Here is a 57,671-nt window from a genome sequence, read left to right as displayed (position 1 = left end):
CCAAGTGCAGCGGTAGGGTAACCGTAAATGTTGTTCCCACCCCAACTTCACTGTTTACAGCAATTGTACCCTCGTGCAAGTCTAAACATTTTTTGACAATCGCTAAACCCAGTCCAGTCCCAGGGATGCTGCCAACATTACTCGCTCTTTCAAAGGACTCAAAGAGTTTCTCTTGGTCTTTTTTAGGAATGCCGATCCCCTGATCTTGAACCTGGATTACTGCGGTCGAAGAATCGCAATTGAGTTCAAATTTGAGGGTACCTCCTTCTGGGGAATATTTAATGGCATTTAACAGCAAATTGTTAACGACATGACTCAAAAGTCTTTCATCGATTAGGGCATCTTGGCAGCACCCATGAGTAATGAATATCAGGTTATGCTTAGAACCCAGGTTAATTTTGATATTTTCGAGTATGTCCTGACACAAAGCAACTAAATCCATGGATGCTGGCTCAAACTTGAGTTTACCCGCATCGGCTTTCCCAATCGTTAGAACATCATCCAAAAGTTGAGTCATCCGGAGCACAGCATGCTGAATCTTATCATGGTGCTTCAGTTTTTTCTCAGGGGACAATTTATCCTCATAGCGTTGCAGCATTTGAGCAGAAGATTGAATGGTAGTCAGAGGCGTGCGAAACTCGTGAGAAACTAATGAAACGAAACCTGAACGCAGTTGACTCAGCTCTTTTTCCTTAACCAATGCCTTACGAATATCTGCTTCTGCTTGCTTGAGTTCAGTGATATCTCTTCCCACCGCCTGGCATTCGAGAAAGTTGCCATGTTCATCAAACATAGCTCGATCACTCCACTGCTGCCAGCGAATTTCTCCAGAGTCGAGAAGAACTCGGTGTTCGTAAGTGTTAATCGGATTATCTACAGAAAGAGAACGGAAGTTCCGGGTAACAATGTCTTCGTCTTCCGGAGGCATTTTTGGCAAAAATACTTTCCCTACTAATTCAGAGCGGTCTTTGCCAAAATAGCGGCAGTAAGCATCATTGACAAACGTTAGGGTGCCATCAAGTTTCAACCGACAGATCAGTTCAGTTTGATCTTCAATGATGGCACGAAATCGTTCTTCACTATGTCGTAGCGCCTCCTCTGCCTGCTTGCGTTCTGTAATGTCTTCAACCATGCTCAAAATACACAGGATTTCTCCTGCTTGATCTCGCATAGCCATCATGGTTAAATTACCCCAGAGGGTATCTTGATTCTTTTTGCGGTAACGTATTTCTAACTTAAAACTATCAATTTCTCCTTGTATGACCTGCCTAATATAAGGCTGGGCTTGTTCTAGGTCTTCAGGATGAGTAATTGCCAAACCATTGAGAGCCATTAGTTCAGACTTGGTGTATCCGAGCATTTCATACAAAGCCCGATTCACCTGAATAAACTGATAATCCAAATCTGAGAGTGACATTCCGATAGGTGCTTCATCAAACACCCGTCGAAATTGGGCATCTTTCTCGTCTAAAGCCGCTGCTGTATTTAGTCTCAATTGCTGATAGGCTTGCCGTAGTTCTACCTCTGCCTGCTTGCGCTGGGTAGTATCTTGGATAATCCCGATAACTTGATAAATATTTCCTTGCTCATCTAGCAGGGGAATATAGGTAGCGAGGACAGTGAGTTCACCAACCTCTGGCAAAGTCAGAGTCAGTTCTTCCACTTGTGGTGTACGGGTTTCCACAGCCTTTTGTAGGAGTTTCACATAGATATCCTTAAATACACGTGGATAGATTTCCTCGTCAGTGTGACCCAGTAGCGGTGAATCAGACACTCCAGTTAGCTTAACCCCTTGTTGATTGATAAACTGGAGCCGCCGCTGGGCATCATATATCATAAATGTACCGGGGAAATTATCCACTGCTAGCCGAAATCGTTTTTCGCTCAGGCGTAATGCCTCTTCTGCCTGTTTGCGCTTCGTGATGTCAACAATTAACCCCACCAGACGATTGAGATTACCGGCACTATCTAGGTAAAACTGTCCTTTGTTCTCAACAGTGATGTACGTGCCATCCTTCTTACGCATCCGATACTCAAGATCAATAGGCTCCTTAGTGACAATCACCCGTTCAATGATGTGTCGGTATCGTTCTAAATCATCAGGATAAATTAACTGATCCCACCCTTGCCCAGTGTTGGCGATTTCCCCTGGGTAATAACCCAATACTTGTTCAATATTGTGACCCCAAATCAATTCATTGGTCTGGGTATTCCATTCGTAGAGCAGCTGACCACTGATTTGACTAACCGCTTTATAGCGATAAAGCCATGCGGTTAATAAAGCAAAGTAACTTTTTAAGTTTTGATCATCTGGATTGAGATTTTCAGAGCCCTTACTGCCTTCATAGCAGCCAGTAGAGTTACCATCGTCCAATCCAGATTCTAGCTCTTTAATGCTAGTGATATTTTTAGCAACACCATAGATAAGACCCTGTTCATCCTGTGAAATTCTCCAAGCCAGCCAACGCAAGCTACCATCTTTATGGTAAATTCTATTCCGATATTCGACTAGTTTTCCGTGACCACAATCACGAAGGGCATTGAGAGTAAATTCCCGATCTTCTCGATAAATCCACTCAATCCAAGGTCGCGATCGCAATTGGGAGCAAGTCCATCCTAGAACCTTTTCCCAAGCCGGATTGATTTGTTGAAAATATCCGTTTTGACCAAAGGTGCATAATAGATCAAGTGATAAAGAAAACAAGATCTTTAGGGCGGACTCTCCCTCTGCCATTGTTTCAGTACTGTTTATGTGAGACTGAGTGGTGTTCATTGCTGGGCTCGATCCGTCAGAAATTCTACAGATAAGCTAGGGATACATCTACCCACAGTCTTCCCTCAATAATCAGTATAATCACAAGATCATCACCAGGAGTATTTTAGAAAGCTCAGAATATTTCTCTGAGGAAAGGAAATTGTGAGGATATTTTGTGGTCATATTTGTTAGTCTTTTCCCCTGAAGCCCTGCTGAGAGCTTCACAGAAAGTCTGATTGGGATCAACTCTATGAGCAGTACAGTGGTAGATAACTGCGCTAGATCACTGTGCTAGATCACTGTGTTAGATCACTGTGCTAGATAATTGTGTTAGATCACTGTGCTAGATAATTGTGCTAAGTGACTAGGGCTGATAACTTGCCACAACTCGCCCAGCTCCGTAGCGCTGTCGGTAATAATACTTTGTTATCTCATCCCCTTGTTCTGAAAGTTGGTCAATTGCAATCCCATTACGACCATGATCTTTGCCAGAACTATGAATGTAATCACCATTACCTAGATACAATCCTACATGGTTCACTTTTTGGGCGGTAGCGAAAAAGACCAAATCTCCTGGTTGTAATTGCTCCATTCTAATGGTTTGGGTGAAAGCTGCTTGCTGATAGGAATCTCTGGGTAACCAAATCCCCGATGCTGCAAACGCTGCTTGCATCAACCCTGAACAGTCATAGTTGGGACCTACTGTACCCCCCCAAAGGTAGTAGGGATTTTGGTGCATTGCTGCTTTAGTAAACCCAATCACCGCTTTTATTCGTGCTTGGATTTGAGCTGGAGACAGAGAAATGGGGCGATAAGGAGTCTTAGCTATGTCCAGTACAGCCAAATCCGACACAGGCAACCAACCAGAATAGTTATCTTCGCACAGACGCACCTCTAAGGCATTACCGACAGGTGGGACCGACAAGACCCGCAAGTGCCTTCCGGTGGCTGCTTGTGTTGTCAAACTCTCACAGTTGGGCGAATCATAGAGGTTGAGATTAGCACGACAGTAGTATTCCAAATCATTGGCTCGTAATTGCTCAAGCAAAACCATAGTATAGGAAGCGGGAACTCACACTCAGATTATGGTACTTTTCTAGAAGGATAAACAACTAGGAAGATTAAGGGCGTTGCTGATTCTCAGTATGGCGCACGCCCCCCTAGGGCGTGTTTTCAAAGTTTTCCGCCAGATTTAGATCCCCCCCAGCCCCCCTTAAAAAAGGGGGGAGCCATACTCGCTCGTCCCCCTTTTTTAAGGGGGATAATGGGGGATCTCCGAGGCAAGAAAACACGCCCTAGCCCCCCAATTCTGGGGGGAAAAACTCTCAAAGTCCCCCAGCGAGGGATTGCTCGCTGGGGGACCAACGGGGGCTTTAATAAAACTAGATGATCGCGCATTCATTCCTTAATTCAGCAACGCCGGAAAAATCAGGGGTTTAGCCAATAGACATCTCCTACAAAGAATCTGAAACCCCGATCCTATCTAGGTGAAAACCTAATTTCTGGAGATGTCTAATCGGTAATTTCCGATCGGGCAAGGGTAAATAGAGAATTACAGAGGTTTTACAGGTGTAGAGGGGTAAGTCCTGTGTTAGTGATGTTTGCCCAGGGCAAAACTAAAAGCCAAAATGAGGTTATTCTGCTCTTTCTATCTGGTAAAGTTCAAGGGATGATTAGACTATCCTAGGATTGGGTTCAAATTCTTGAGTACTTTACCTGATCTGATCTGGCTAGCAGCTACAAGTTACTGACCAAGAACTATAGCTTTTAGCTTTTGGCTAACTGCTAAGTTTGTTACCCCTAACCAATGACCAAGTAGTTTTTGAGGAGTGAGTGTGAAGAGTAATTTTCCTAAGACCCTTTCGATGCCACTGAGTATGGCAGTATTGACCATGGTCAGTTACCAGCTGTCTGCTACTGCTGAAACACCTAGCCATAATTCATCGGTGAAGCAATTGACCCAGACAGCAGCAGCGGTGAGACCCCAGCAATTAGCAGCAACTTCCACCATCACAGTTGACCCTGATCGATTTAATCCGGAAACTAAACAGACTCCTAAAAATATATTCAGACCAACTAATCTGCCATCAGGCAATCTCAACACTATCACTCACCATCGAGTTAATTCCCGTTTAGGGCAATTGGACAGGATAGGAGCAGCGGTTCGTGCCAGTAAGTCGGTAGGGTCTCCTAGTGCATTGGTGAACCGCTCCCAATTCAATGCCTCAGTCGCACCAATTGCTGACTATACAGTCAGACAGGAGCAGTTACCATTAGCCAATTTAGAAGCCAATTTAGAAACTATCCAGTATCGTGCTGATCTCTCCAAACAAGAGCTAGAAGCGATCATTGAGGAATCCCAAACACCTTCTCAAGATTTCAATAATCCTTTGGTAGCTTCACCGAGACCAGGTACCTTAGCTACATCTGTGGCAGCTCTAAAAATACAACTAGATCCAGCCACCTCTGACACCTCACCAGCCACCTCCTATGAAGTAGGCACCCCTGTAGCTCAGAGAAATATTGATCCTACTGGCAACAGCCTCGGGGTTGGAAACTATATTGGAATTGGCGGTCATATCGGTTTTACTGATGATGGCACCAATATTGGTCGAGGTGGCTTTATGATTAACGGCAAATACGATTTATCCCCCACCCTATCAGTGCGTCCTAGCATACTAATCAATGATGATGCTACCTTTGTGATCCCAGCCACTTACAACTTTATTTTCCAGGATGAACCGTTTGAGCCGCCTACTTACTCAGCTTTCGCTGGTGGTGGTTTGGCTTTTTCTACAGGTGATGACAACAATGTGGGTTTAATCGTTACTGGTGGTGTTGATTGGCCTTTTGGACCCAATTTTGTGGCCAATGCTGCATTAACTACTGGAATTTTTGTTGATGGTGCCGCAGATGTGGGAATTTCCTTTGGCATTGGTTACAGCTTCTCTAACTTTGGCAGGTAGAAAAGGGACAAATAGAAGCTATTGAGCTAGGTAGACTTAAAATTTTCCATATCTCTTGGTGCCCGTTCCCTAGCGCTTTTAAAAAGCGCGGGGCCGCACCGCTTCTCGTAGCAAGGAATGTTGGATTTTTGCCAGTTGAGGATACTCAACGGAGAGGGAGGGATTCGAACCCTCGGATAGGCCTGAACCTATCAACAGATTAGCAATCTGCCGCTTTCGACCACTCAGCCACCTCTCCAAGGTGGTGTCTATCTATAATAGCACATTTTTGAGCTTTTGACACTCCCCGCCCTGGAAGGACGGGGATTCTCATTTCAGCGTTCGCGTAGCGTGGCCTACGGCCTTGCTGTCTTGCTCACCCAAACCGGAGTCAGGGAGAGTAGAGGACAATTCTCCATGAGCGTGATTGATCAATGATCCCGGTTCCGGTGTGCCCCACCGTACCTTTTTTTTAGATCTTTTTTTTATATAGATAGATACTTTTTTTATCTAAATTTATAGACGTTTAAGTCGTTAGACTAAATTACGCAATATGTATCTGATACATATTTTTTACGTTGCCTACTTATGGTTAGATAGTATCTCTCTAGTTTAAAAGTCTATTGTTTAGGATTTTATAGTAGCACACCTAGTACAAACTGTCAATAAAAAGTTTAAAAAAAAAGCCGTCGAACGAAGGACGGGGCGCGATTACCCAATTTTTTGGGTAAATTCTATGATGAGAAACTATGAGCGATCGCTCACACCACTGCAATACGAAAATGATCTCGAAAATCTATGATGACTCTCGGACTCTACCAATCTCTGACTGATGCACTAGTTTTAAGTGAGGTAGATCAGCCAGCTATTAAGACGTGCCTGAAAGCCCAGAAGCGTCTGAGAAAGATTATATACCATATAATGTAGCCAAGTAAGTTAAGATTATTATAAATTAATTGTTAAAAATTTACTTCCATCCACTGATGTGTTAAGCACCTCTGAGAGGTTAAAATTTGTTAAGTGAGTGTGTAAAAGCTCGACGCTGAGGGTTTAGCCGGATAGAGGTCAGACTCCCCATACCTGAAAACCTTCTGTAAGCTCCAACATAAAAAAAGCCTATGAATACGAAAAATACACAGCACATTGCTCTGATATCCGTTCACGGAGATCCAGCGATAGAAATCGGTAAGGAAGAAGCTGGAGGACAGAATGTGTATGTGCGCCAAGTGGGTGAAGCTCTTGCTAAGCAAGGGTGGCAGGTCGATATGTTTACTCGCCTCTCCAGTTCCAACCAAGCCACAATCGTTGAACATACTCCGGGTTGTCGCACTATTCGCCTAACTGCTGGTCCAAAAGCATTTGTGCCACGGCAAGAGATTTTTGAATACTGCGGTGAGTTTTTAACCGAATTGCTTAAGTTTCAGGAGCAATCAGGCATTACCTACTCAATAGTACATACAAACTACTGGCTTTCGGCTTGGGTGGGTATGGAGTGGAAGAAGCGTCAATCCCTTCTTGATGCAATAGCGAGTGGGGGAAACCAACGGCAGTCGCTCATGGGGGTTCCCCCCAAGACCGCGCTGCCTCCCCAAGACCGCGCTGCATCGCTCATTCAACTTCACACCTATCACTCCCTAGGCGCAGTTAAATACGAGTCAGTAGAAACAATTCCGAAGATTGCTGCTACTCGCTTGGAGATAGAAAAAGCAGTGCTAGAAACAGCAGAACGCATTGTGGCTACATCTCCCCAAGAACAAGAACACATGCGATCGCTAGTTTCAAGTAAGGGCGACATTGATATTATTCCCTGTGGCACGGACATTGACCGATTTGGCAAGATTAACCGCTTAGAAGCACGGCAAAAACTTGGACTTAGCCCTGAAAACAAAATCATCTTTTACGTGGGACGGTTTGACGAACGCAAGGGCATTGAAACCCTAGTTCGAGCTGTTGGTTCGTCCCAGCTACGGGGTGATGCTAACTTAAAGCTGATTATTGGTGGTGGTTCTCGTCCTGGTGAGAAAGATGGTATGGAACGCGATCGCATTGAAGGGATTGTCGCTGAATTGGAACTGCAAACTATCACCACATTTCCTGGACGCATTGCTGATGAACTACTTCCAGCTTATTATGCGGCAGCTGATGTTTGCGTAGTACCAAGTCACTACGAACCTTTTGGTTTAGTTGCCATCGAAGCCATGGCTAGTGCCACCCCTGTAGTAGCTAGTGATGTCGGTGGTCTTCAGTTTACCGTTGTATCTGAAGAAACTGGCTTACTGGCACCACCCAAAGATGCTGATGCTTTTGCGGCTGCTATCGACCGGATTCTCTCGGATCACGACTGGAAAAATCAACTTGGCTTAGGGGCAAGAGCAAGGGTAGAAAATATGTTTAGCTGGAATGGTGTTGCCCATCAGCTGAGTCAGCTCTATGAGAGCTTGCTGGAAGCAAAATCAGAGAATTTGGCAACAACTAGTGCCTGAAATCTATTGGGCACATTCATTCCCTGGCAATCAGGATAGATCTCAAAGGTTAAAGGATAAAGTTACGACGCTACTATTCCTTTTGCCTTTTTCCTTCATCTTATTCATCCTGATGGGTTGCAGAACTCTTGTATCTGTAAATTGGGAAAGTTTGGTAAATTGGATATCCTCTATTTTGTTTGCGATTGCCTCTTGCTGAGGAATGATGTTAAATGAACTTTCTTGTTTTCACCTTCAAGCAAGGAAAATTCAAGGTTATTGCTGTTCGCGTAGCGTAGCCCTTCGGGCTAATCGATACTGATCACAAAGCCGCGCTGATCATTCCTGATGTTCCTGTAACTAGCATGTAACTAGGGTTTATGCATCCTACCAGTTATCCAATCTCCAATTCCCAATCCCCAAGTAGCAAGAAGAAGAATTATGGGTTCCCAAGGAGCTTATAAGCCGTCCCTATTTAACCCTAGTGGTCAACAGCAGTATCGATCTTCTCCACAACTAACAGGGGGAGTCCATGAGTTGGAAGCCAGCAAACTCGATCTGCGTCGTATATTAGCTGCTGCTCGTCGTCGAGCTATCTTGATGGCAGGGGTGGCCCTTACTATCATATCCGGAATTATTGCCAAAACCTTAAGTGTAGTTCCAATCTATGAAGGCAAATTCCAACTGTTACTCGAACCTAGCTCTGGTGAAGACCCGTTTGAGTTACAGGGAAAACCCGGGGGAAATAGCATTGCTGCTCCAACTACAAGTTTCGACTATGACACTCAAATTCAGCTATTAAGCTCTCCTCAGGTTATGTCTGAGATTGTGGAGCAAATTCAAACCCAATATCCAGAAATAAACTATCATACTCTCCGGGAAGGAATCATGGTATCCCGACTGCGAGAAACCAAAATTTTAGAAGTTGCCTACCAAGATTCAGACCCGGAAAGAATTGAATTTGTTTTGGAAAAGGTTGCTCTGGGCTACATCGAGTACTCTCAGCAACAACAAGAGGCTAGCATCAGACAAGGCATTCAATTTGTCTCGAATCAGCAGCCGAAAATACAAGGGCAAATTAATCAGCTCCAGCTACAACTCCAGCAACTCCAGCAGAAGTACAACCTGATTAATCCACAACTTCAGGGTCAACTGTTGACGAATCGGGTCAATGCTATTGTCGAACACAGACAAGCTACCCAAACTCAGCTGCGAGACACGATTATACTGTATGGGAAACTCAAAGGTCAGTTGGGGCTATCGTCACAGCAAGCGGAAGCAGTAGCTAACCTTATAGAAACACCCCGTTATCAACAATTGCTCAGCCAACTTTCTAAAGTAGAAAGTCAGATGGTGTTGGATTTGGCACAATTCAAGGAAAACCAATCTACCTTTGAAGGATTAAGGCAACAACAGCAAAATTTACTCCCCCTGTTAAACCAGGAAGCAGAAAGGGTGATGACCAGCCGTGTTCGGGAGTTTGGTGGCAATCCTCAATCGGGTTCTTCAAGTACACTTGGGCTCAATTTGATTCAGCAGCTAGTAGAGACGGCGAACCAAATCAAGGTTTTAGAGATGCGCCAGGCCGCAATCACTAAAGGGGAAAGTCTGATGAGTGAACAACTCAAACAACTAGCTGTGATTGCCGCTCGATATACTGAACTCAAGCAGAAGATTGAGGAAGCAACAGAAAGCCTAAACCGCTTTGAGTCAGTTCGGGAAACTTTGGAACTTGAGTCAGCTAAAACCAGCATCCCTTGGCAGACAATTGTTGAGCCGCAACAACCTCAAAAACCAATATCCCCCAATTTGCCTGATACTTTGCTCCTAAGTGCAGCAGCAGGCATAGTTGCAGGTGCCACAGCTGGGTTTTTAGCAGAAAAGTTACATCAGTTACTTAACAGCACCGATGATATCAAAGAGTATACTCGCTTACCCATATTAGGCACAATCCCCTTTAACAAAGAACTCCAGAAATGCACTACTGTTACTGGTGTGGGCATAATACCCGAGCCGGAAGCCTCAGCTCCACAACTCGGTGTGGGATCTGGTAGTTACCAGATTTCTCCTCTTTTAGAGGCTTTTCGCTGTCTCCAAGTTAATCTCCAATGTCTGTATTCTGAGAAACCCATTAGCGCTATAGTGGTAAGTTCTGCTGAACCAGCAGATGGTAAATCCACTACGGCTATATTCTTAGCCCTGGCAGCAGCAGCAATGGGGCAAAAGGTTTTACTCGTAGATGGTAATCTGCGCTTTCCTCAGATTCATCAGAAGATGGATTTACCTAATTTGTGGGGACTGAGCGATGTTATTTCTAGCGAAATCAAGGTTGATGATGTGATTCAGCGATCGCCTCTAGAGGAAAATCTTTCTGTCCTAACTGCTGGTCAAATTTCCCCCGACCCCACCCGGCTTCTCAATTCCCCAAAGATGCACAATTTAGTTCAATATCTCAAAGAGCGGTTTGAGCTGGTAATTTTTGATACCCCTCCCCTACTTGGTCTGGCGGATGCTAGACTTCTGGAGCCTAATACCAATGGGATATTGATGGTGGTAGGCTTAGGGAAAGCTAACCAAGTTTTGTTTAAAGAAGCTCTGTCAGAATTGAGAATTGCTCATAGCAGAGTTTTGGGTATAGTTGCTAATGGTTTAAAAGGGTACACTACCGGTGCCTATGATTACTATCATCATTACTTTGGCAATACTTTTGAGGAAACCAAAGTTTCATAGTGATTGGTTATTGGTCATTGGTCATTTTTAACTACCCTAAGAACAAAGAGTGAATCACAAATGACTAACGACAAATAACTAACGGCAAATACCTCAATGATTCAGTACTCACCAAGGTAGACTGAAGGTGAAGCGACTACTGAAGTTGTCATGACTAACCGCCTTGCCCAATCCCAAAGCCTTTATCTACGTAAGCATGCTGAAAATCCAATCGATTGGTGGCCTTGGTGTGAAGAAGCGCTATTAACAGCAAAAAAACAAGATCTGCCAATTTTTCTGTCTATCGGTTACTCTAGCTGCCACTGGTGTACGGTGATGGAGGGCGAAGCGTTTTCCAATCTGGCAATTGCCCAGTATATGAATGCTAATTTTCTTCCGATTAAGCTAGACCGGGAAGAAAGACCCGATATTGATAGTATTTACATGCTAGCATTGCAGATGATGACAGGTCAAGGAGGCTGGCCCCTTAATATTTTCCTGACACCGGATGACTTGGTGCCATTTTATGGAGGTACCTACTTCCCTGTGGAACCACGCTACGGACGCCCGGGGTTTTTGCAGTTGCTCCAATCAATTCGTCGCTTCTATGATTTAGAAAAAGGCAAGCTTAACACCTTCAAAGAAGATATCTTGGCATACCTCCAACAGGCAGCGGTACTACCCGAATCAGAGCAGCTTGGTGATGATTTGCTCTTTATCGGTGGGCAAGTTAGTGTGGGTGTGGTTAATGCTCTCAATCCAGGTCCACGTTTCCCCATGATTCCCTATGCCAGTATGGCACTACGGGTTACTCGCTTCGATTGGGCATCGGAGTATAACCCAGAGCAGGCTTGTGCAAAGCGGGGACTAGACTTAGCTCAGGGCGGTATTTACGATCATGTCGCTGGGGGGTTTCATCGCTACACGGTTGACCCCACTTGGACAGTACCCCACTTTGAAAAAATGCTCTATGACAATGGGCAGATTGTGGAGTACTTGGTAGATTTGTGGAGTGCAGGGATTCAGGAAGCCGCTTTTAAACGAGCGATCGCAGGAACAGTTCAATGGCTCAAGCGGGAAATGACCGCTCCGAATGGTTTCTTTTATGCTGCTCAAGATGCAGATAATTTCGCGACCCCAACAGACAGTGAACCTGAAGAAGGGGAGTTTTATGTCTGGAGTTATTCAGAACTAGAACAACTGCTAAGCCCATCGGAGTTGACTGCAATTGAGGAGGAATTTACTATCTCCAAAGAGGGCAACTTTGAAGGCAAGAATGTGTTGCAGCGCCGTTACCCAGATCAGTTTTCCCAGAACACTGAAGCTGCTTTGGCTAAACTGTTTGAAGCACGTTATGGTGCCAAACCCGATCTCCTGGAAACCTTTCCACCAGCTAAGACTAATCAAGAGGCAAAAACCCGGAACTGGCTCGGTAGAATTCCACCAGTAACGGACACCAAAATGATTGTTGCCTGGAATAGCTTAATGATTTCTGGTCTAGCGCGAGGCTATAGTGTGTTTCTTGAACCGGACTATTGGCAACTAGCAACTGTTGCTGCTCAATTCATCCTCAACAATCAATGGGTAGCAGGACGATTCCACCGACTAAACTATGATGGTCAACCGGCAGTGCTGGCTCAGTCTGAAGATTATGCCTTGTTTATCAAAGCTCTACTGGATTTACATCAGGCAAGTTTGTCAGTAGAACAACCTTGGCCTTTTGGCCAAGGTTCAAACCTGCAACCGACCAACTTGTCACCCGCCAGTTGGCTAGAGAAAGCGGTTAAGGTTCAGGAGGAGTTTGATGAATTGCTGTGGAGTGTGGATAATGGTGGTTACTATAATGCTGCCAGTGACGCTAGTGATCAACTGTTAGTACACGAGCGCAGTTATACGGATAATGCGACACCATCTGCCAATGGGGTAGCGATCGCAAACCTAGTACGTCTGGCTTTACTTACTGAAGATCTCCGATACCTTGACCGAGCAGAGCAAGCCTTGAAAGCATTTAGTAGCGTGCTCAACACATCCCCTCAATCCTGTCCCAGTATATTTACTGCTTTAGATTGGTACCGCAATTGCACTCTGATTCGCGCTGGTGCTAAGCAACTTACCTGCCTCATCTGTGGGTATTTCCCCGTCAGTGTTTATCAATTAGATACCCATCTGCCAGATTCTGTTATTGGTTTAGTTTGTCAGGGACTTAGTTGTAAACCAGCAGCCACTAACACTGATCAGTTATTAGCACAGGTGCGGACAAGTCAAACTAGAGCTTGAAATCTATAGCAGTTCTCAATTGGGGTTAATGGGAGTAGGGAGTAGGGAGTAGGGAGTAGGGAGTAGGGAGTAGGCAACAGCGGATCACCGGAACAGGGAACAGGTAAAATATCGGTGTGTGTACCTCATAAGTATGATAACCCCTATAGCGATGCGCCCATAAAATTGGGAGGAAAATTGGTATAAAGTCGGGTGGGCAACGTAATCTCATCTAGGCTAATCAACTTAGCTGACCAGTAATCGCCATAGAGACAGAGTTTACCTACTGCCGGAAGTTTTGAGATGATGGTGGAATTCGCTCAATGGCAATCAGTGCTTCTATAACTGATTTGACTAATGGTGCAGCTACGGTAGAACCAAAGGCATTGCCTTGGGGTTCATCGACTACTGCTAAGATTACATAGCGGGGGGATTCTACGGGCAAAATGCCCACAAAGCTGGTTATCTTGGCATCGCTGTAATAGCCCCCAGTAGGACTGGCTTTCTGAGCTGTACCGGTCTTACCACCAATCCGATAACCAGGAATGCGGGATGCCTTTCCAGAACCATCGGTTACTACAGTTTCCATCATTTCCACCACTGTCCGAGTAGTGTTGGGGGAAAATACTCGTCTCGGTGCAGGACGGCGTGGTTGCCAGTGGGGATTCCCTTTGGTGTCAAATAGTCCGCGAACCACATGGGGAGTCACTAGCTTACCGCCATTGGCAAGGGCACCTAGCATCTGAGTTAGCTGAATTGGCGTTAAGGAAAAGCCTTGACCAAAGGAAGCCGTAGCTGGTTCAATTGGGGAAACTTTAAACTTGTACTTACTTTTGAGCTGTCCAGCCGTCTCAGCTGGTAACTCAATTCCTACTTTTTGCTTTAAGCCTAGCTTCTCTAACCAGTCATAGTAAACCTCAGGTTTCATCTTTCTCATCATCCTCACCATGCCCACATTGCTGGAATGTTGCAGAATCTTGGTGGGATTGATCATCCCGCGAGCGCCTACTGATTTATAGTCATGGTTGAGAATCGGCCATTCGCCAATTTGAATCTTACCAGTGTCGTTGAACAAGGTTTGGGCTGTGATTATACCAGTTTCTAATGCGATCGCAACGTTTAGGGGTTTGAATGTCGAACCAGGCTCATACAAGTCTGACAGTGCCCAATTTTTAAACAAACTGACATCGAATTTGGAGTACTGATTGGGGTTGTAGGTTGGCTCACAAACTAGGGTTAACAAGGAACCATTGTGTACATTCATCACTATGATACTGCCACGCTCTGCCTTAAACTTTTTGATGGTTTCCTTGAGGGCAGAGCGAGCCGCTCGTTGCAGGCGAGTATCGATAGTTAGCTGTAGCCGCAGGTCATCAAGGTGCATGAATCCTTCTGGCACATGACCTGGCATCAAGGCTCCATTCCCAGCACGGCTCAGTCGGATGTTTCGTATCTCTCGTTCTAGGAACTTTTCTTGGGTGTATTCTAGACCCGCTTGACCCAGATGATCGAAAATGTTTACATAACCCACCACATCTGATGCCAATTCATTTTGGGGATAAAAGCGGGAGTATTGTCGAATCAACTCTAAACCATCTAAGTTCAACCGAGCAATTTGGTCTGCGATCGCTTCTGGGATCGTATTGCCCAAGCGAATACCACTCTTACGTTTACCAAACAGCTCCTCCAAATCTGTTGGTGTTTTTTTGATCATCGGAGCCAGCAAAGCAGCAATTTCCTGTAAGGATTTTTTGAACAACTTCGGGTGAGCATATAATGTATAGACAGGTCGGTCGATGGCTAAAACATTCCCCTTGCGGTCAACAATAGGACGGCGAGGTATAAACGGCCGCATATAGACCATTTGCTGCCGCCGTGCTTTTTCCTCTAGGGAGGATGCCTCTGAAACTTGCAGACGGTATAAATTTAGCAACAGTCCACTGCTGCCTGCCATCATTATTACCCATATCATTAGCAGTCTCAGACGGTTGTTTCCCAGTGACTTACCGGGCTTCATACTGTTTCACCTGACTATCATCTTTAACAAATATACCTAACTAAATATACCTAAACAGACGCACTTAAATAAATATATTTAGTTAAGTATATTTATTTAAATATACTTAACTAAATATACCTAACTAAATACACCTAACTAAATATACTTCAGATCTACTTGACTAAATATACGTAAACATATTTTTAAACAGATTTTTCCCTACCACCATTCGCTCTATCCCTAGGCAAAAAACTAGTAACCCAGGGGTGTGATTTTCTTGGGTTTTGGCTGAGGAGGTTTCGTAAAAGCGGTAAATGGCTGACGCTGTGGACGTTCAGGAGCTCGTTTCATAAAAATTGTATTACTGGGATTGGGGGTAACCAGCCCTGTAGCTGGATTTTCAGCCTGTTGAGCGAGTTGATCTTTGATCACTTCCGTTGTTGCTGTCATATTGCGCTCATCTCTTTGCAGCTCCTCTAGTTTACGATACTCTTGGGTCCATTGTTGCTGGCTGTAAACTGTCCAGGAATAAACGGTGACCGCAGTAGCAATTAGTGTAAATGTTACTATATCTGAGCCACGTTTCAATAATAGTAAGGCTTTCAACAAAATTGGTGTTTGCTGCTGCAAAACACTCAGGTTTTCAACCTTTGGCTTAGGGTTTTTGGGTGACATCATAGTATGTGTTGGTGGTCGTGCTATCCTAGAACGCTGATCTGTTGTTGAAATAGCCAATGATTGCTGAGACCGATTTCTTTGACTACGAGCAGAGCGAGGAACAGCATTCATAAAAAACTCCTTAGTTGTTGGAAACACCTATGGTAAACCGGTAACTTTTAATCAGGGCAGGAAAACAATCTGGTGGCTGAGACTACTGACTGGCTTTCTGATGGTGAACCAGAACAGGTGCAGTTATTAACTCTTTCGGGGTTGTAGCCCGTGACAATGCCTATCCTGTGCCGTTGCACGACGTAACCAATGCCCATGAAGACATTTACTGGCGGTAGATTCCTCCCCGTTTAAAGACCTAGTTCTAGAGCAAATAAGTGGATATTTGACCCTAACCTAGGAACCTTAACCCTTACCAGTAACCTAGACGTCTGAGGTCTTAGGCTGGTTAGCTAACTCAAGAAGCGCTGCTGACCAGGATTAACTTGGTAGCAGTTATTACTAGCTAAAAAGATGATGCTAGAACGCACCTATCTTAGCATCAGGTCAGATTCAGGAGGAATCGTGAGTTAGGGACAGACGAGGATTTGTGATAGCCTAGAAATTAGTAGTAAAAATCAGAAAAAAACTCCTGAGCGCACCCATAACCCTAGCTATCACCCTAAGGTTAGACTAAAAAAGCAAACAAATGCGCAAAACGTGCGTTCGCTTTTAGCGGAAGCTTGGCTTCATCGTGCTCCGCGTGGCCGTAGGCCAATCCCATAAATCAAAATCCCTGTATTCAAATCACGGTAAGGAAATCTCTGTAACCAAATCCCTGTAAACAAATCACAAAGCCAAGCTTATTAATCAAGACGCCACAGGCACTGCTGAATAGGTTGAGATAGGATTTGATTAACGACTCAATTGAAGTAATCAATCTTGTTGGTGATGGCTAAATTGTTGAAATTGTTAGGAATTGGCCTAGAATTAACTATCGCTATACTTATAGCTAGACCAGCTTGGTGTTTACCACCTCCGGAGGATCTACCGGAAGAGGTGTTGAGAACTGAGATTATTATTGAAGCGCGATCGCCTCTTGATGGCAAGCCAATGAATCCCGCTGAATACGCCCAACTGCAAGATGCCATAGCACAACGCTCAACCAGCCCTGGCCTTGACCCCAAGATTCGAGAATTGATTTTTCTGCTGCAACTGAGCGATTTGTTTCGGACAATCCTTCCGTTCTAACGGTGATACTCCCAGACCTGTTTACCCTGAATGTATTCAAGAATTAATCCCGAACAAATTGACCAGATCGTAGGAAACCAACATCATGACCCCTTTGAGGTGCTTGGTTCCCATAAATTTGAGCAGGATGGTAAGGTGAGTTGGGTAGTGCGGGCTTATCTACCAAATGCAGAGGCAGCATGGGTACTTCTGCCAACGGAAAGGAAGTCTTACCTGATGCAATCGGTACACCATCCTCACTTTTTTGAGGTGGAAATTGAAATAACTCGGCTGGCTAATTACCAACTGCGGATAAAAAAAGGCGATCGCGAATGGGTGAGCTATGACCCCTATGGCTTCCGTTCTGCCAAACTAACCGAGTTTGATTTGCACCTATTTGCGGAAGGGAATCATCACCGCATCTACCAGAAACTGGGGGCTCATCCTACAGAAATTGATCGGGTTGAGGGAGTCTATTTTGCGGTTTGGGCACCTAATGCTCGTAATGTTTCAGTCATCGGCGATTTTAATCATTGGGATGGGCGTCAACATCAGATGCGCAAAGGGGCCACTGGTATCTGGGAACTATTTATTCCTGAACTGGAAGTGGGAGAAACCTACAAGTACGAGATTAAAAATTCTGAAGGTCATATCTACGAAAAATCTGACCCCTATGGTTTCCAACAAGAGGTCAGACCGAAAACTGCTTCTATTGTTACCGACTTGGATGACTATCAGTGGCATGATCATGACTGGATGGAGCATCGGCGTCACACTGACCCCTTGAGGCAACCGATTTCTGTCTATGAGCTACATCTGGGCTCTTGGCTTCATGGTTCTTCAGCTGAACTTCCTCAGGGAGCAAATGGTGAAACCCTAACGGTGGTAAACGTTTCAGACCTCAAACCAGGAGCCCGTTTCCTGACTTACCGAGAACTAGCCCAAAAATTGATTCCTTATATCAAAGAATTGGGCTTCACCCATATCGAAATCTTGCCCCTGGCGGAGCATCCCTTTGATGGCTCTTGGGGCTATCAGGTTACCGGTTACTATGCCTGTACCTCGCGCTATGGTAGCCCACAAGACTTGATGTATTTTATCGACCAGTGCCACCAAAATGGGATTGGGGTAATTTTGGATTGGGTACCCGGTCATTTCCCCAAAGATGGTCATGGTTTGGCTTTCTTTGATGGTACTCATCTCTATGAATACGCGGATCCCCGTAAAGGTGAACATCAGGAGTGGGGAACCTTAGTCTTCAACTATGGCCGTAACGAAGTGCGGAATTTTCTGGTAGCTAACGCTTTGTTCTGGTTTGATAAGTACCACATTGATGGGATGCGGGTGGATGCGGTAGCATCTATGCTCTATCTGGACTATTTACGTGGGGATAGAGAATGGATACCAAACCAGTATGGGGGTCGGGAAAATCTTGAAGCGGTGGATTTCCTTAGGCAAACTCATCAGGTAATTTTTGGTTATTATCCCGGTGTTCTCTCCATTGCCGAAGAGTCAACGGATTGGCCGATGGTGTCTTGGCCAAATTATTTAGGAGGTTTGGGATTTAATCTGAAGTGGAATATGGGCTGGATGCATGATACAATAGACTATTTTAGCATGGATCCCTGGTTTCGCCAGTTCCACCAGAATAATGTTACCTTCAGCATGTGGTACAACCATGCTGAGAATTATATGCTTGCCCTATCTCATGATGAGGTGGTTCATGGCAAGAGTAATATGCTTGGGAAAATTCCCGGGGATGAGTGGCTCAAGTTTGCTAATCTCCGCTGTCTGTATGCTTATATGTTTGCTCACCCAGGTAAGAAAACTCTATTTATGAGTATGGAGTTCGGTCAGTGGAGTGAGTGGAATGTCTGGGGAGATTTGGAATGGGATTTGTTGCAATATCAACCCCATAAAAATTTAAAGCAGTTTATTAGTGACCTGAATTATTTGTATCGTAGGGAACCGGCGCTTTATACTCAGGATTTTGACCAGGACGGGTTTGAATGGATTGATTGTAGTGACAATCGCCATAGTGTCGTGTCATTCATTCGCTATGCTCACGATTCGGAAGAGTTTATTGTCACAGTGTGCAATTTTACCCCTCAGCCCCATAGTCATTATCGGGTAGGAGTGCCAGAGATGGGATTCTACAAGGAATTGCTCAATAGTGATGCTCGCCAATACGGTGGTAGTAATATGGGTAATCTAGGGGGTAAGTGGACAGATGAATGGTTCTTCCACAATCATCCCTATTCCCTAGATTTGTGTTTGCCACCCCTGGGGGTGTTGATTTTAAAGCTAGATCATCAGAAGACTCAGGCAGAGTTACAGTAGTAGGGAAGTGTGGGAAGTGTGGGAAGTGTGGGAAGTGTGGGAAGTGTGGGGAGATGGGGAGTCAGATCAGTTTTCCCGATTCCCGATTCCCGATTCCCGATTCCCGATTCCCGATTCCCGATTCCCGATTCCCGATTCCCTGCTGCCCTCAATAACAATACTTCTTACTGTTATTCGGTTTAGGATGAGATCTACCCTTGCGTAGGGCTCCGAGCAAGGTGGATAGGTAGACGCAACGTTGGGTGGTGCTATTATTCTTGGTGATTATGGTGATTTGTCCGAGTTGTCCGTTGGTGTTTCCTTTGTGGTTAAACTGGACTCGCCATGGTCCAGTATTTGAACAGTCTCCCTTTGGTTTGGCTAGGGTGGTCTCGGATTTACCTTTCTTATTTTTGTCTTTGTAGATGGCGATGGTAGGGTTAAGGCTATGCCAATGGACTTGATTTTCGATGCATGTTTTTCCCATAGCTCGGTGAATTGACCACTGGACAATGCCATCTTTTTCTCGAAAGCTAGTTTGCCAGGTCGCTTTGTCTCGTTTAGCGTTGCTTTGGGCAATCCGCATGGCTCGGTAGATTTGGTCTTGGGCTATGTTGAGCTGCAGATGATTGATAAAGGTAAGCCAGCTGGGGGTTGCGATCGCAGCCAATATTCCAACTACTAATACTATCAGAATAGTTTCCAGTACAGTGAATCCAGCGATCGCATCAGCTCGGGATTGATCGCCCTGTTGGCTATTAAATTGCATGAAATATTACCCTGATTTAAGTAGGTTTAACTCACATCTTGCACCATTATCAATAAGCTTGGTTCATGTAGGGTGGGCAGTGCCCCAGACAGATTCAGAAGCTTGCAAAGCGCCTAGGTAGGCACTGCCCACCCTACGATTAATGACAATGGTGCAAGATCTCGGTTTAATTGTTGCTTGATATAGTTCGATTAAATTTAATTTTTTGAACGACTAACAGGGAGAATCTTCTGAATCAAAAAAGGTTTTGAATTATCGAGTTCAGAAATTTTTCGGTTGTCTTTGGTTTAGCTTTATTGTTATAGCGAAGGGAGTAGGGAGTAGGGAGTAGTGAATTGACACTCCCCGGTCTAAAGACGCGGGTAGTGTCAACTTTATACCCCACTCAACACTATGTTGAAAGATTACATTCCGTCCCTTTTTTATTAGCTTCCATTGCACCCAAGATAGTTTTTATTTTTACACATCGCTTGGTTGCTTCAATCGGGTTATCTTTATCCCTAGGATCGCGAATAGCTACTACGATAGCTAAGCCAAAGTCATCTGGGGCAATTTGTGCATTTTTGAGAACGCCCTGGTTATCAAAGGTAATTTTTCTCTCATCTTCCAAAATGGATAACGTTCCGCCAGATTTGTTGTGATCAATTAGGTTTGTACCCACCCAAACTTGCTCCGGTTTGACACCTAAATCACCAACTAAACTCTGCCATTGAAAGGTCTCTGGTGTGTTGTCTTTCCCATTATTATTCTTATCTTGATAAACTGCCGCTTGTGGACCTTCATCCTCGGTCATCCTAAAACTAACACTGTAGCTGAGTTTTTTCTTTTTCGCTTCTCGCTGGGCTTCTTGGATTGCACTTAATACTCTCTCATTCACTTTATTCACGCGCTGTCGATTCACAAAAGCCAGCCAGCTGGGAGCAGCAATGGCGGATAAAATTCCTACTAGTAAGATAACTACTATTAATTCCAGCAACGTGAAGCCAGCATCCTGCTTTGATTTCGCTTTTATGGTTTGATAATATAACATTTTTAGTTGAGATGTAAACATATAGCAAAGGGAACAGGGAATAGGGAACAGGGAATAGGAGTATTTTTGAGTATTATGCTGAATCAGCCTTGAGGTACACAGAATTTTTTAGCTTGTGCCTCTTGCCTCTTGCCTTAAAAAAAACGTACCTCACTTAATTAAAAACTGCTATATTAGTTAATATTCAAGAAACCCCGTCCTTCAATTTGCATGGTTACGGTAGGGAAATAGCTATACCGCTCTGGTGTGTATTCATAGTCTTCTGGATTATTCTTAAGCCGAGCTAAAGCATTCCCTCTCAAAAATAATTGGGCGATTCTTTTTTCTGCATCCACACAGGCATAGAACCCACCGTTTATTTGACTTGGAACCTGCAAATCTTTTTCTTTCTGTTTGATTTCTTTAGGTGAAATACCAGGGGCGTTTTGGGGAAACACAATTGGACAATCTGGTTTTATTGCCGTTGCTGTGTTATCAGCTGTGTTATCAATGTAATCTACCAAGATTTGAACTTGAGTCTCGTAATTATCAGCCCCTTTTTCCCACTGATTCAACTTTTGCTTGAGAGTGCTTCCTTTCTTGTCGAGATCAAAAGATTTAAAGCCTGGGCTAGCAGGTATACCAACTTGATTGGCTTTATTTGAAGTTTCATCGATGACTTGATCACGAATTTCAAACCGACCAATTCTAGCAATATTTGACCAATTATCATTTTCTTCAGTGATTAAGTAATAGGCAACCAAAGCATAGACAAAGGTATCATTGTCATTGGTTAAAGTGCCAATCCTTGTGCCATTGACTTTGTCATCTCTATCAAAATGCTTCCGCTTCCAGAATACCAGCACAGGTTGACAGTTATCTGTTTTACAACCTGGTGCTTCAGCAACTGGTGGGATTTGGTTTCGGATTCCAGAGTCATCCGGTTCGTCGTTATGGTCTCTTTCTACTCCAGAGTTATCGTAGATATAGACCGCTTGCTCCAAGTCTCTGGCTATGTAGTCCATAGCCGCTTGGATTTCTTGTTCTGAAGTAGCCTTGGCTTGCTCTTTACGGTCTGTATCGACGATAGTAATCATAAATCTCAATAGTGGTGCGATGATCAGTACTGCAACGATCATTGCCACCAGCAGTTCAATTAAAGTGAAGCCGCCATGGTTGAGCTTAGGCTTGTTGCTTTTCAGTTGGTGGGCGAGTAAGGTTCTGAGTAATCTAATCATGGTTGGGGTTTTTGCTTGTGATTTATATGATTAGTTTCTGATAGTAGTGACCGTATTAGTTACAACATTAGTTACAACCTAGGCGATCGCAAAAATCGCTATAACTGGGTGTACCTGTGGTAATTTCTGTAGTCATTTCCACTAGGGGGGCTTTGCGATCGCTTAATCCAGGTCCAATCGCTTTCGCCTTAGCCCCCTTCTCACCAATCTCCAACTTATCTTTGTTATTACCAAAGGCATCCGCTCGGTAAACCCGCACCCCCAGAAAATAGTTTTCATCAGTACTTGTGGCTTTTGAGGAAGGGATACGAGGACTTTTGACACTTGATGAAGGGATACTCCCAAATGCCTGGATGATTAAGTCTCTTGGACTGTCACTGCTACAGCCACCGCCATCGAGATCTACGCAGTAAATACTCTTGTTCTGATTATTCTCGCAATATAAATTTTTTTTACAATTCAAGTCTGATTGTTCAGGAGCATCAACCTTAGCAAATTCAGCTCTTTTTGTTAAAATATCTTCCTTTTTCATAATTACCGTGTGTTCAGGAGGGTCAATCGCTTCACTCCGCACACCATCGATATAGGCTCTAGCCGCTTGCACTGCTAGTTCTACTCGTCGCGACTGGACTCGATTTGCCACTCCTAAGACAATCATGGGTGAGATGCCAAGCATCAGAATTGTAATAATCAGCATTGCCATCAAGGATTCCATAATTGTGAAACCAGCCTCTGATGATTGGGAAAGGGGTTGTTGCTTCTGGGGATTAATCATGGTTCAAGTATTAATTATTAAGGGAGTCGGGAGTCGGGAGAGATGTAGGGTGGCCAGTGCTTGAGTTAGATTGATTTCCTTGCCATCGGCTTGGGTTGGCACTGCCCACCACCCAGGGAGTGTTCGATCCCCCCTAACCCCCCTTATTAAGGGGGGAACTGGAGTAGGGAGTAGATGTAGTAGATGTAGGGTGGCCAGTGCTTGAGTTAGATTGATTTCCTTGCCATCGGCTTGGGTTGGCACTGCCCACCAACCAGGGAGTGTTCGATCCCCCCTAACCCCCCTTAATAAGGGGGGAACCGGAGTAGGGAGTAGATGTAGGAGTTGAGACCAATTCATTTCCCGGCAAATCAGGGTGCTAGGCACTGCCCACCACCCTCAGATTAATTACAATCGTGCTTGATTATTCATAATTTCAACCTTCAACCTTTAACCAAACAACCTTGGCCAAAGGCCACGCTACGCGAACAACCTCCAACCTTCAACCAAACAACCTTGGCCAAAGGCCACGCTACGCGAACAACCTCCAACCTTCAACCAAACAACCTTGGCCAAAGGCCACGCTACGCGAACAACCAAACAACCTCCAACCTTCAAGCACCGTTTTTTGACGGGCAATAGCGCCCGTTAACCGCTAGATTTCCTTTATCGTCTTCAGCACACAGTAAGGTTTTGACCCATCGGTCATCTCGGGAAACTTCGCGGAAAAACTCATCAGGGTCTCCCGCTGGGGGAGTGGTAAACAGGCCAGAGAACAGGTCTGGTAACTGAGTCAGCAGAGCCACATCGAAACCATATCGACGTTGGGGTGCCATGTAATAGGGCAGTTTGCCATTACCAGTGGCATAGGGCATAAAGGACCCATTAGCTCGATCATCCTGATCTATCTCGTATCCAAATCGACTGGGGACGTTTATATTCGGGGCATCCTGGGGGCCATGCCAGAATGGGGCTGTATCATAGGCCGAACGCTTGAACTGAATCAGGGAGCCGCTGATCCGAGCCGGAATACCCTTTGGTTCGCCGCAAGTTCCACCCGGTTGCTGCCAGTTTTCTAGGTAACGGACGAAGTTAGCTAAACCACCATTATTTTCCTGTGGGCTTGGGGGACTATCCCCGGAAGCAATCACTAAATTGAAGGTTTCTCCGTCTTCATTGGCTCGCTGTGTCCAGCCCTCTTCGATTTCCACACATTCCGATTGTATTATCGGGAATCCGTTTTGGTTTATTCTTGGTTGAGCAGTCAGGGAGTGAACTTGTAGGGCTGGTACCAACATCGGTTGCTCTGTTGTTGGGTTTTGTAATGGCTTTTGGTAAAACAGTGGTCTTTCACCACCGAAGCTTAGACGACCATCATCGGTAGGATCACTTTGATTTCTAGTTGTTTTATACCACAGAGCATGTGGTGCTAATCGAGGTCTTTTGGTAGGGCTGAAACTATTGTATGGGTATTCTTGGACAGTCCCACTATTATCTCCTGTTCCATCAGCTCCGTTGATTCCCAGAGGAATCGGAAGACCGTCATTGAGAACCAAGTTGTTATTTTTAGCAGGATCTCGTTGGAAAGCAATGCGACGGGGATAGCGTCGATCGTCGGGATCTATGGCAGGTCTTGCGGTTGTGCCGGAGAAAAGTAGATTGACAGATTGTGTTACAAGGTTACTAGCCTTTTGCGGTGTAGCAGCGTTTTGTGCACTAACCACCCAGTCATCAGGTGTACAAGCTGAAACTGGAACTTTCCGACAGATTTCCATCACATACTCTGGAAATTCTACCCGTCGCTGAATGGGAGTGACAAAATTGCTGAGGTAGGAACTGTTTATTCTTCTAGGGTTCGGATTTTCTATAGTAATAGGTCTTGAATCAAGACTAGGCTGAGGGTTGCCCCTCCCATCTGGATTATCAATAATATTGTCATCATTGACATCCCACCAGTTGGCACTAGTGACAAAATTATTGTCAAATATGCCATTAAGTTTTAGTCCTGCCGCAACAGTTATCTGAGACTCGGGAACCCCAATTTCAGTTGCATTACCATTACCATTGAGGTCAAAGCCAATCTGTGTTTCATCGAAAGTGTCTGCTAAGTCACCATTCCCGTTTACGTCATAACCTATGACAATTTGAGACTCTAAAACCTGATCGGCACCTGTGACACCGTTGCCATTCAGGTCAGCACCATATGTAGCCTCATTTACAAGGTCTATTAAGTCATCATCCAGGTCTAAGTCAATACCCATTGGTATTCCCCTCAGGTCATAGTCCCCATCGGAGCGGTAACCAAACTCAAAATCATTAGACAGTAGGGTAACGCTATCAGCAATCACTACTGCTGGTCGCCACAAATCCCCTGAATTACAATTTTCCAATCTATCATCCTTTTGGCGACAAGCAAAGTTTCCGTCGAGAGTTTCACGACCGTAGAAATTGCCATCATCCCACTTTTTATTTTGTAGCTGCTGTGTAAACTCTTCCACCAACTTTCCCTCAGGGGTTTGGTGTAAATTAAAGCCGGATTTTATATCCCCATTGATAACGTTGTCATCGGCTTTGATATACACTGGCAAATTGGTAGCTAAAATTAACCCTTTCTCTGCTCCTGGCGGATCGGTCAATGTAAATGAGTTATCTTCGTCTTGACGGGCTAGCACTGTCCCATTGCGTAACATAATTCCATTGGGACGGCGGGTGGGGTCTAGGGTAAAGTCTACGCTACTGGAGCTGAGATTTTCTTCACGGGTAGCGTTGGGATCATTCCGACTTAGGTCTGGTAAAGCATCATCACGGGTGGCGTAGATAACCCCACTATCCGGTAGCAGAAATTCTGGGGTGGGACCTTTACCGTTGGTTAATCCATCAATTGGTGTTGTTCTGAGCAGATTGAGATCCAACACCGTAGCCCTGATTTCCAGAGGCTGACGGTCTTCTATCCCTAGGTCATAGGTATGCTCAGATAAATTATAGTTATTGGCCTGGTTAGGAGCCTGATTAATATCCTGGACTTGTCTGGCATTCAAAAAGGACTGTTCGTAGATTGCCCCATGAGGGATCGGTGGATCACCCATAGGAGTAGCACCGTCTAAAATTGCTAAGGCGCAAATTGCAGTATCAATGGCTGAATAATCAGCTAGGGTGAGCTCATCTGCTGGTGTGTTTAAGGCTCTTCTCAAGGGTTCGTTGACAAGACGCCCATTGGGAAATACTAATCGGGATTGTCGTTGCAGTTTTGGGTTGCCAGCATTTCTACCAGGAAAGGCGTAAACGATGCCATTGTTAGACCTGCCGTTGTTAGGATCAAATCGCTCTAGGTCGTCCCAATCCCCACCCCCAGATGAAACTCTATTTTTAGCGGAGTCTTCATCTGTGGGGTCATAGTAGCTACTGACACAGGCAATCGGTTCTTGGTCAAAATTTTCTTCTTCTGGGTTCTTTCCTGGGTTTTGGGTGTAGTGATAAACCGCGCTTGCCCTCATCAATAGGTCACTTTGCTGGTAAAAATCAGTAATGTCATCACCCTTAGAAGTCTTACCATTATTATTTCCAGTTAAATCACCCTCTACACCACCATGCATGGGCATGGTATCTGGCCAGACACGTATAGGGAATCCTCTCAATTGGGCTGTTATGTCATTTACCTGTATTCTGTCATCAATACGCCGACTTCCAGGATCGACAAACCTAATATCCCAACCAGGAGGGGGCAAATAAGATTCCAAATCAGGATTATTAAGAGTATTGCCGTTATCGCGAGGGAAATTAGGTTGTCCTTTGGTTCTCGTCAACAGACCCAACTCATCATCATCCACATAAATCCCAGCACCGGTGACTACCCGCAATCCCCCATACCCTTCCAGAGGCTGAACCGGTTGCCTGGCTGCTGCTGCTTCCCAGAAACCATTGCGGTCAGTATCCCCTAACTCAGATAAGGGAGTGATTTGGGTAGTGCGGTAGCGCAGCTTATTGTCCTCATCCTGAAAGTCATCCCACTCAACCGTATCATCTATGGCTTGTTGAGCTCTGGCACCCTGGAATTGCTGTGCATTTTTATCCCACCATAGAGCAGGTAAGCCATGACCGATCAAAACGCGATCGCCAATTGTTTTTTCCGTACCTCGTTCCTCTTGTAGGCTTGGTTCCGTTGCTGCCGGACTGAGAGTGTTTCCATTGATATTCAGCTTCAGCTTATTGTTACTGTTGCTAGTACCTGGTTTATAAGGGAATATCCAATCATCCTGGGGTCGAAGCTCGTCACCAGTACCTTGGATCTTTGCATTTCCCGGGTCTTCACCATCGGGAACTTCTGCATAGGGAACACGACGGGTGCGGTCTTTGAAGTATCTTTCTAGTTCTTTTCGTTCATCACCCTGAGCTTTAGCGTTGACAGCATTTACCAGATCATTAATTCGGTCCGTGTAGGCTTGGCTGTTATCCCCAATCTGATTGGGTGGTGCGTCAACAGATTTATTTTCATTTTTGCCTAACTTAACTTTCGCCGGTGGGTCATCTCCTCTGAACAGATGTATGTCTCCTCCGTCTTGATCTTGCTCCTGATCAACACGACCAAAGGCCATATTGCCCCCGACAACGATCTTGCTGTTTTCTTCTGTGTAGTAGCAAGATTCCGGGCTACTGACTTGAAAATACTCATTACTTCCTTCATCATTACCGGTAAGAAAATTCCCGTTGGTAAAAATCCGGCCATTAATCTGGATGCCCTCCCCAGGAGTAATTTGTAAATCATCCTCGTAGACAATGGCATTGTTGGCTAGGGGAATTCTGGCTCGGTCTTGCTGATACTCTAGAGCTGATAATCCGGCCTCACCCTTGTAAGCCTCATAGGTTTGACCATCTATGTTGTTATCCCCAGCTACAATCGGCACCGTTGCGGTGTAAACAAATATACTTTTCTTTAACTTCGACCCGGACTTAAACCACCCGGAATTATCCACTAGGCTAGCGCTAGTGTCAGCGGCTAGGGGACATCGCTTGCTATCGCCAGACTCCCCCATCGGTCGGGTTCTCGCTTGTAGAGGGGTTCTGGTTTTTTCGTTTTGATTTGGACTTGGCTGTGGACTTTTGAAATAAATTCCGTAGAGGGTGTAGCTATCGAATAGGCCATTATTATCCGTATCAACCGGAAACCTCCAGGCAGTGTCTATGGTGCTTACTTTGCCGTCACTGTCTTCGTCTTCGAGGGTCAAACGGGTTTCATCACCAAAGTTGTATTTGCTATTCGTGAACGCATTTTCCAAGGCTTCCTCTGATGGGGTGGAGCGGGGCAGGGTGGGGTCAGCAAACAAGGCTTCTAATTTGGCTTGAGCCCGCTCAATGGCTGGAGCAGCGGCATTGAAAACTGCTTGATTGACGCGATAATTACTGGCATTTTTGACCCGGTCAAAGGAGCGCAACACAATGGCAGTTACCAGCAAGGTTACCACCAAGGTCACCATAATTGCGGTCGGTAACACAAACCCAGCGGTTGCCACCCGCGACCGACGGTGTAAAATAAATAAGCTACGCAACAGCCAACGCATCAAAGGTTTGGTGATGGCTTGAGAGAGTTTGACTACCTGTTTGAGTAGTTTTGCGATCGCATTCGCTAACTTCTTCCTGGTTGACTTCCTGGTTGACATAGGGATTTTCCTGTCACATTTCCTGAGTAGATTCCTGAATACGAACTAGTTCAAGCACCCTAGATGATATAGATCAAGGCAATAGGCAATAGGCATGCTAGCAATAGTTGACGTGCATTAGCTTTTGCTGCTTGTATCAATGTCAAACACCTTAATTGCCTTAATTGGTAGTCCTATATTCAAATGCTTCAACGAAGCCAAGGATTACCTATCTACGGTTAACCCCATAGTGTTAGGTCTACCTACGAATAGAGAATATTCTTAAATATTTAATTATACTATCGAGATTTACGAAAAATACCACGATTTGTTAACAGTTTACCTAACCTAGAATTTTCCTACCTCCTCTAAAGGCAGACTATATCCCCTTTACCAAAAACTCATAGATTTAACCTACCCACATTAAGCGAAAAACCCATCATCCCCAGAGAAAAAAACATGGGGAGATGGGGAGATGGGGAGATGGGGCGGGAGTGTGGGAAGTGTGGGAAGTGCGGGGAGATGGGGAGATGGGGAGATGGGGAGATAGGGAGATGCTCAATTATCGGGTTAATATATCATATCTGTTTTAAAATGTTCCCGATTCCCGATTCCCGACTCCCGACTCCCGATTCCCGATTCCCTACTCCCTACTCCCTACTCCCTATTCCCTTAATAATGATTTAGATTAATACCAGCTTCCTGAGCCATTGCTTGCAGGCCCTTTTTCTGTAAGGTCTTAATCGCCTTAGTGGAAATCCGCAGCTTCACCCAGCGTTTCCCTTCTTCCCACCAAACTCTTTTAACCTGTAAGTTAACGTTTTGTAAGCGCTTAGTCCGACGGTGGGAGTGAGAAACAGCATAGCCGTTATTGGCCTTTTTACCAGTCAACTGACATCTACGGGACATGGGGTACCTCTTGATTTACGTCTGTTCTTGATCATATCTCGGAGATGGTGCGGGGAGTCGGGAGATGGGGAGTCGGGAGTCGGGAGTCGGGAGTCGGGAGAGTGTGGGGAGTGGGGGAGGTGTGGGGAGGTGGGGAGGTGGGGAGGTGGGGAGATGGGGAGATGGGGAGATTGGGAGATGGGGAGATGGGGAGATTGGGAGTGATTAATCCTAGGTGAGTAGGTAGGCACTTAATCGGAAGTTCCCTACTCCCTACTCCCTACTCCCTACTCCCTACTCCCTACTCCCTACTCCCTACTCCCTACTCCCTACTCCCTACTCCCTACTCCCTACTCCCCATCTCCCCATCTCCCCACCTCCCCACCTCCCCACACCCCCCCCCCTCCCCCCCCCCTCCCNTTGCCGACAAAGCAATGCCAAAAGCATTGCGCTAATTTTCTTAATGGAGGCTCTGCTGCCTACTCTCAAACCGCACTGTAACTTCACTCAGTCCATTATTTTACGTCGCTTAACTTACGACCAGCTGTCTTCGCTTTTAGTTCTTCGTTGGGCGGCAGTGTTCCGAAGTTAAACAAGTTACTAACTTATTTCATTATAAAACAGTGGATAATGTTTCACAAGGTTTAGATAGCTATAAGGCTAATAGTTGCACCTCGAGTATAAATGTCTTTGGTTTAGTGCCTCCTTAGTGTAAGCTGAAATCAAAACATCCGCTCGTCGTGATAGCCCCTTATTTCTAAGGAGGGGTTCAAACGCGAAGTGAACGCACCCCGCGTCTCCTATGGAGAACGGGTTTTGACCCGACGTGTCTATAATCTTAAGAAGGTATGGGAGCTTTGACACTCCCGCACCGGTAGGATTCTGTTTAAATTTCTAAGTAGATCCTATCTGACTTGAAGCGAAGTGGCACGGTTTCAAGCTGCAACTTCGGCACCTTGTAGAATCCCCCGTGCGAGCAATCCCTCGCACGGGGGAGATGTCAATAACATAAATCTCAATTAACATAAATCTCAATTTACCCATGGCACAAAAAACTCGGCTAGGAGATATTCTCAAACCCCTTAACTCGGAATATGGCAAAGTTGCCCCAGGTTGGGGCACTACCCCTGTAATGGGAGTCTTTATGGGGCTATTTTTCGTCTTTTTGCTGATTATTTTGCAGATTTACAACAAATCAATCATCATTCAAGGTTTCAATGTTGATTGGACAAGCCTAGGGCAGTAGTCTACTCCATGGCTTAACTGCTAATCATTAACATTTCAAATATTTCAGCTCCCTCCCGGCTTGTCCGGGTTTTTTAATGCTGTTGACAGCAATGGATAGGCTAGGAAGTCCCTGGGATGACTACCTAACTTAGTTAAACTGGCTGAGTTAAACTGGCTGAGTTAAACTGGCTGAGTTAAACTGGCTGAGTTCAACGGAACAGCGGTCAATTTGGGTCAAATGTGGAATACTAAGAACAGCAAACTAGTAACAGCAAACCAGTAAAAGCAAACCAGCACTTGACAAATCCCAGGAGGTTATATAATAATGAACGTTTTTGGTATGGGTTTACCGGAAATGGTGTTGATTATGGTCATTGCCCTATTAGTATTTGGCCCTAAGAAGTTGCCAGAAATTGGTCGTAGTTTGGGTAAAGCCATTAGAGGCTTTCAAGATGCTTCCAAGGAGTTTGAAAATCAGTTTAAGCTAGAGGCACAACAAATAGAGCAAGGGCTGAACACCCCTACCCCAAGTGAATCTGAGAAAACTGCCACCAAAGAAGTTGCTACAGCAGAAGTTGCTACAGCAGAATCAAACAATCATGCTACGACGTCTTCTCAACAAAGCTAATCCCAGGGAAGTCGAGCCACTTCAGCAAGAGGCTAGACCAAAGCAGGCATGATCACTAGTACTGCTGCGCGGAATTAAAAATTATGGTATTAACAATTCTTGCATGCTTATTACATAAGCGTTTTGCTATTTTTGAATCGTATCTTTATTTCCGCCGTGCTGTGCTAGACGACTCTTGAACTCTAGTCCGGTAGCTCAGTAGTCGATTGCCTTGGCAACCATTGACCCTCCACGAGCAAGGGGTTTGAGTAGTCGTGGAGTGTCAACAATGAGTTAGCTACTGGATTTACCATTTTTCTCATTCTTCTTACTAGAAGGTGCCTCAAACTTGTAGCCAACACCTCGAACTGTCTGAATTAAGGAAGGGTCACTGGAATTAACCTCAATTTTACGGCGAATTTGACCGATATGGACATCAACTACTCGCTGATCTCCCACATAATCGTACTCCCAGACTTCCTGGATTAACTCAGAACGGCGCAAGACTCGACCTGGATGACAGGCCAGAAAATGGAGTAGATCAAATTCCAGAGCAGTTAGAGGGATAAGTATTTCGTTGATAGTTACCTCCCTGCGCCCTGGATCGATCACTAAATGGTCGAAGACGAGGCGTTCTGCTTCAGTAGCAGTAACAGCCCGCTTCCGTTTCAAAATTGCTCTAACTCGATTTTCCAGCTCTTGTAAATCAAAGGGCTTGGTGATGTAGTCATCAGCACCTTGTTGAAATCCTTGATTTTTGTCAGCAGCATCCGACCGACTGGTGAGCAAGAGGACAAAGACATCAGTGCGGGTCTGCATTTGCTGACACAGGTTGTAGCCAAGGGCGTCAGGCAAATTCACATCTAGAATGACTAAATCTGGATTAAATTGCTCAAATGTGGCAAGAGCCGTCTTGCCATCTTGAGCAGCCTGCATTTGAAAATTCTTTTGACTTAAGAAGCGTAGAATTAAATTTCGGATTGCCGGATCGTCATCTACGACAAGAATCTTGGCGGCGGTCATAACTTTCCACGGAAAACGGGATCACAAATTTAAGACGCAGAGTGTTTTGACACCAACGGTGCTGTTGGGCATTGTAGACAATTATCCTCAGATTATTAGGCAATGCCAATAGTTGGTAAATCGCATAGGCAGATCAGTTATTTTCAAAATTCCCCCACAGTAGGACTTCCCGAACCAAGGGAAAAAGTCTTTTTTTCTGGTTCTAAAGAGCAAAAAACCCATAGCCTTGATGGGTCTATATGGATTTACTAACGGTTCTAACATCATTCAGGAATTCTCCGGTGATTTGGTCACAAAACAGCAGATGCACCGGCATTGTGTTGACTTCACTTCGGGACTGCTGCTTGAAGATCAAGCTACACTAGCACCCAGGGGCATTGGCACCACCCTCAACCAAAACGACTCTGTGACCAGTGGTTAGCCAGAGCAAGGTTGAGAGTTTCTCGTGCCTAACCTTAACATATACATAACTAGTTTAAAGTTGCTGTCATACTAGTGAAAAGAAGGGATGTGAAAACAAGGGATGTCTCGGAGGTCTTGAATGAGTGATAACAATCCCTATGATCAGCTTGGGGTTACGGAAGAAGCGTCCTTTGATGAAATTCAGGATGCCAAAGGTCGCCTGATGCAAAAGCATCGTGGTAACCAAAAGCTTTTAGATACCGTAGAGGCGGCCTACGATGCCATTATTATGGATCGACTTAGGATGCGCCAGGAAGGAAAGATTAAAGTTCCTGATCGCATTCGTTTCCCAGAGAAGGTTTCTCAAGCTCCACCGAGTTTTCCCCAAACACCAGTTAATAACTCTCCTGAGTGGCTGAAACGGTTGTGGGATACTCCGACAAGAGAAGACATCATCTGGCCGAGTGCAGTGTTCTTAATCTTAAGCAGTGCTACTGTCCTTTACACCTCATCGGCAAACTCGATTTTGCCGTTGGTGATGGCTATAGGCTTCGGATTCACGATCTATTTCCTAAATCGGAAAGAACAACAATTTGGTCGTGCGGTGTTGCTAACCCTGGCAGGTCTGTTTTTAGGTGTGGGATTGGGTAGTTTGCTGGGGAATTCTCTGGGAAGCCAATTCACCAACCTAGACTTGACAACAGAAAAACTGGCTACATTGGTGACATTTGTATTGCTATGGCTGATTAGTTGTTTCTTACGTTGAAAATAGGCATGGGGGATTGGGGATCAGGACGTGCCTCCAAAAGCACGTTCCTTGTCTAGCTAGGGTGCTTTTCCCCTTGATGTGATATCTGCCAAACTTCTCTACCCTTGCTTGGGTTTGCCTGGTGGAAACCACGCCAGTCGCTCATGGGGAGCGACTGCATCATGGCCATAAAAAGCAATTTTTATGAAAATTGCTTTTTTAAATAACCACAAACCTTGTAAGCCAAGACTTTAGCGCGATTATTTTATAAAAATTTTTCATAGCCACAGGCTAGAGAGCCAATTTTTTTAACTATGTTAAGAAACTTAAAGTTGCTCAAACCCTTTTTGTGGCGTTTCGTCAGTCTTTGAATGAATAGGAGTAGAGTGGGCATCCTGCCCGCCCCAAAAGATCAAGAACAGGCAAGATGCCTATTCCACAGGTGCGACCCAAGGGCGCGAGGGATTGCTCGCGCCCTTGGAGGCGCGCACCTACTCTTAAAATCATTCCATTATTAAGCAACGCCCTTTTTGTTCCCTAATCCGAAGTTCCCTTGTCTGCACAGCTAGTTAGTGATATAATTACCTAAATTTCGAGACAATCTAACCAGGATAGCCATAGCTTTTTTGACATAAAAAATGACTTGAACTTTAACAGTTCATTTCATCCTACCCTGACCGAGGGTCAGGCGTAGGGCGCGCTCTAGCCGGATCAGCTAAAATCGCAAATCATACGGCTTGTAGCAGTGCTGTGTCTAGAACTAAATCTACCGCTTCAGTGAGATTATTGACGATAAAATCTGGTTCGTAGAGATTGAGCTGAGTGCGATCGCGTATTCCAGATAAAACTCCAATTGCTTTAATACCGTGGGTTTTGGCAGCCACTATATCCGCTTCTGTATCGCCAATCATCCAGACATCAGACTGAGCTGGGAGTTTTTTGAGGGCTTTTGCCATTAGCAAAGGTTTATCCTTAGTGTCACCGGTCTTAACATAGTCGTTGCTCAGGCAATACCGTCGGTTAGGGGGAAAAAATTTATCCAGGTCTAAGCGACTGAACGCTTCATCAAGCTCCCGCACCCGACGCATGGTCATGACGGCTAAATCTACACCTGCTTCTTGTAATTTTTCCAGGGCATCTATAGCTCCGGGAACCGGTTGATCATGAACCAAGTAGGGCAGAGTGTGTACAGTTTGACGGCGCAGCTGAGCAAATGCTTCAGCTTGGCTGGGATCGAGACCTGAACGAATTCCAATAATTATCTCGGGAACACGCCCCCTCTTACACTGCCAAAACTCCGCCTTGGACATGGGCAGGATTGGCTGGTTAGGGCGTTGGATTTCTTTGAGACAAAACTGGTAAACCCGATAGTAACGCTCCGACACATTCATGATCGGACCGTCAAAGTCTGTAAATACTCTAATCATTATCTAACAAAATGTAATATTTATTTACATTATTATCTCATCCCGTGAGTATTTATCACTAAAATTACGAATTTGTAACATTTCCAATGTCTTAGAACTTACCCATTACTCCTGACAATGGTAGGTTTTTGAGATTTGGGTCGGGAAATGGGGAAATGGGGAGATGGGGAGATGGGGAAATGGGGAGATGGGGAGATGGTGAGAATTCTCTGTCTGTTGCACCTTATGCCGTCACGAATCGGGGAAACGGGGCATCTTGCTGTGGAACGGGCATTTTGCTGTGGAACGGGCATCTTGCTGTGGAACGGGCATCTTGCTGTGGAACGGGCATCTTGCTGTGGAACGGGCATCTTGCCCGTTATCAATATTTTCACCGCAGGCAGGATGCCCACCCCACTTATTCATATTGATCCGAAGATACTGATCTTGTGGGGCAGGCAGGATGCCCACCCCACTCATTCATATTGATCCAAAGATTCAGCAATGCCAGATTTTTTACCGATTCCCGACTCCCGATTCCCCACTCCCGATTCCCGATTCCCGATTCCCTGACAATTGCCGCGAATTCTACTGTTCAATAACTAGTGCATTCAACCCGTCTAACCTTAAAGCAACTTGATAAGCTTTACCAACTTTCTTTAGTTTAAACGCTCCCAAGGATTGCAAAAATTTGGGGAATGTACCTTTGAAATTTAAGTCTCTCATCAACTGAGTAATGGGTCGAGAGTATTGTTTTTTAAATTCAGTAGCTATATGAGCGATCGGAACATAAGGTTCTTTATAGTTTGTCTTCAAATCCTTGAGGAGTTTAACTAGTATCTCTTCCAAATCTGATTTAGATTCAATTTTAGATAAAGGCTTAACAGTAGGTTTTAACTGAATAGTATTCAAAGAAGAGGTCTTTTTAATGAAAGAAATTGGCTTGTCAAATAGAGTTATATAAAAATTTGAAGTCCCAGGTATGTGATGAGTCACAAACTCCTTAGGGTAATCACTAAAAATATCGGTTGTTAGTTTTCCAGGCAAGCGCAGAGACACAACTTGATTGAGGGTAAGCTGATACTTAGCCTCAAATAGATAAGATAGTCTAGACAGGTTTATCCAAGCATTGGAAGTGCGTTTTTGTTCAGCTTTGAGGATGTCTTTGAGTTGATTAATAAATTCCTCAAGGGTGGGAATTTCTGGTACAGAAACCAGAGAATGGGCTTGAGTTTCACGAGTCTTGTTATTTAAAACAATGATCTTATCGTTTTGCTTACGCACCAAATAGACTGTTAGTCCATGGGTTTGTAGGGTGGTGCAAAGATGAGTCATTACCCCATCAGAGGAACAGACTAAGACTTCCTTGGCGGTTGGGTAATGGACAAAGATAGAAGACCCAACGCTAGCCATCTTGAAATCAGCGCTGTCCTTTCCTGGTGGGACGTGAATTAGCTCATAGCCACGAGTATGAAGTTCAGTGTCATACTTACCCATAGCACGCCAATTGGCAAAAGCAATCTTGATTTGAACCGGGTAGGAAGAAATTTGAGCTAGGAACTTTTCGGTTTCAGTATTGAGCCGTAAATTTTCGGCATCTAGGAGTAAGATTGCAATTCCTGTCTCTAGCTTTGGCAAAGGGGAAACCCATGTTGGGGTTTTATTATTAGTAGAGACAGCTAAGTTATGGGAATTATTCCCTGGCTTGGGTCCGATAGAGTGACGAAGTTTTTGGGTCAGTTCTCTAAAGCTGGGGGAGTTGAAATAACTAGGAATGAACAGAACTTGCAGTAATTTCCTGACTTTGATAATTCGTCGGGGCCAATCTTGCTCTTGGCTGAGTTCTGATTTCAAATTGGCCAGGAAAGCAGATTGATGACGGGGCTTATCCCAAGCGATTTTTCGGTATTTTTCCTTGAGTAATTCGGACTGCTGCTGCTGAAGCTCAAGGATGGCTTGGTAGAGGTAAAGGCTAATTTCGTTGATCGCGGCAGAGTCATTCACGAATGGTTTCTGGTAGAGAGGGTGAGTAATTTTGGGCAGAATACAAAAGCAGATCTATGAACCCAGTATATGTGAAATAGCAAAGAGAGTAGGGAGTAGGGAGTAGGGAGTAGGGAGTAGGGAGTACGGAACAAAAATTCCCACAATTCCTACACGGATCCCTCAAGGATCAGCAGTGGGTAGTGGAAAAACACGAGTTCCCTAGAACTCAAGTGCTGGTAGATTGAAGGAGCTTCGAGCCAGAAGCCAGGAGTCAGAATCCTTGATAACGGAAATATTTTCCGATCACTTGGTTTGTTGACGGGGTTAAATTTGCTATTATAGCGCTTCTGTTGAGTAATCAGGTATACAGAATTTTTCCCCTGTTCCCTATTCCCTGTTCCCTATTCCCTGTTCCCTACTCCCTACTCCCTACTCCCTACTCCCAATTAACCCAAGACTAAACTCCCTCAGCCAATTGTGAACTGGTATAGTAAGAGTAACTCAGCTTAACAAATTGTAATCATGGCCAGAGACCTAAGGGGATTTATCCAAGAGCTAGAACAGAAGGGACAATTGCGGCGGATTAAGGCTTTAGTTGACCCAGATTTGGAAATTGCTGAGATATCAAACCGGATGCTACAAGCGGGTGGACCTGGGTTGCTGTTTGAGAATGTAAAAGGGTCATCCTTTCCGGTTGCGATTAATTTAATGGGAACAGAAGAACGGGTTTGCTGGGCGATGAACCGGTCAAGCCCAGAAGATTTGGAAACTCTGGGCAAGAAGCTAGGGATGCTGCAACAACCAAAGCCACCTAAGAAAATTTCCCAGGCGGTGGATTTTGGCAAAATTTTGTTTGATGTGGTGAAAGCTAAACCAGGGCGAGACTTTTTCCCTCCTTGTCACCAGGTGGTGGTGCAGGAAAATGATTTGGATTTGAATAGATTACCCCTGATTCGCCCTTATCCCGGTGATGCTGGCAAGATTATTACCTTAGGATTGGTGATTACCAAAGATTGTGAGACTGGTATTCCTAATGTGGGGGTTTATCGGCTACAACTGCAGTCTAAGACTACGATGACTGTGCATTGGCTCTCGGTCAGGGGTGGAGCACGACATTTGCGCAAGGCGGTGGAGAGAGGACAGAAATTAGAAATAGCGATCGCACTCGGTGTTGACCCCCTGATTATTCTGGCCGCTGCTACTCCCATACCGGTTGACCTGTCGGAATGGCTCTTTGCTGGACTCTATGGTGGGTCTGGGGTTAACCTAGCCAAATGTAAAACCTTAGATTTAGAAGTACCAGCGGATTCGGAGTTTGTCCTGGAAGGCACGATTACTCCAGGGGAAATGTTGCCAGATGGTCCCTTTGGTGACCACATGGGGTATTACGGTGGAGTAGAGGATTCTCCGTTGATTCGCTTCCACTGTATGACTCACCGCAAGGATCCGATTTATTTAACTACCTTTAGTGGGCGTCCACCGAAAGAAGAAGCAATGATGGCGATCGCACTCAATCGGATTTATACCCCGATCCTGCGGCAACAAGTCTCAGAAATTGTGGATTTCTTCTTGCCCATGGAAGCTCTGAGTTATAAAGCCGCCATTATTTCCATTAAGAAAGCCTATCCAGGACAAGCGCGACGGGCTGCTTTGGCGTTTTGGAGTGCTTTGCCTCAATTTACCTACACCAAGTTTGTGATTGTGGTGGATGAGACTATTAATATTCGGGACCCCCGTCAAGTGGTGTGGGCGATTAGTTCTAAGGTTGACCCGGTGCGGGATGTATTTATTTTGCCTAATACTCCCTTTGATAGTTTGGATTTTGCCAGCGAAAAGATTGGCTTAGGGGGACGGATGGGTATTGATGCTACTACTAAGATTCCACCGGAAACGGAACATGAATGGGGCGCAGCGTTAGAGTCAGATGGGGATGTAGCAGCGATGGTAGATAGACGTTGGGCTGAGTATGGGTTAGGAGATTTAGATTTGAAAGATGTTGATCCCAATTTGTTTGGGTATGATATGTGATTTATAGGTAAGCATTCAGTGGTCAGTGGTCAGCCGTCAGCTAACCCATTAAGTATAGGTAGTTTACCCAGAAAGCTTTAACTCACCATTAATCAGACAAGGTAAAATACCAGGTCAAAATCTGGATTAGCTCACCCTCTACGGTTGAGGGGATCATGGGAACAGGGAATAATGGGAGCAATGGGTAAGTCCTGTATATAATAGCCTATGGTGTTGATATGCGATTATTAAGGCTAATAATTCTAAGTATCCTGGTATTGTATGGGAGGTGGGGAGGGAGCGATCGCCAAAGGCGATCGCTGAAAGGGGCTGACCAAGGCCAGATCGCCCCCACAATTCTTATTACATAACCACTTAACGAGGGGATGAATTTAGCTGGCTGGTTTCCTCAGTTTCTTCTTCTTTGGTATTGTCATTTGCTGCACTACTTTCTCTTGTGTCTATTTCAGTTGTTATCGTGATTCCCTCGACGCTGATCTCTAACTTGTTATGTAATTGCCCTTTGAACATAGATGTGGCAATCATGTGAGGTGCTAGGTTAAATATTAGAGATACAGATATCAGCAGGAAGGCAATTAGCAAGAGTAAAAATTCCTTTACTACTGGGGAATCACGGTTTTGAGCAGTTGTTGGAGTTGTGACTACAGTAGTTTTGTCTCGATTCTGTTGCGTATTATTCTGTGCCTTAAAAGTGCTAGTAAATTGCTTTAGTAAGTTGGTCATGGTTTTGTCCTGATGCTTGATTGCTTATAACACCATCCTAGATTTTGCAGATGGGTGTATCAAGCCCAGTAAAGGACAGATAAAGGAAAGATAATAAGTGTCTTTTTCTAACTTCTTGAGTGACAGTTTCGGATCAATAAGTGTCCTTTTCTGTCCTTCTGAACAAGGACAATCACACGGATTGATTATCTATGAGTCAAAAGCGCAATCCTCGTAGCATTAGTGTCACTCCTAAAGGAATAAGGCGTCTTAACCAAGCTAGAGCCAGTCAAAGAGATCACGAAGGTAAGCCCCTAACTGATGAGCGCCTTGCACCAAGAGCAAAGCTGAACGGTAAAATAGTTCAGCAGGAGTAAAGCAAAGATAGATAAGTGTCTGTTTCTCACCTGTTGAGTGATAGTTTTGGACTGATTGACTGACTTTACTCCTAAAACCCTTGATTTTACCTAGAGCGGTGGATCGGTAGTGAAACCTAAGCAAACCATTGCCAGCGTTGGATTTCACTATGTTCCACCCAACCTAGGAAGCCAGACAAGTCAGTCAAGCAGCCGTTTGAGATCAATAAGTGTCCTTTTCTGTCCTTCTCAACAACGATAATCACACGGATTTGTTATCTATGAATAAAAAGCGCAAGCCCCGTGGCGTTAGTGCCAGTCCTGAAGGAATAATGCGTCTTAAAGACGCTTTAGCCAAGCAAGCTAAAGCCAGTGAAACAGATTACAAACGTAAGCGTCTAAGTTATCAGCGCCTTGCAGAAAAAGCAGACAACATCAGCATTAGAACAGTTCAGCGCTTTTTCAACCAAGAACGTGTAGATTGGGATTCTGCGATCTTAATTATCACAGCTTTAAATCTAAAACCGGAAGATGTACTATCTTCAGAAGAATCCTTGCTATCAGAATCTATAGAACAAATCCAACCCAAGGATACGGGAGACTCGGAGCGTGCGGGGGAGTTAATTCAGAAAGTAGAGACAGGACTAAGTAAGTTTAAAAAACGTAAGGAGGCTAGCCTTGAAGCTATGGAATGGCTAAAGGCTAACCGAAAAGCGTTATCCCAAGAAGCTGCCGAAGCAGCTTTAAGGAAGCATTATGACCAGAACCCAAACAATGTAGATACAGATTACTCAGAGGATATTGAGGTATTTTCTCAAGAAATAAAAAAATATTTGCAGTTGATATATTACTTTTTAAAAGTCAGAAGTTGGGACTTGGTGGATAGAGCAATACAGGAATCAAAGATTCCTGTGAATAGGGATTTACAGCTTTATATAGATGCACTAGATTTTATCAAAAACCACAAGGTTAGTCTAAGTTTTGCTCCCGAAGAAGCTAAAGAAATAACCCTTTACTTGGACTATATAATCAAGATAATCCAATTGAAATTATAAGTCTTTTTTTGAGTGCAAGCTTTTCTAAAAAATAGTATATTTTTACTGAAATTATTACCAGTCTTCATCCTCTTCCTCTAGCCTTTGAAGCATTGCTGTAATTTCTGCTTCTTTTACTTGTTCAATTTGCTCGATTGCCCAGTGTAAGATTTTAGCAGATTGTGGAAAGTCAGAAAATTCTTTAATAAGTTGCTTTAAGTAATTAATTAATTCGTCTTGAGGAAATCGTTGCATCTTGAGTCTCTACTTTTTATAAGTTTTCTATAGCTAAGCTAGCTTGAATTACACTATAAAATCCAGGACAGTTAGGGACAGATAACTAAGTGTCCTTTTCTGTCCTTTTATAGTTAATTAACCCTGGTTTGCCCCAAGGCACAATCAATACCGGGTAAATGATAAATTGTCCAGAAGTGATTTCTGGTTTTCCATCTCCTATAACTTTCTGGAGTATAATAATATATCCGGAGATAGCTAAAGTTTTTTTTGTATAAACCCTAACTGTAGCCAATTTATGCAGTAACCCAGTAGTAAATGCTCATCATTTACATTACTATTGACGGAAATAATTACAAATAAGTTCCACTATTATCTCTTGAAGCTATCCCCTCAAAACCTCAACTTCTGCACCGCCCTCCCCTTAACCTCCTCCTAGAGAGGTTGTCAAAGATTTTTCCAAAAAATACCGTCAGATATTGACCACAAGGAGCCATGACACTGGAAACAACCGCTGCAACTAAGGAATGAGATAAACCAATAATGCCTTCACTATTGATGTGACGTAGCATTAAATAATAAAATCATTGATTAATCGTTTATTGCACTGATTTTTTACTATACTAGTAAGAGGAAATTTAAGCGGTTATTAAGGAGAGATGTTACGCCGAAGAAAGCCGCCACAATTCAAGGAGTCAACTCAAAAACACTTAGGTGATGGGAAACAGAAGCCAGGCTCAAAGCAATCAGGAAGCCAAAGGGTAAAAGACGCTACAACCTTGAATAAATCTAGGAGGCAGCAGCAAAACCCCGACCAATTGTCACTGTTTGCTATGCGCGGGTCTCAACTTATTCCCAGCGCGATGATTTTGAAAGACAAGCTGAACTACTACGTTCAAAATTCCCAGAAGCAGAACACATATCAGAAATTGGCTCCGGACTCAATTTTAGGAGGGGACAATTCCTCGCCATTCTGGACAGATTTCTCCGAGGCGATCTCCAATGCCTTGTGGTTGCCCACCCAGACCGATTGCTCAGATTTGCCATCGAACTGGTTAGATGGCTGTGTGAAAAAAATCAGTGCCAACTCATGGTTTGGGGTGAGTGCAAACTCAGCAAGGAGCAAGAATTGGTCTAAGATCTGCTGTCCATCCTCCATTGCTTCAGTTATAGGCTTTACGGATTGGGAAAATACCAAAAGAAATTCCGGGAAGCGTTACAAGCAGACAAAAAGGCACAGCCACTCCCGAAAATCCACCAAACTAGCACCAAACAGTGTTAGGAAAATCAGGCTGTATCCAACTGCTGAACTGCACAAGGTTTGGAAGCAATGGCTGGCAGCCTACCGGCAAGTTTTTAACTGGGCACTGGAGCAGTTAAAAAACGGGTTTAATCTCAAAGATGACCTGCAAAAAGCCTACCGAAGCAGTTTGGTAATACCAGATTGGGTTAGGGAGTTACCTGGGCATCAAGCTCAAGAAGCTTGCGATGAGGCAATAGACGCCTACAGGCAAGGGAAAGCTAATGGCGGTGAAGCCAAGTTCAAGTCCTGCCGAAGTAAATCTCAAACCATTCAGTTCAAGGTGGGGAACTTCAAGAACGGTACTTGGTATCCCAAGAAAACCAAGGGTTTGACCTTTAAAGCATCAACACCTTTGCCTAGTCAATCCGAGTATGGTACTGAATTGGTTTATCAGCGGGGCAAGTGGTATGGATGTTTCCCCGCTCATGTGGAAACCGAACCTACCAAACAAGAAAGGGTAATTGCTCTCGACCCTGGAAACCGTGCTTTCTTGACGGGCTACGATGGTGAGAATTTCTTGGAGATTGGTAAGGGCGACATTGGGCGTATCAACCGACTGTGCTCACACCTTGACCAACTCCTTTCTCGTGCTAGCAAGTCTCCTTTCAAGCGGCAACGGCACAAAATGCGGAAAGCTGCCGACCGGATCAGGGAAAAGATTCAGTGCTTGGTCAAAGATTTGCACTCCAAGGTCGCATCATTTCTCATTGGCAAATACAAGTTAATCTTCCTGCCAACGTTTGCTACCAGTAAAATGGTACTCAAGTCATCGAGGAAGATTAACCGAAAAACCGTTAGGAATATGTTGAGTTGGAGTCATTACAAGTTTGCCCAGCATTTAACTCAGATGGCAGCTAGGAAGAATGTACTGGTGGTGCGGTGCAACGAATCCTACACCAGCAAAACTTGTACCAACTGTGGTCATCGGCACAACAAGCTAGGTGGCTCGAAAATTTTTCGATGTCCTGAATGCAAGATGGAATTGCCGAGGGACATCGGTGGCGGCCGAAACATCATGATTCGGTCTTTGCAGGCAGCTGCCTTCACCAGCAATGGTGATGCCATACTTGTTCAAGATGCTTGAAAAAAGCGTTTTGAGCTGGTTAAATGCTGCACTACCCAAAGGCTATTTCTGGTCATCCTGGTACTGATCCTGAAAATCCTCTTCAGTTAGCTCAAGCAGTAACAGCCTTGGGTGAACCCCGGATGTAAGCTTCCAGAAAATACCGCAAAAACTTCGGTGATACTGGGTCTGGCACTTTCTCGGCCATCACAATCACCTGGGGCAAATACAAATCTTGCTGTGCTGCCAACTGGTAGGCTAAGCCGAAACCATCACAGGAATTAAAGATAGGTGACATACTCCCACGCTGACTCTTTGAGTTCAGTGTGGGCTTCTTACCAACTCCAGCTACTGCTTAGGATACTCGGTAAGCTTTATTAACGATACGGGATGCCCCTCCGCACCGGAACAATACAATAAATTTTGTTTTTTTTAATTAGTAGGTGGCGGTTAGCTCTTATTTGGTTTTCCCTACTATATCTACTATAAACGATTAAAGATCCTGTCCGCAATTCATCTGACACTCATGCTGCGCATGTTCGTTGTGAGGCATAAGAGCGGATGAAGCTAACTGCAACCCTCGTGCGTTCGCGTAGCGTGGCCTACGGCCAATCGCTTTGTTCAAGGCAAACCGCAGATCATCGATAGTCAACCGTTCGGTCTGATTGAGTTGAATTTCCCCCCGCTGCCCCTCTTGGGAAGTGCCACTGTGACCAGCAAAAAACAGAATATCCCACCCCTGCTCCCATAACTGCTGATTCAACTCAGATGCCTGGGGTTCCTGCCGCCAGGTAATTTGTGCCCCCGCCTGACCCGCCAACTCCTCCAACGCCTGCTGATCTGCTTGCTGGTTAAGATTGGCACCCTGACCCAAAATTGCCAGAATTCTGACCTTGCCCTTGGGGGTAGTCTGCCGGTTAAGGGGGTTGGGACAATCATATTCAATCGCACTCAGGGCAACGTCCGCCTGGGCTTCCGCCAGTAAATCCCAGCGGTGCCAGGGAAACCGACGCAGCCAGGGATTATTGGTCTGTAACAGAAGTTGAAATTTTTTCCCCGAGCCCAATAACTTATCCCGAATCGAGCGAAACTCTAGGTCAGTATTGAGCCAGTGATTAAGACTCTCTTCCAAAACCTCAGCTGCTCGCCGACAAGCCGCAAAGGCTTCACCCCGCTGGGATGAATTGGTCACCTGTTCGGGATTGGCACTCAGAGCACGAAATAGCATTTCCAAACTCAGATACCGTTGCTGCCAATGGCGATAACAGTTGAGTAGGTCTGGATTTCCTGACAACCGCCCTTTTATCCGAGTTTGGGACGGAGAATGGAGATCCCCTTGCCGAATTTCCAGGGTGGCATCAAACCCCTGCTCAATTTCTCCGTCTAATATTAAGGTTAACAGCCTCTTCATTGATCTATTTTTGACAATTTTAAGGTAAGCACGTAGGGTGCGTTAGGGGCGGACTTGCCCAGATTTTTCCCCTCATAGCCAGCATTGGGATAGTCCGCCCCTGACTTTAGCTCAAACCTGAAACCTTTCGATAATGGAGGCTTCACCTAAAGACACCTGAATTCCGAAGTCATCTCCCTGTTGGGCATTAAACTGATATTGGATGAATTCATCATTACTTCTGGCAGTTACTTCGGTAAAAATATCTCCGGTTGCAGTTAGTACCGATAGTTTCAAATTCGGAGGCAAGGTTAGTGCTTCACCGTTGGGATAAACTTGGGCTCGAACGCTGGCAGTTTCCTTGTCAATTTTTCCGACAGTAATAATTAAAACGACAGGATTACCCGCTAATTCTAGCCCTAAATCAAATAAATCAATTGGTTTAGCTCGTTGTTGCTGGTATTCGGTATTTCTAAATGCTGGTCTAAGTTGTGGAGACAGCAAATCGCTAACCGACTGCCAACCTACTTGAAAATTCCCCTTAAACCATTCCAGTAAGTTCACGACATTTGATTCCAGCTCTGGTAATTGGTTAATTAACTGCTCAAGAGACTGGATTTTACTAATCTCCAAGCTTCCTCCCAGTGCAGTTTTGGCAAATCCTAGCAGTTTAGCTTGATTACTTGGTTGATTAATTTCTACCACCACATAACCAACTCGGTCTTGGCGACTTTCTGGTGGTATGTCACAAACTTGGTCACCAGGTAAAACAGGACGACATTCGAGTTTACCCCAATCTTTAACCATCAAGTCGGATACATTCATCAGCGATCGCAGGGCTGGATTACTGCTATCACTTGCTGGTAAATCAGTTTCTACTTCCAGACACTGTAAGTAGAAATTTACCGCATAAACTGCTAATGTATTTAGGTAAACGTCTTGAGCTTTGTCTGGTTCGTGCTGTTCCCGACTAAAGGTTTCTGCTAGTTGATACCAATCTCTGGTAATAGGCACAGAAAAGGCTAATTTTTCCGTTAAGTTATTCATTATTACTCTCTCGATACATTGAATCTTGTTTGTCAGTTATTCCTGTAAGTATTCCTTAAACGTGTCAGAAAAATACTTGCAACAGCGCCAGTAGAAACTTTGCACCGTTGACGCTTGCTTTGGCTTTAACCCAACTGCTACAGCAGTCTGTTGCCAACTCTTCCGGTCTAGATATAAAAGAGCTATAGTTCTGAAGTTGGCTTTAGGATGTCCTTTAACGTGTTTGCTGGCAAACAGCCCATCAGAGTCTTCTTCAATACACTGACGTATAAGCTGTGAAGGTAACGGAGTGTCTTCTGGTTGCGGAATAGTATCTAAATAAGTCATACCTGATTGATTGACTTTACCCCCATCGGAAGAGTTTATTGGTGCATCTAGTGAGTACTCCCGTCCCTGTTTGGTATGTCGTTTCTTGGCATCAATCAACCGCCACTTAAGAACACTATTAATCCAGTTAATCACCGGAGCTGTCGGTTTATAAGTGTCAATTTTTTTAAACACATACAACCAAGTCTCTTGAAGTGCTTCATCGTAAACCTCTTGGGGAGTGTCATATCTCCTGCGAGATAATCTGCCGGATGTTTGAATCATGTGAATCAGCCGAGTCAGGGCTAGACGACGGCCACGGGTTTGTGGGGAATGCTGTTGAGCCTCCAAAGCTAGCTGTTGCAGTCGTTCCTCCAGTTCGTCCATGGGTTAACTCCATCTCATCCATCTCCTTGATGCACCTTAGTTACTAAATAACTAACGGTGGCCAACCCCGGATTCTATGCAAAGTCGGAAAAAATTTTTTAAACAGGACTTACCTATTGCCCCCTAAATCCCCCGAGCGAGCAATCCCTCGCTCGGGGGACTTTCGTGACTTTTTCCCCCCAGATTTGGGGGGTTAGGGGGGCAAAACCAATGATTTGGCATGGAATCGCTCTTTGAGAAAGTTAACAAAAACAGATGAGGCTGTTTTTTTTATCCCTGCCCATGTATAATCCTAAAACCATCAAGCGTTGGCTCGTCGGACTTATTGCTATTCCTGTAATCTGGTCAGCCTACTGCGAGTATGAAGGTAAACCCTTTACCCAAGCCAGTGATGTGATCAATTCCCTGGTGCAAGTCACAGTATTAGTCGATGCCCTTCTCAAGCCAGAAGACTCAGATAACAACTAATTGTAGGCTTTTGGCTAGTTTTGAATGCGATCGCTAAACTAGCATCTTAGTAGAACTGGCATCTTGCCAGTTTCATTTCTTTGCTGATGTGGAACTGGCATCTTGCCAGTTTCATGTATTTCATCTTGGGTAGAACTAGCATCTTAGTAGAACTGGCATCTTGGTAGAACTGGCATCTTGGTAGAACTGGCATCTTGCCAGTGTCAATGTCCGTAGAACTGGCATCTTGCCAGTTTCATTAGAGTCAACTAACTATAGATGACAAGCTGTGTAATCGGAATAGATGGCGGTGCCAGTAAAACCCTTTGTGTAGTGATCAACCACCAAGGTCAAGTCCTAGGTCGAGCAGAAGCCGACGCCTCCAATTATCACACCGTTGGTATCAACACCGCTTTCGCCTCCATAGAATCAGCCATTCGCCTAGCTACCCAAGAGGCTTCCGCTAAACTGTCCATGGAATCGGTCACAGTGGAAGCCATTTGTTTGGGATTAGCCGGTGTTGGTCGTCCACGAGATAGAGAAGTGGTGCGAGGCTTCGTCCAACAGTTGTTGTCAAGTCAGACAATTCCCGTCACTTGGGCATTACTCCCCTCTACTGTTGTTATTTGTGATGATGCTTTGATTGCCTTAGTGGGGGGAGTCGGTAAGCCTGTGGGAGTTGTTGCGATCGCAGGCACTGGATCAATCGTTTTTGGACGCAATGCCCAAGGAAATACCAAGCGAGTTGGTGGCTGGGGGCATATCCTAGGAGATGTTGGCAGTGCCTATCACATTGCTGTCTCTGGATTACGAGCCGCGATCAACGCCTATGATGGCTTTGCAGTAACTAGTCTAACAATAACTAGTCTTCAGGAGCGCTTTACCACCCATTTTAACTTATCAAAGTTTAATTATATCACAGATGTCATCTATCGGCCAGGGTGGGGAGTCAAAGAAATTGCATCCTTAGCACCAATTGTGGATCAAGCAGCCGCTGAAGGCGATCAGGTAGCCATTAGCATTATCGAAGATACAGTTAATCAACTAGCAAAAGCTACCCAAGTTGTAATTGAAAGCGTCTTTACCCCTGACTCACAATGTGAAGTAGTAACCACCGGAAGTGTCTGGCATGGTCTTTCCTCAATCCGTCAGCAATTTGAATCATCCCTTGTCAGGCTTAGCCCTAATGCTAAAGTGATTTGGCCTCGCTATGAGCCTGCTTATGGTGCCGGTTTGTTAGGGTTGCGGAGTCTAGGCAATAGGCAATAGGCAATAGGCAATAGGCAAGAGTAACCCACCCCACGGTCGAAGTGGGGTGTGGTCTTATTTAATTAATTGGGCAAATGTTGAGTAAACTCATCTAGGGAGTTAACCGTTAATGCTGTGGCCATCAACTCTTCTAGTTGTTCGAGAGTTAAGGCTTGAATTCTGACGGATATCTCTGAAGGAATCTCTGAAAATCGCAGTTTAAGGATGCGCTCTAAACTGCCTCGACGTTCTTGTTGGATGCCTTGTTCAATCCCTTGTTCAATCCCTTGTTCAATCCCTTGTTCAATCCCTTGTTCAATCCCTTGTTCAATCCCTTGTTCAATCCCTTGAGCAAGACCCTCTTGTAAAATCTCTTGATACCAGGGCGATTCTCGTAATACTGTCATATCCCACCTCATGATTTGTTGAATTAAGGGTATCTCTAAAACAAAGCTAGCGAAGAAAGCTAACAACGGCTCTAGTTGATTCAAGGTTTGATCCGCCCGCAGAGCCTGCACCGCTGACCGCAATTTCGATTCACTACCACCTCCAAATAAGATCGGGACAAATGGAAATAGGGGAGGTAATGGTTGTTCTAATACTAATTCAGCCTCTACTTCCCACAGATTAATTACCCGATAATCTTGACGAGCCTTTAATCCCATGAATTCCCTGTCGTAGCAATTTTCAATAGTAACCGTGGTTGGAGGTGGCAAGATGTTAATTAATACCGGATAAGCAGATAAGTTGTATTTCTCCTCAGCTAAAGCCACATAATTGCGCATTCGCTGAGGCATGTTCTGGTCATAGCGTAGTTGTAATTCATTGAGAATCAGAAATTCGGAGTGTTCAGGACTAGACGCTTTTACAATGACATCGCTTTCGCGACTAATCCATTGAAACTCAGCATCGAGTAACTGAGATGCCCGCACTTGGGGATTACCGGTTACCCATTGCACCCAAGCATTAGGAGCGAGACTGATTAGGCGTTTGCTACCAATATCTGCACGTTTTGTCATACAATTGATCCAATTAAGACTAATTATTGACTTACGCCCACCCCACGGTCGAAGTGGGGTGTGGTCTTATTTAATTAATTAGGCAAATTTTGACTAAACTCATCTAGGGAGTTAACGGTTAATGCTGTGGCCATCAACTCTTCTAATTGTTCGAGAGTTAAGGATTGAATTGAGACGGATATCTCTGAAGGAATCTCGGAAAATCGCAGTTTAAGGATGCGCTCTAAACTGCCTCGACGTTCTTGTTGGATGCCTTGTTCAATCCCTTGTTCAATCCCTTGAGCAACACCCTCTTGTAAAATCTCTTGATACCAGGGTGATTCTCGTAATACTGTCATATCCCACCTCATGATTTGTTGAATTCGAGGAAAACCCACCCCACGGTCGAAGTGGGGTGTGGTCTTATTTAATTAATTGGGCAAATGTTGAGTAAACTCATCTAGGGAGTTAACGGTTAATGCTGTGGCCATCAACTCTTCTAATTGTTCGAGAGTTAAGGCTTGAATTCTGACGGATATCTCGACAGGAATCTCGGAAAATCGCAGTTTAAGGATGCGCTCTAAACTGCCTCGACGTTCTTGTTGGATGCCTTGTTCAATGCCTTGAGCCACACCCTCTTGTAAAATCTCTTGATACCAGGGTGATTCTCGTAATACTGTCATATCCCACCTCATGATTTGTTGAATTAAGGGTATCTCTAAAACAAAGCTAGCAAAGAACGCTAAGAGCGGTTCTAGTTGATTCAAAGTTTGATCCGCCCGTAGAGCCTGCACTGCTGAGCGCAATTTCGATTCACTACCACCTCCAAATAAAATTGGGACAAATGGAAATAGGGGAGGCAAAGGTTGTTCTAATACTAATTCCGCCTCTACTTCCCACAGATTAATTACCCGATAATCTTGACGAGCTTTTAATCCCATGAATTCCCTGTCGTAGCAATTTTCAATAGTAACCGTGGTTGGAGGTGGCAAGATGTTAATTAATACCGGATAAGCGGATAGGTTGTATTTCTCCTCAGCTAAAGCCACATAATTGCGCATTCTCTGAGGCATTTTCTGGTCATAGCGTAGTTGTAATTCATTGAGAATCAGAAATTCTTTATGTTGAGGACTAGACGCTTTAACAATTACATCGCTTTCGCGACTAATCCATTGAAACTCAGCATCCAGTAACTGAGATGCCCGCACTTGGGGATTACCGGTTACCCATTGCACCCAAGCATTGGGTGCTAAACTGATTAAGCGTTTGCTACCAATATCTACAGGTTTTGCCATACAATACAATTGACCGAATCAAGATGAATGATTGACTTACACACACCCCACTTTGCAGGGCTGTTTATGGGGTTCAACTAAAATTTGATTAGTAAAGAGCTGGGCTTTTCAGACTTCCCAAACTTCCTGCTTCTTAAGATTCTTCGACTATAGACTCGCCCTCTATAGGGTCTCCTAAATCGAAGATAATAATAAATTTTTCATCGGGCATCAGTCGTTTAAGAGCCTGCAAGTGACCCTCCGCATCAGAGCGGTTCCGAAAACGACGAACAACCATCCGCTGCATGTTCGGCAATAGACGAATGAGCGCCCATGGATATAGGCGTTGAGAGTAGGACATAAAATATTAGGTATCTCCTTAACTGGGGGTCTAGAGCCAGCCTGAGAGCCTAGAGAAACTGTAGGCTGGCTCTTACCGTGGAAGGTTTTAGCGCCCACGGTAATTTCATTATAGCACAAATAATCTTTCATTATAACATTTTTTGAAAACTTTTGTAACAAATTTGGGAATCGGGAGTCGGGAATCGGGAATCGGGAATCGGGAATCGGGAATCGGGAATCGGGACTCACTCGTGATCAGAATTGCTATCGGTAGTGGGATTAATACAAAAGGGAACAGGGAACAGGGAACAGGGAGTAGTGGAGTGAGGAAAAATCCTGTGTTGTGTATCCAATATTATTTTAGTTATTAATTAATTAATAACTATGTGCGATGGGAGCTTGGAGCCGCTGCGCGATTGACCTTGTTTGGCCACGCTACGCGAACGGTCATGCTCTTTGCGATCGCATTCCCAATTCCCGATTCCCGATTCCCGATTCCCGACTCCCGACTCCCGATTCCCGATTCCCGATTCCCGATTCCCGACTCCCGATTCCCGAAAATAATGGTCCGTGTAAGATTGTGTATCAGCCGGATAATCCACTGGATTGTGGTGCTCGTTTGTGGATTGAAACCTTCTGTGATATTCACTTTGTTGGTGGTAGTTTTCCGGCTACTAGCTAAGTCGGTCAAGGGTTTTTATCGAATTCTTTTTGACAAGATTCTATATGATGATGCTTATTGTTATAAGCATATTGTAGAGGATACTTGCTAGAGTTAGAGATTTTATCCCAACTTATTCGATACCACTTCGATAAATTTATGGGGTCAACACTTTCGACCTGTGGTATAAAATCAAGGCCATAAGAAATTTCAATTAATTCTTCCAGTATATTACGCCGTATAACTCCTCTCAAACAAACTATATAATCACTGTGAAACTCATATTTTTTACCTAATATAGTATTTCCTTTCTTATGGAAAATAAGATATAGATTAGAACCTTTGTTCTGCTGGTAAAAATAGATGCCATCAGTAAATCCTTCTACTCCAACTAATTGTCTCCACTTTTTTTCCCACTTAAGGATCGCATCTTGAGCTTTATTATAGACAGACGTTGATGAAGGAATTTTTTTTGCCAAGTTAATGGCTAATTTATAATTTTCATCAACGGGTTTCAACTCCTGAGTTTTTACCACTTTCTCTGCTTGAGCCAACTGTCCTTGAGCACACTGATTTAGAAAAGCTCGTGCATTATACGATTGGTGAGAAGTTTCAGGAATTTCTAGAGCTTTCTTCATACACTCGACAAAGTCTTTATTGATGATCAGGTCTTCCATAGTTTCCACAAATAGTTGCTCTTGACGAGATAGCCATTGCTGATAGCCAAAAATGACTCCCTCACCAGTAATGAAAAGTGTTGCAATACCGATTCCCATCCATAAAAAATTCTTAACTAAAGATCTAGGTGGATTCTGCGGGTTTACTAGCTTCTGATCTTGTGTGTAATTTTGCATCTGATGACTATAGTATTTATATGTCTAAAGATTCTAACCACTCCTCAAGTGATTGAAAAGGATCTGATCCCTTAAAGGCCATTCCTTACAACTTCAGATTTCCCTGTCCGTAGATTGGTCAAAACTGCCACACACTTGTTTCCCCCGTACTAGCGTTCGCGTAGCGTGATCAAAGATCAATCGCATTTGCCGATCAGTTATATGCGATTGACCTTGGCCAAAAGGCCACGCTACGCGAATGGTCACACTACGCGATGCTCCTTTGGAGCCGCTACGCGATCGCATCCACCGACCATATCCTAAACTCTTCCGTTTCTTCCCGATTCCCAATTCTGAATTCTAAATTCTAAATTCTAAATTCTAAATTCTAAATTCCCTCAAGTTGTCAATTTTCCTTTTTACCTATATACTAGTCTTATAGGAAGAGTTAAGGGAGAAAGAGATGAACAAGTGCGTTGGAACTACTGAAGCAGCATCTCTATTAGGAATTTCTTCTCGACGATTGCGCCAACTCCTAGAAAAAGGTCGGGTGCGGGGTGCCTATAAAAGCGGGAAATTCTGGATTATTCCTCTGTTCAACCATTTGCCACAAATTACCAAAGGTAATCGTGGGCCAAAGGGAAAATGGCGCACTAGTCGTCCGCCAGCTTTAGCGAAGATTAATGTCAATCGCAATCACATTGGCTCGAATATGAAGAAAAGCCCTCAAGACCGGAAGCCAGTGATTTCAGTAAAACGAAAGGGAACCAATCTCTACGGTAATGAGGTGGAAATCCTTGGTCCGTGTAAGATTGTGTATCAGCCGGATCATCCACTGGATTGTGGCGCTCGTTTGTGGATTGAAACCTTTAGTGATATCCACTTTGTTGGTGGGAGTTTTCCGGCTAGTAAGTAGGTGGGCATAAATAAATGTTAAAATTTAAAATACGAAAATTAAGCTGAAAGCCTCTATTCACAAGGGTTTCAGTATTTCAAATTTCAATCGCTATTTTACGGATAATTAAGCCCACCTACTTAGCTGAGTCGGTCAAGGGTTTTGCAACTATTCAAAATTATCTATTTGATTACTCGGCTTTGCATCAAGATATTGAAGTATGAAAGCGCGATCGCCTAGCCCAGTAGCTCAAATTAATGACTTGACTCAGCTAGCAGTATATTGTGGGAAAGTTATCACCAGAAATAGTTATAACTCTTACTTACAACCATTCCCCTCACAGCTTTGATACCTATCAGGAATAGTGAATTCACCACTAATTTTGGATTTGAGTGGAATCTTAACCATGTATGGCTGAGCAGAACCATACCTCTGAAGTAAATGTTCGTAGGGTGCTTGATAAGACGGGGTACCCCTTATGTTCTTGGTAGCCAGTGTTAGGACAATCCGTCCCGTAACGCACCACCTGCTCAAACGGCAAAAATGAGATGCACCCAGATACATGCTGTTGTGGGGTGGCATTGGACATAGTTATAAGGGTTTGAGCTTCCAGAACAGGAAAGGAGGGTTAATTTCCGACTGTATCTTCCCTGAGCTCATTGGCATCAAAGCCTTATCTAGTAAGCTTTATAGGGCTCATGTCCCCCCCTCAGGAATTTTAGATGAGGTTTATGAGGTTTGACATGAGATTTATGAGGTTTGACATGAGATTTATGAGGTTTGACATGAGATTTATGAGGTTTGACATGAGGTTTGACATGAGGTTTGACATGAGATTTATGAGATTTATGAGGTTTGACATGAGGTTTTACATGAGGTTTATGAGGTTTTACATGAAGTTTATGAGGTTTGACATGAGGTTTGACATGAGGTTTATGAGGTTTTACATGAGATTTATGAGGTTTTACATGAGGTTTATGAGGTTTTACATGAGGTTTTACATGAGGTTTTACATGAGGTTTTACATGAGGTTTTACATGAGGTTTATGAGGTTTATATTTTGAAAAATACTTTACAATTTACTCGTAAATTGGCAAAGGCCAAAATTTAACGAGAAATCTAGATGAAACTTAACAAGATTTTGAGGAACTTCTTCATTGTTTTTATTGGGTTCCTGATTACACTCAACTTCATGGCTAGTCCTGCATTGGCATACTATAGCCCAAGCGACTATTCTTCAGCTATCCCACTCGGAGATCATTATGGTAGTTTTGAAGTGTATGCCGATGACGGAAAAGGTGTTGCGGTTTACGACCCCTCCGTTGGCTATGGAGATTATGGAGAGTACATTTTTAATGCAGAAGGTGTATGGCAAGGAGGACCCGCCACTCCTGTATGTGATCAGTGCGGAGTGCCGGACTGGCAGCATGATTACATGACCGATCCTGAATATGATCCATTTTCCCTGATTATTAATTGTGACAATGGACTAGAATATGAAGATTGCAGGAATCCCCAGATTTCATTGACTCAGAATGAAACATGTGTCTTTAAGATGAACGATCAACCGGGTACCTATGACGACAACACAGGTTTTGTAACTGTCGAATACATACGTATGAACTAACAGTTTAGGTGCTGTCAGACTGACACAAGTATCTGAAAGCATGGCGATCACTAGCATAATCTTAGTTTATGCTAACCCCTGCTAAGGCTTACTTAATTGTCTATTTTTCTGAAACTAACCATAATAAAGCGATCGCCTTTCTACTTAGCGATCGCTTTTCTACTTAGCGATTATTTTTGGTTCTTCCGTACCAGGGCAAACGTATCTAAATTCCAAAACCCTTATCCAGTAAATATTTCATCATTATATCGGGGAGTGTCAACTCTGAATTAGACTCGGTGGTGCGTTACGGTGCGGACTATTCCAACCCTGGCTACGAAGAGAAAAATCAGGACAAGTCCGCCCCTAACGCACCCTACGCACTGTAGGGGCTATTCTATAGGACAGGCAAAAAAAATGTTTTCTAAGTGCTGGAGCTATTGCCATCTTGGTATAACCAAAGTATAATTAATGAATTGGGCTTATTCCTAAGGTCACTATGAAAACTGAAATTTCACTTCCAGACTCAGTTTTTGAAGAGGCAGAAGCCCTTGCTCAACAGATGGGCTTGTCACGTAGTGAACTCTACCTAAAAGCATTAAAAGCTTATCTTAAAAGGTACAATCGCAATCAAATTTTACACAAGCTGAACCAAGTCTACTCTAAAGAGTATTCTGAGCTAGATTCAGTAATGGCAAAGATACAGTTAATGTCTCTGCCTGATGAGAAATGGTAATGTATCGTGGGGAAATTTGGTGGGCAAATCTGCCTGACCCAAAAGGTTCTGAACTAGGATATCGTCGTCCTGTCTTGATAATTCAAGATGATCTTTTTAATCAGAGCCCTATCAATACGGTGATCGTTGTAATCATCACCTCGAATACTCAGCTAGCAGAAGCCCCAGGGAACGTATTGTTGCCTAGCAGAGTATCAGGCTTATCTAGAGATTCTGTCGCTAATGTTTCTCAGATTTTCACAGTTGACAAAGTATTTCTAACTGAACGCATCGGCTCACTTCCAGACTATTTACAGGAGGAGGTACATGATGGTTTGCGAATGGTTTTGTATCTCTAGCCACAAGCAGGGCAAAAGCATCTAAATTCCAAAACCATACGCACTATTAACCTATTTCGCTTCCATCCAATTTTCCCCAGCATGTATTTCCACAACTAAAGGAACACTCAACTCAACTGCGGATTCCATAGTTTCCCGAATTTCTACCTGCAATTGTTCCCATTCATCTGGGGGAATTTCAAAGATTAATTCATCATGGACTTGTAATAGCAACCGCGCCTGATATTTCTGTAACACTTGATACAAATTAACCATAGCAATTTTGATTATATCAGCGCTAGAGCCTTGGATTGGGGAATTAGCTGCTGCTCTTAATGATCCAGCATCATAGGGATTGATACCCTTAAGTTGATCGAGATCAATCTGATCAAGAGGCTTACCTTGTAGCTTTCTAAGACTGTTACCACCAAAGCTAAAGTAGCGACGGCGTCCGAGTATAGTTTCTACATAGCCTTGTGCGATCGCTTTTTTCTTGGTTTCCTCTAAATAAGCAAACACTAGAGGATAGCGTTGGTTCAATCGATCAATAAATTCTTTTCCTTCAGCTGCCGATACCTTAGCTTCCCGAGCAAACCGTTGTGCTCCCATGCCGTAAATTACGCCAAAATTAATTATTTTACCCAAGCGCCGCTCTTCAGCAGTAATGTTTTCTTTATCAAATAACATTTGCGCTGTCAAGGTATGGACATCGGCTTGAGTTTGGTAAGCCTCCACTAGCACTGGCTCTTGGCTCAAGTGGGCTAGGATTCGTAACTCAATTTGGGAATAGTCAGCGGATACCAACAGCCAACCGGATTCTGGAATAAAACCCTTCCGAATCTGGCGACTAAAATCAGTACGAATAGGAATATTTTGTAAATTAGGACTAGAGGAGGATAGTCTACCAGTTGTGGTCACGGTCTGGTTGAAATCCGTATGTACTCGTTTAGTATCGGAACGCATCAGTGCTGGTAAAGCATCCACATAAGTAGACTTCAATTTCGATAAACTACGGTATTCCAGAACAGCATCTACTACTGGATGGTCTCCTTGTAATTTAGCTAAGATAGTAGCATCGGTAGAGTAACCAGTTTTGGTTTTACGAGACTTCCTACGATCTAACCCTAGTTTCTCAAACAGTAACTGACTCAGCTGTTTAGGGGAACCTAAATTAAATTCTTGTCCAGCATCTTGATAGGCTTGCTGTTTAATTGCCACTAAATCCTTTTCCAGCTGTTGAGAGAACTGTTCCAGATAATCCTTATCAATACTAATCCCCTGGTATTCCATCTCAGCTAATACCGGTTCCAGGGGTTGCTCTACCTCTAGCAGCAATTCCTGCAAAGCTGGAATTTTCGCCAATTCTTCTCGCAATTTAGAAACTATTCCGAAGGTGGTATAAGCATCCATCCCACAGTAATCGGCTACCGTGGGGATGTCTAAATCTCCGA

56 protein-coding genes, 1 tRNA gene and 1 pseudogene (2 of these 58 only partly in view) are annotated in these 57,671 nt (G+C 44.3%); 27 read left to right on the top strand and 31 right to left on the bottom strand.

Going from position 1 to position 57,671, the window contains the following annotated elements; translation table 11 throughout:
* On the top strand, window positions 1-16 hold the end of the coding sequence (locus F6J94_RS01200) for a hypothetical protein (RefSeq protein ID WP_293036018.1). 158 nt of this gene lie to the left of the window's left edge; the window shows 16 of its 174 coding nt (coding positions 159-174); its start codon lies off the left edge, out of view; it ends in the stop codon at window positions 14-16.
* On the opposite strand, the gene F6J94_RS01195 is transcribed toward F6J94_RS01200, so the two are convergent.
* Together F6J94_RS01195 and F6J94_RS01190 are read right to left on the bottom strand one after the other, a co-directional pair.
* Window positions 1-2,734: the 5' portion of a PAS domain S-box protein gene (locus F6J94_RS01195; protein ID WP_293029222.1), read on the bottom strand. 23 nt of this gene lie to the left of the window's left edge; 2,734 of the gene's 2,757 nt are visible here — the first part of the coding sequence; it begins with the start codon at window positions 2,732-2,734; the stop codon falls past the left edge of the window. The genes F6J94_RS01200 and F6J94_RS01195 overlap by 39 nt on opposite strands.
* Before the next feature lie 385 nt (window positions 2,735-3,119).
* Window positions 3,120-3,809 carry a C40 family peptidase gene (locus F6J94_RS01190; RefSeq protein ID WP_293029216.1) on the bottom strand — a complete coding sequence of 230 codons (690 nt, stop codon included), beginning with the start codon at window positions 3,807-3,809 and terminating at the stop codon, window positions 3,120-3,122.
* A gap of 781 nt (window positions 3,810-4,590) precedes the next feature.
* Here F6J94_RS01190 and F6J94_RS01185 point away from each other — a divergent pair.
* Window positions 4,591-5,721 carry a hypothetical protein gene (locus F6J94_RS01185; RefSeq protein WP_293036015.1) on the top strand — a complete coding sequence of 377 codons (1,131 nt, stop codon included), beginning with the start codon at window positions 4,591-4,593 and terminating at the stop codon, window positions 5,719-5,721.
* A gap of 149 nt (window positions 5,722-5,870) precedes the next feature.
* Here the strand turns inward: F6J94_RS01185 and F6J94_RS01180 are convergent.
* Window positions 5,871-5,959: transfer RNA gene (locus F6J94_RS01180), tRNA-Ser, on the bottom strand.
* 859 nt (window positions 5,960-6,818) lie between these two features.
* On the opposite strand from F6J94_RS01180, the gene F6J94_RS01175 reads away from it, so the two are divergent.
* The 3 genes from F6J94_RS01175 to F6J94_RS01165 all read left to right on the top strand — a co-directional run bounded on the left by F6J94_RS01175 (window position 6,819) and on the right by F6J94_RS01165 (window position 13,148).
* Window positions 6,819-8,183 carry a glycosyltransferase gene (locus F6J94_RS01175; protein WP_293036013.1) on the top strand — a complete coding sequence of 455 codons (1,365 nt, stop codon included), beginning with the start codon at window positions 6,819-6,821 and terminating at the stop codon, window positions 8,181-8,183.
* A 420-nt stretch (window positions 8,184-8,603) separates the two neighbouring features.
* Window positions 8,604-10,892, top strand: coding sequence for a polysaccharide biosynthesis tyrosine autokinase (locus F6J94_RS01170; RefSeq protein ID WP_293036011.1), 2,289 nt, complete (start codon window positions 8,604-8,606; stop codon window positions 10,890-10,892).
* A gap of 150 nt (window positions 10,893-11,042) precedes the next feature.
* Complete coding sequence (locus tag F6J94_RS01165) at window positions 11,043-13,148, top strand: thioredoxin domain-containing protein (RefSeq protein WP_293036009.1); 2,106 nt, start codon at window positions 11,043-11,045, stop codon at window positions 13,146-13,148.
* Window positions 13,149-13,173: 25 nt separating this feature from the next.
* On the opposite strand, the gene F6J94_RS01160 is transcribed toward F6J94_RS01165, so the two are convergent.
* The 3 genes from F6J94_RS01160 to F6J94_RS01150 all read right to left on the bottom strand — a co-directional run bounded on the left by F6J94_RS01160 (window position 13,174) and on the right by F6J94_RS01150 (window position 15,915).
* A complete protein-coding gene (locus F6J94_RS01160) occupies window positions 13,174-13,359 on the bottom strand; it encodes a hypothetical protein (RefSeq protein ID WP_293017447.1) in 186 nt (61 codons plus the stop codon).
* A 51-nt stretch (window positions 13,360-13,410) separates the two neighbouring features.
* The gene (locus tag F6J94_RS01155) at window positions 13,411-15,099 is read right to left on the bottom strand and encodes a penicillin-binding protein 2 (RefSeq protein ID WP_293036008.1); all 1,689 of its coding nucleotides are present in this window, start codon (window positions 15,097-15,099) and stop codon (window positions 13,411-13,413) included.
* A 279-nt stretch (window positions 15,100-15,378) separates the two neighbouring features.
* Entirely contained in the window at window positions 15,379-15,915 is a 537-nt protein-coding gene (locus tag F6J94_RS01150; protein ID WP_293036007.1) for a hypothetical protein, read from the bottom strand.
* A gap of 810 nt (window positions 15,916-16,725) precedes the next feature.
* Here F6J94_RS01150 and F6J94_RS01145 point away from each other — a divergent pair.
* Window positions 16,726-17,025 carry a hypothetical protein gene (locus F6J94_RS01145; RefSeq protein WP_293036006.1) on the top strand — a complete coding sequence of 100 codons (300 nt, stop codon included), beginning with the start codon at window positions 16,726-16,728 and terminating at the stop codon, window positions 17,023-17,025.
* A gap of 30 nt (window positions 17,026-17,055) precedes the next feature.
* On the top strand, window positions 17,056-19,344 hold the full coding sequence (gene glgB / locus F6J94_RS01140) for a 1,4-alpha-glucan branching enzyme (protein ID WP_293036005.1): 2,289 nt from the start codon (window positions 17,056-17,058) through the stop codon (window positions 19,342-19,344).
* Between the two features lie 148 nt (window positions 19,345-19,492).
* Here the strand turns inward: glgB and F6J94_RS01135 are convergent, their stop codons facing one another.
* From F6J94_RS01135 to F6J94_RS01110, 6 genes are all read right to left on the bottom strand, one after another.
* Window positions 19,493-20,092, bottom strand: a complete 600-nt coding sequence (locus F6J94_RS01135) for a type II secretion system protein (protein ID WP_293036004.1) — start codon at window positions 20,090-20,092, stop codon at window positions 19,493-19,495.
* A 235-nt stretch (window positions 20,093-20,327) separates the two neighbouring features.
* On the bottom strand, window positions 20,328-20,477 hold the full coding sequence (locus F6J94_RS01130; protein ID WP_293028047.1) for a hypothetical protein: 150 nt from the start codon (window positions 20,475-20,477) through the stop codon (window positions 20,328-20,330).
* Window positions 20,478-20,483: 6 nt separating this feature from the next.
* On the bottom strand, window positions 20,484-21,143 hold the full coding sequence (locus tag F6J94_RS01125; RefSeq protein WP_293036003.1) for a Tfp pilus assembly protein FimT/FimU: 660 nt from the start codon (window positions 21,141-21,143) through the stop codon (window positions 20,484-20,486).
* Window positions 21,144-21,295: 152 nt separating this feature from the next.
* Window positions 21,296-22,339 carry a hormogonium polysaccharide secretion pseudopilin HpsC gene (hpsC, locus tag F6J94_RS01120; RefSeq protein ID WP_293036001.1) on the bottom strand — a complete coding sequence of 348 codons (1,044 nt, stop codon included), beginning with the start codon at window positions 22,337-22,339 and terminating at the stop codon, window positions 21,296-21,298.
* A gap of 67 nt (window positions 22,340-22,406) precedes the next feature.
* Window positions 22,407-23,114: a hormogonium polysaccharide secretion pseudopilin HpsB gene (gene hpsB / locus F6J94_RS01115; RefSeq protein WP_293035999.1), complete on the bottom strand. Its 708-nt coding sequence runs from the start codon at window positions 23,112-23,114 to the stop codon at window positions 22,407-22,409.
* 3 nt (window positions 23,115-23,117) lie between these two features.
* Window positions 23,118-23,480 carry a hypothetical protein gene (locus F6J94_RS01110; protein WP_293035997.1) on the bottom strand — a complete coding sequence of 121 codons (363 nt, stop codon included), beginning with the start codon at window positions 23,478-23,480 and terminating at the stop codon, window positions 23,118-23,120.
* A gap of 33 nt (window positions 23,481-23,513) precedes the next feature.
* Between F6J94_RS01110 and F6J94_RS01105 the strand changes: the two genes are divergently transcribed.
* Window positions 23,514-23,735, top strand: coding sequence for a hypothetical protein (locus tag F6J94_RS01105; RefSeq protein WP_293035995.1), 222 nt, complete (start codon window positions 23,514-23,516; stop codon window positions 23,733-23,735).
* Here F6J94_RS01105 and hpsA read toward each other — a convergent pair.
* Window positions 23,708-28,747 (bottom strand): hormogonium polysaccharide biosynthesis protein HpsA, encoded by a 5,040-nt coding sequence (hpsA, locus tag F6J94_RS01100; protein ID WP_293035993.1) that lies wholly within the window; start codon window positions 28,745-28,747, stop codon window positions 23,708-23,710. The genes F6J94_RS01105 and hpsA overlap by 28 nt on opposite strands.
* 438 nt (window positions 28,748-29,185) lie before the next feature.
* Here hpsA and F6J94_RS01095 point away from each other — a divergent pair, with 438 nt between their 5' ends.
* Entirely contained in the window at window positions 29,186-29,413 is a 228-nt protein-coding gene (locus F6J94_RS01095; protein ID WP_293035991.1) for a hypothetical protein, read from the top strand.
* Here the strand turns inward: F6J94_RS01095 and rpmB are convergent.
* Window positions 29,399-29,635, bottom strand: a complete 237-nt coding sequence (gene rpmB / locus F6J94_RS01090) for a 50S ribosomal protein L28 (protein WP_293028021.1) — start codon at window positions 29,633-29,635, stop codon at window positions 29,399-29,401. The genes F6J94_RS01095 and rpmB overlap by 15 nt on opposite strands.
* Window positions 29,636-29,679: 44 nt before the next feature.
* Here rpmB and F6J94_RS01085 point away from each other — a divergent pair, with 44 nt between their 5' ends.
* From F6J94_RS01085 to F6J94_RS01075, 3 genes are all read left to right on the top strand, one after another.
* Window positions 29,680-29,853 (top strand): hypothetical protein, encoded by a 174-nt coding sequence (locus tag F6J94_RS01085; protein WP_293035989.1) that lies wholly within the window; start codon window positions 29,680-29,682, stop codon window positions 29,851-29,853.
* Between the two features lie 803 nt (window positions 29,854-30,656).
* Complete coding sequence (psbH, locus tag F6J94_RS01080; protein ID WP_293020251.1) at window positions 30,657-30,860, top strand: photosystem II reaction center protein PsbH; 204 nt, start codon at window positions 30,657-30,659, stop codon at window positions 30,858-30,860.
* Window positions 30,861-31,166: 306 nt separating this feature from the next.
* A complete protein-coding gene (locus F6J94_RS01075) occupies window positions 31,167-31,469 on the top strand; it encodes a TatA/E family twin arginine-targeting protein translocase (protein WP_075899160.1) in 303 nt (100 codons plus the stop codon).
* A gap of 273 nt (window positions 31,470-31,742) precedes the next feature.
* On the opposite strand, the gene F6J94_RS01070 is transcribed toward F6J94_RS01075, so the two are convergent.
* Entirely contained in the window at window positions 31,743-32,471 is a 729-nt protein-coding gene (locus F6J94_RS01070; RefSeq protein ID WP_075899162.1) for a response regulator transcription factor, read from the bottom strand.
* 226 nt (window positions 32,472-32,697) lie between these two features.
* Between F6J94_RS01070 and F6J94_RS01065 the strand changes: the two genes are divergently transcribed.
* Both F6J94_RS01065 and F6J94_RS01060 read left to right on the top strand, forming a co-directional pair.
* Entirely contained in the window at window positions 32,698-32,892 is a 195-nt protein-coding gene (locus F6J94_RS01065; RefSeq protein ID WP_293020254.1) for a hypothetical protein, read from the top strand.
* Window positions 32,893-33,012: 120 nt separating this feature from the next.
* Complete coding sequence (locus F6J94_RS01060) at window positions 33,013-33,639, top strand: CPP1-like family protein (protein ID WP_293020256.1); 627 nt, start codon at window positions 33,013-33,015, stop codon at window positions 33,637-33,639.
* A 710-nt stretch (window positions 33,640-34,349) separates the two neighbouring features.
* On the opposite strand, the gene F6J94_RS01055 is transcribed toward F6J94_RS01060, so the two are convergent.
* Window positions 34,350-35,048: an HAD family hydrolase gene (locus F6J94_RS01055; protein WP_293020258.1), complete on the bottom strand. Its 699-nt coding sequence runs from the start codon at window positions 35,046-35,048 to the stop codon at window positions 34,350-34,352.
* A gap of 155 nt (window positions 35,049-35,203) precedes the next feature.
* Here F6J94_RS01055 and F6J94_RS01050 point away from each other — a divergent pair, with 155 nt between their 5' ends.
* Window positions 35,204-35,458, top strand: coding sequence for a hypothetical protein (locus F6J94_RS01050; protein ID WP_293035987.1), 255 nt, complete (start codon window positions 35,204-35,206; stop codon window positions 35,456-35,458).
* Window positions 35,459-35,615: 157 nt separating this feature from the next.
* Here the strand turns inward: F6J94_RS01050 and F6J94_RS01045 are convergent, their stop codons facing one another.
* Window positions 35,616-37,031: an NYN domain-containing protein gene (locus F6J94_RS01045; RefSeq protein WP_293020262.1), complete on the bottom strand. Its 1,416-nt coding sequence runs from the start codon at window positions 37,029-37,031 to the stop codon at window positions 35,616-35,618.
* Between the two features lie 504 nt (window positions 37,032-37,535).
* Here F6J94_RS01045 and F6J94_RS01040 point away from each other — a divergent pair.
* A complete protein-coding gene (locus F6J94_RS01040) occupies window positions 37,536-39,041 on the top strand; it encodes a UbiD family decarboxylase (RefSeq protein ID WP_293035985.1) in 1,506 nt (501 codons plus the stop codon).
* 354 nt (window positions 39,042-39,395) lie between these two features.
* Here F6J94_RS01040 and F6J94_RS01035 read toward each other — a convergent pair whose 3' ends face one another.
* Window positions 39,396-39,764 carry a hypothetical protein gene (locus tag F6J94_RS01035; protein ID WP_293035983.1) on the bottom strand — a complete coding sequence of 123 codons (369 nt, stop codon included), beginning with the start codon at window positions 39,762-39,764 and terminating at the stop codon, window positions 39,396-39,398.
* A gap of 191 nt (window positions 39,765-39,955) precedes the next feature.
* Here F6J94_RS01035 and F6J94_RS01030 point away from each other — a divergent pair, with 191 nt between their 5' ends.
* Entirely contained in the window at window positions 39,956-40,120 is a 165-nt protein-coding gene (locus F6J94_RS01030) for a hypothetical protein (RefSeq protein WP_293035981.1), read from the top strand.
* A 260-nt stretch (window positions 40,121-40,380) separates the two neighbouring features.
* A complete protein-coding gene (locus F6J94_RS01025) occupies window positions 40,381-41,154 on the top strand; it encodes a hypothetical protein (protein ID WP_293035979.1) in 774 nt (257 codons plus the stop codon).
* A gap of 54 nt (window positions 41,155-41,208) precedes the next feature.
* Here the strand turns inward: F6J94_RS01025 and F6J94_RS01020 are convergent, their stop codons facing one another.
* Window positions 41,209-41,388, bottom strand: coding sequence for a hypothetical protein (locus F6J94_RS01020; RefSeq protein WP_293035977.1), 180 nt, complete (start codon window positions 41,386-41,388; stop codon window positions 41,209-41,211).
* A 796-nt stretch (window positions 41,389-42,184) separates the two neighbouring features.
* On the opposite strand from F6J94_RS01020, the gene F6J94_RS01015 reads away from it, so the two are divergent.
* Window positions 42,185-42,505 carry a recombinase family protein gene (locus F6J94_RS01015; protein ID WP_293036132.1) on the top strand — a complete coding sequence of 107 codons (321 nt, stop codon included), beginning with the start codon at window positions 42,185-42,187 and terminating at the stop codon, window positions 42,503-42,505.
* The gene (locus F6J94_RS01010) at window positions 42,435-43,754 is read left to right on the top strand and encodes a transposase (protein ID WP_293036129.1); all 1,320 of its coding nucleotides are present in this window, start codon (window positions 42,435-42,437) and stop codon (window positions 43,752-43,754) included. Before F6J94_RS01015 ends, F6J94_RS01010 begins: the two co-directional genes overlap by 71 nt.
* A 91-nt stretch (window positions 43,755-43,845) precedes the next feature.
* On the opposite strand, the gene F6J94_RS01005 is transcribed toward F6J94_RS01010, so the two are convergent.
* The 4 genes from F6J94_RS01005 to F6J94_RS00990 form a co-directional block, all read right to left on the bottom strand.
* Window positions 43,846-44,031, bottom strand: coding sequence for a hypothetical protein (locus F6J94_RS01005; RefSeq protein WP_293035975.1), 186 nt, complete (start codon window positions 44,029-44,031; stop codon window positions 43,846-43,848).
* 195 nt (window positions 44,032-44,226) lie between these two features.
* Entirely contained in the window at window positions 44,227-45,144 is a 918-nt protein-coding gene (locus F6J94_RS01000; protein ID WP_293035974.1) for a hypothetical protein, read from the bottom strand.
* Window positions 45,145-45,255: 111 nt separating this feature from the next.
* Complete coding sequence (locus F6J94_RS00995; protein WP_293035973.1) at window positions 45,256-46,170, bottom strand: DUF1822 family protein; 915 nt, start codon at window positions 46,168-46,170, stop codon at window positions 45,256-45,258.
* Window positions 46,171-46,206: 36 nt separating this feature from the next.
* A complete protein-coding gene (locus F6J94_RS00990; protein WP_293035972.1) occupies window positions 46,207-46,863 on the bottom strand; it encodes a hypothetical protein in 657 nt (218 codons plus the stop codon).
* A 255-nt stretch (window positions 46,864-47,118) separates the two neighbouring features.
* On the opposite strand from F6J94_RS00990, the gene F6J94_RS00985 reads away from it, so the two are divergent.
* Window positions 47,119-47,331 carry a hypothetical protein gene (locus F6J94_RS00985; protein WP_293035971.1) on the top strand — a complete coding sequence of 71 codons (213 nt, stop codon included), beginning with the start codon at window positions 47,119-47,121 and terminating at the stop codon, window positions 47,329-47,331.
* Window positions 47,332-47,377: 46 nt separating this feature from the next.
* On the opposite strand, the gene F6J94_RS00980 is transcribed toward F6J94_RS00985, so the two are convergent.
* Window positions 47,378-47,524 (bottom strand): hypothetical protein, encoded by a 147-nt coding sequence (locus tag F6J94_RS00980; protein ID WP_293035970.1) that lies wholly within the window; start codon window positions 47,522-47,524, stop codon window positions 47,378-47,380.
* A 65-nt stretch (window positions 47,525-47,589) separates the two neighbouring features.
* Here F6J94_RS00980 and F6J94_RS00975 point away from each other — a divergent pair, with 65 nt between their 5' ends.
* The gene (locus F6J94_RS00975; protein WP_293035969.1) at window positions 47,590-48,579 is read left to right on the top strand and encodes an N-acetylglucosamine kinase; all 990 of its coding nucleotides are present in this window, start codon (window positions 47,590-47,592) and stop codon (window positions 48,577-48,579) included.
* A 62-nt stretch (window positions 48,580-48,641) separates the two neighbouring features.
* On the opposite strand, the gene F6J94_RS00970 is transcribed toward F6J94_RS00975, so the two are convergent.
* From F6J94_RS00970 to F6J94_RS34065, 4 genes are all read right to left on the bottom strand, one after another.
* Entirely contained in the window at window positions 48,642-49,577 is a 936-nt protein-coding gene (locus F6J94_RS00970) for a DUF4351 domain-containing protein (protein ID WP_293035968.1), read from the bottom strand.
* Window positions 49,578-49,651: 74 nt separating this feature from the next.
* Window positions 49,652-49,915, bottom strand: a complete 264-nt coding sequence (locus tag F6J94_RS00965) for a DUF4351 domain-containing protein (RefSeq protein WP_293035967.1) — start codon at window positions 49,913-49,915, stop codon at window positions 49,652-49,654.
* Window positions 49,916-49,987: 72 nt separating this feature from the next.
* Window positions 49,988-50,851 (bottom strand): DUF4351 domain-containing protein, encoded by an 864-nt coding sequence (locus tag F6J94_RS00960; protein WP_293035965.1) that lies wholly within the window; start codon window positions 50,849-50,851, stop codon window positions 49,988-49,990.
* A gap of 210 nt (window positions 50,852-51,061) precedes the next feature.
* Window positions 51,062-51,421, bottom strand: coding sequence for a hypothetical protein (locus F6J94_RS34065; RefSeq protein ID WP_367142143.1), 360 nt, complete (start codon window positions 51,419-51,421; stop codon window positions 51,062-51,064).
* A gap of 316 nt (window positions 51,422-51,737) precedes the next feature.
* On the opposite strand from F6J94_RS34065, the pseudogene F6J94_RS00945 reads away from it, so the two are divergent.
* Window positions 51,738-51,854: pseudogene (locus F6J94_RS00945) on the top strand (DNA-binding protein); the annotation flags it as partial.
* Between the two features lie 5 nt (window positions 51,855-51,859).
* Here the strand turns inward: F6J94_RS00945 and F6J94_RS00940 are convergent.
* Together F6J94_RS00940 and F6J94_RS00935 are read right to left on the bottom strand one after the other, a co-directional pair.
* The gene (locus F6J94_RS00940; RefSeq protein ID WP_293035959.1) at window positions 51,860-52,687 is read right to left on the bottom strand and encodes a hypothetical protein; all 828 of its coding nucleotides are present in this window, start codon (window positions 52,685-52,687) and stop codon (window positions 51,860-51,862) included.
* A 93-nt stretch (window positions 52,688-52,780) separates the two neighbouring features.
* Window positions 52,781-52,933, bottom strand: coding sequence for a hypothetical protein (locus F6J94_RS00935; protein ID WP_293035957.1), 153 nt, complete (start codon window positions 52,931-52,933; stop codon window positions 52,781-52,783).
* 196 nt (window positions 52,934-53,129) lie between these two features.
* Between F6J94_RS00935 and F6J94_RS00930 the strand changes: the two genes are divergently transcribed.
* The 4 genes from F6J94_RS00930 (at window position 53,130) to F6J94_RS00915 (ending at window position 56,241) form a co-directional block, all read left to right on the top strand.
* Window positions 53,130-53,582, top strand: a complete 453-nt coding sequence (locus tag F6J94_RS00930) for a helix-turn-helix domain-containing protein (RefSeq protein WP_293035955.1) — start codon at window positions 53,130-53,132, stop codon at window positions 53,580-53,582.
* A gap of 1,102 nt (window positions 53,583-54,684) precedes the next feature.
* On the top strand, window positions 54,685-55,188 hold the full coding sequence (locus tag F6J94_RS00925; protein ID WP_293035953.1) for a hypothetical protein: 504 nt from the start codon (window positions 54,685-54,687) through the stop codon (window positions 55,186-55,188).
* Window positions 55,189-55,666: 478 nt separating this feature from the next.
* Window positions 55,667-55,903, top strand: a complete 237-nt coding sequence (locus F6J94_RS00920; protein WP_293035951.1) for a CopG family transcriptional regulator — start codon at window positions 55,667-55,669, stop codon at window positions 55,901-55,903.
* A complete protein-coding gene (locus F6J94_RS00915; protein ID WP_293035949.1) occupies window positions 55,903-56,241 on the top strand; it encodes a type II toxin-antitoxin system PemK/MazF family toxin in 339 nt (112 codons plus the stop codon). The genes F6J94_RS00920 and F6J94_RS00915 overlap by 1 nt, the downstream gene beginning before the upstream one ends.
* A gap of 51 nt (window positions 56,242-56,292) precedes the next feature.
* On the opposite strand, the gene polA is transcribed toward F6J94_RS00915, so the two are convergent.
* Window positions 56,293-57,671 (bottom strand): DNA polymerase I (gene polA / locus F6J94_RS00910; RefSeq protein WP_293035947.1); only part of this gene is annotated, 1,379 nt, incomplete at its 5' end.

The organism is Moorena sp. SIO1F2 (assembly GCF_010672755.1).
GTDB lineage: Bacteria > Cyanobacteriota > Cyanobacteriia > Cyanobacteriales > Coleofasciculaceae > Moorena.
The sequence above is the reverse complement of the archived record's forward strand: the minus strand, read 5'-3'. Positions and strand labels throughout refer to the sequence as shown.

Coding starts and splice junctions, on each gene's coding strand:
- F6J94_RS01190 (WP_293029216.1), bottom strand. CDS start 3,809: ATGGTTTTGCTTGAGCAATTACGAGCCAATGATTTGGAATACTACTGT.
- F6J94_RS01175 (WP_293036013.1), top strand. CDS start 6,819: ATGAATACGAAAAATACACAGCACATTGCTCTGATATCCGTTCACGGA.
- F6J94_RS01170 (WP_293036011.1), top strand. CDS start 8,604: ATGGGTTCCCAAGGAGCTTATAAGCCGTCCCTATTTAACCCTAGTGGT.
- F6J94_RS01165 (WP_293036009.1), top strand. CDS start 11,043: ATGACTAACCGCCTTGCCCAATCCCAAAGCCTTTATCTACGTAAGCAT.
- F6J94_RS01160 (WP_293017447.1), bottom strand. CDS start 13,359: ATGAGATTACGTTGCCCACCCGACTTTATACCAATTTTCCTCCCAATT.
- F6J94_RS01155 (WP_293036008.1), bottom strand. CDS start 15,099: ATGATATGGGTAATAATGATGGCAGGCAGCAGTGGACTGTTGCTAAAT.
- F6J94_RS01150 (WP_293036007.1), bottom strand. CDS start 15,915: ATGAATGCTGTTCCTCGCTCTGCTCGTAGTCAAAGAAATCGGTCTCAG.
- F6J94_RS01145 (WP_293036006.1), top strand. CDS start 16,726: ATGGCTAAATTGTTGAAATTGTTAGGAATTGGCCTAGAATTAACTATC.
- glgB (WP_293036005.1), top strand. CDS start 17,056: ATGTATTCAAGAATTAATCCCGAACAAATTGACCAGATCGTAGGAAAC.
- F6J94_RS01135 (WP_293036004.1), bottom strand. CDS start 20,092: ATGCAATTTAATAGCCAACAGGGCGATCAATCCCGAGCTGATGCGATC.
- F6J94_RS01125 (WP_293036003.1), bottom strand. CDS start 21,143: ATGTTTACATCTCAACTAAAAATGTTATATTATCAAACCATAAAAGCG.
- hpsC (WP_293036001.1), bottom strand. CDS start 22,339: ATGATTAGATTACTCAGAACCTTACTCGCCCACCAACTGAAAAGCAAC.
- hpsB (WP_293035999.1), bottom strand. CDS start 23,114: ATGATTAATCCCCAGAAGCAACAACCCCTTTCCCAATCATCAGAGGCT.
- hpsA (WP_293035993.1), bottom strand. CDS start 28,747: ATGTCAACCAGGAAGTCAACCAGGAAGAAGTTAGCGAATGCGATCGCA.
- F6J94_RS01095 (WP_293035991.1), top strand. CDS start 29,186: ATGGGGAGATGGGGAGATGGGGAGATGGGGCGGGAGTGTGGGAAGTGT.
- rpmB (WP_293028021.1), bottom strand. CDS start 29,635: ATGTCCCGTAGATGTCAGTTGACTGGTAAAAAGGCCAATAACGGCTAT.
- F6J94_RS01085 (WP_293035989.1), top strand. CDS start 29,680: ATGGTGCGGGGAGTCGGGAGATGGGGAGTCGGGAGTCGGGAGTCGGGA.
- psbH (WP_293020251.1), top strand. CDS start 30,657: ATGGCACAAAAAACTCGGCTAGGAGATATTCTCAAACCCCTTAACTCG.
- F6J94_RS01075 (WP_075899160.1), top strand. CDS start 31,167: ATGAACGTTTTTGGTATGGGTTTACCGGAAATGGTGTTGATTATGGTC.
- F6J94_RS01070 (WP_075899162.1), bottom strand. CDS start 32,471: ATGACCGCCGCCAAGATTCTTGTCGTAGATGACGATCCGGCAATCCGA.
- F6J94_RS01060 (WP_293020256.1), top strand. CDS start 33,013: ATGAGTGATAACAATCCCTATGATCAGCTTGGGGTTACGGAAGAAGCG.
- F6J94_RS01055 (WP_293020258.1), bottom strand. CDS start 35,048: ATGATTAGAGTATTTACAGACTTTGACGGTCCGATCATGAATGTGTCG.
- F6J94_RS01050 (WP_293035987.1), top strand. CDS start 35,204: ATGGGGAGATGGGGAGATGGGGAAATGGGGAGATGGGGAGATGGTGAG.
- F6J94_RS01040 (WP_293035985.1), top strand. CDS start 37,536: ATGGCCAGAGACCTAAGGGGATTTATCCAAGAGCTAGAACAGAAGGGA.
- F6J94_RS01035 (WP_293035983.1), bottom strand. CDS start 39,764: ATGACCAACTTACTAAAGCAATTTACTAGCACTTTTAAGGCACAGAAT.
- F6J94_RS01030 (WP_293035981.1), top strand. CDS start 39,956: ATGAGTCAAAAGCGCAATCCTCGTAGCATTAGTGTCACTCCTAAAGGA.
- F6J94_RS01025 (WP_293035979.1), top strand. CDS start 40,381: ATGAATAAAAAGCGCAAGCCCCGTGGCGTTAGTGCCAGTCCTGAAGGA.
- F6J94_RS01020 (WP_293035977.1), bottom strand. CDS start 41,388: ATGCAACGATTTCCTCAAGACGAATTAATTAATTACTTAAAGCAACTT.
- F6J94_RS01005 (WP_293035975.1), bottom strand. CDS start 44,031: ATGTCACCTATCTTTAATTCCTGTGATGGTTTCGGCTTAGCCTACCAG.
- F6J94_RS01000 (WP_293035974.1), bottom strand. CDS start 45,144: ATGAAGAGGCTGTTAACCTTAATATTAGACGGAGAAATTGAGCAGGGG.
- F6J94_RS00995 (WP_293035973.1), bottom strand. CDS start 46,170: ATGAATAACTTAACGGAAAAATTAGCCTTTTCTGTGCCTATTACCAGA.
- F6J94_RS00990 (WP_293035972.1), bottom strand. CDS start 46,863: ATGGACGAACTGGAGGAACGACTGCAACAGCTAGCTTTGGAGGCTCAA.
- F6J94_RS00985 (WP_293035971.1), top strand. CDS start 47,119: ATGAGGCTGTTTTTTTTATCCCTGCCCATGTATAATCCTAAAACCATC.
- F6J94_RS00980 (WP_293035970.1), bottom strand. CDS start 47,524: ATGCCAGTTCTACCAAGATGCCAGTTCTACCAAGATGCCAGTTCTACT.
- F6J94_RS00975 (WP_293035969.1), top strand. CDS start 47,590: ATGACAAGCTGTGTAATCGGAATAGATGGCGGTGCCAGTAAAACCCTT.
- F6J94_RS00970 (WP_293035968.1), bottom strand. CDS start 49,577: ATGACAAAACGTGCAGATATTGGTAGCAAACGCCTAATCAGTCTCGCT.
- F6J94_RS00965 (WP_293035967.1), bottom strand. CDS start 49,915: ATGACAGTATTACGAGAATCACCCTGGTATCAAGAGATTTTACAAGAG.
- F6J94_RS00960 (WP_293035965.1), bottom strand. CDS start 50,851: ATGGCAAAACCTGTAGATATTGGTAGCAAACGCTTAATCAGTTTAGCA.
- F6J94_RS00940 (WP_293035959.1), bottom strand. CDS start 52,687: ATGCAAAATTACACACAAGATCAGAAGCTAGTAAACCCGCAGAATCCA.
- F6J94_RS00930 (WP_293035955.1), top strand. CDS start 53,130: ATGAACAAGTGCGTTGGAACTACTGAAGCAGCATCTCTATTAGGAATT.
- F6J94_RS00925 (WP_293035953.1), top strand. CDS start 54,685: ATGAAACTTAACAAGATTTTGAGGAACTTCTTCATTGTTTTTATTGGG.
- F6J94_RS00920 (WP_293035951.1), top strand. CDS start 55,667: ATGAAAACTGAAATTTCACTTCCAGACTCAGTTTTTGAAGAGGCAGAA.
- F6J94_RS00915 (WP_293035949.1), top strand. CDS start 55,903: ATGTATCGTGGGGAAATTTGGTGGGCAAATCTGCCTGACCCAAAAGGT.